This window comes from Orrella daihaiensis (genome assembly GCF_022811525.1).
Classification (GTDB): domain Bacteria; phylum Pseudomonadota; class Gammaproteobacteria; order Burkholderiales; family Burkholderiaceae_B; genus Algicoccus; species Algicoccus daihaiensis.
The window spans coordinates 1,895,877-1,953,547 of sequence record NZ_CP063982.1; the positions used below are offsets into that span (position 1 = coordinate 1,895,877).

The window sequence follows — 57,671 nt, forward strand, 5'->3', positions numbered from 1 at the left end:
ATTGCCTGCCACCAAGGGGTTGATTTGTTGGTAGAGTGACAACACGAATAATCAACAAACTGCCCTGCCAGCCATGCCATTACCTGACCAGCACTTTGAGCTCGGTGAGCTCGAACTAGCGCTTGGCGATTCGTTGCCAAATGCCCGTTTAGCCTATGTCACCCTAGGGACACTGAATTCGCGCGGTGATAATGCCATACTTGTTTTACACGGCTACACCTCTAGTCATCGCTTCGTTCTAGAGGATGATCCCGACAACGCTGAGGGTAGCTGGGGACCACTCATCGGACCTGGCAAAGCAATAGACACTAACCGATATTTTGTCATTGCGCCCAATGCCTTGGGCTCGAGCTATGGCAGCACAGGTCCGGGCGATATCAACGAACGAACAGGCAAGCGATGGGGGCCTGAGTTTCCTGCGTTGACATTTGAAGACCAGACAAATGCACAGCAGGCCTTACTGGCCTGGCTCGGTGTGCAACAGTTGCATGCCGTCATGGGTTTATCGATGGGTGGGTTTGGAGCGTTCCAGTGGGCTGTTCAATACCCAGAGAAGTTACGTAAGGTCATCCCTGTGCTGACAGCACCCTGGGGCTCTTTGAATCAGGCTGCGAGTCATCAAGCAGTGACAGCGGTCCTAGAGTCAAGCGCAGCCTGGCACAATGGTTGGTACTACGAACATTTGTCTCAAATGCAGGACACGCTTGAGGGCATTCGTATCAAAACCTTGGAAAGGTACGGCGTACCGGCTTGGCTCGAGAGTGAACTGCACGATGCCATCAAAGTGCAGGCCAGGCTACACGATATGGCCAGACACTGGGCAGCAAAATTTGATGCCAATGCCATGCTCGCGCTCAGGGCGATGATCAACCGGTTCGATGTACGGGCACGACTCACGGAGGCTCACGCCGAACTTCTATACGTTTTGTGTCGCACCGACAGCTTATTCCCGCCATCGATTGTCAGCGAAACACTTGATCAGTGGCCCAAATCCGCAGGCACTGCAAAATATGTTGAAATCGATTCAGATTACGGTCACTTTGCCAGCAGTCTTGACTGGCATAAATGGGCCGGTGCGCTCAAGCAGTTTCTTGACCACTGATTTTTTACGAAACAATGCTGAGATTTTCAGTATGACCCGTTCAAAGGAGAATGGAGATGTCTGACAGTCCGACCACTCACGATGATGACTTTCACAGCGAAAGCGTGGTTCGCTTGAGAGAAGACTTGGCACTTGCACTCAGAGCAGCTAGCTTTCACGGTTTGTCTGAGGGGGTTTGTAATCACTTTAGCGTGGAGTTACCAGACGGCAGTGGCAGGTTTTTACTGAATCCCCGTGGGTTACTGTGGGAAGAGGTCTATGCCGACGACATTGTCATGGTCGACGCACAGGGCCAACAGTTAGCCGGGCGTCACCCGGTTGAGCCGACAGCCATGTATATCCACGCGGCGATTCATCAGATTGCGGGCAAAGCGTGTGTGCTGCATACCCATATGCCATACGCCACTGCTTTGACGCTGACCCGTGCGCGGGCGCTTGACACCACGCTGTCACAAAACGCCATGCGATTTCATGGCAGAACGGTCGCCGATGAGCAATACAACGGCTTGGCGCTTGATACTAGCGAAGGCGAACGCATTGCACGCGCTATGCAGGGTGCAGACATTGCGTTCTTAGGCAACCATGGCGTGGTCGTGTGTTCGCACCGTATCGACTATGCCTATGACGACTTGTACATGCTTGAACGCGCCTGCATGATGCAAGTGTTAGCGATGTCGACGGGCCAAGATCTTATGACGGTTGATCCCAAGCTAGCTGCCACGACGGGCCATCAAATCGATAGTGAGCGACTACAGTCAACGCTTTTTTTTGAGGCGTTGCGACGGAAACTGAAGTCCTAGTTACAGGCCAGATCGCTTGCCTTGATTAATGCTAGAACTTATTGGGACGCAACACCGACACTTCAGAAAAGTATAGGGTCAGTCCATAATGCTTACCGTACTCGGCCAGCATATGTTCGGCGATTTTGTCGGCAACCCCACCCTCGCAGACTACCTCCATGCGTATGGTTCGATCGGCTTCCCATGTACCCTCGCGAACGCCGCTATGCCCACCGCCACGCACATCAGTGACCGTGTAACCAGCTGCACCCAGACGCCTGATGTCTTGCACCAGCATGCGCTCGATGTTGGCCTCTGCAATCACAACTAGCAGGGTTCGTTTGTGCTTTTCCATAGATGACTAGCCCCCTGTGAGCGCCTGTGCAAGCTTGATATAGAGTGGAATCCCGATGACAACATTAAACGGAAACACGATACCTAGCGCAATCGTGATCGACAACCCTGCGTTGGCCGCTGGCACTGCAATACGCATCGCCGTGGGCGCGGCAATATAGCTCGCGCTTGCTGCCAGGGTTGCCATCACTGCCACTCCGCCTGTGGACAGACCAAGCAATAAACCCAGACCAGCTCCCACGAACGACAGTCCCAACGGGAATAACACGCCAATGGCCACGACCTGCCAGCCATACCGCTTAACTTCGGCTAGCCGACCGCCAGCCACTAAACCAAGCTCGAGCAAAAACAGCGCTAGCACGCCCTTGAACGGGTCAATAAAGAGTGCCTTGATCGGTTCAGTGCCGGCTGTGCCAGCTACCGCACCGATAATCAGACCTCCAAGAAGAAGCAGTACGCTCTTGCCAAACACGACGTCGTGCAGCAATGTTGCCCAATGCCCACGCACTGACGCCGTACTCTCAGCATCCTTGTCACCAAGCCTGGCAAGTAACACGCCCGCAATGAGGCCAGGCGCTTCAAGCACGGCTACCCATAGGGGGGCATGCGCCTCGTAGGCGATTCCCTGACGTATGAGTGCTGCCGTCACCACCGCGAACGTCACCACACTGACAGACCCAAAATGAGCACCAATTGAGGCACTGTCGGCTGCGTTAAACCTGAGTGATCGCAAAATTGGATACAAGATCAATGGCACGGTGAAACCCATTAGTGCCACGCCGAGCACCTGCGGCAGTACCGACAGCATGGGCTGTTGCGACAGCTCGATCCCCCCTTTTAAACCGATCGCCAATAACAGGTAAATCGACAGGGTTTCGTATAGCGCTTCGGGCAAACGCAGATCAGAGCCAACCAGACGGGCGAATATACCGAGCAGGAAAAAGAAAATAACAACATCAATCATGATGGCGACATCCTACCAAAACCATGCTCACAATAACCCTATTTTTAAGTCAGGAACCAATCACCCCGATACAACCAAGCTGCGCTAGCATGAGACCATGGAACACATCGTTGTCTGGTTCAAACGCGATTTGCGCATACATGACCATCAGCCCTTGGCCCAAGCGGCTAAGCGCGGTGCGTTAACCTGCGTCTATTTCATCGAGCCTAGCCTTTGGCGCTCGCCAGATGCCGGCACTCAGCACTATCAGTTCATTCTGGAGAGCTTGCGCGACCTGCATACACAGCTTGCAGGCATGGGACTGAAACTAAACCTACTTGTTGGAGAGGCGATTCAATGCCTTGAGCGCATCAGACAAACACTGCCATTTGCTGCACTGTACTCCCACGAAGAAACAGGTAATGGCCTAACTTACGCGCGCGACAAGGCGGTTGCCCGGTGGTGTCGCGAGAACGGGATACAGTGGCAGGAATTTGCACAATTTGGCGTCAAAAGAGGACCGCACGACCGGGATCACTGGAAATCAGCCTGGGAGAGCTTTTGTGGGTCTTTTCAGGTGCCCGTACCCGGTACGGTGCACAGCAGCCCATTGCGGTTGATTGACAGGCCACCGAACCCAATGGAGCTCGGGCTGACAGATCCGGATCCGCCTGCGCGTCAGCTCGGCGGACGCCAGCTTGGCTTGCAAACACTGCAAACGTTCTTACACGAGCGCAGCCAGCAATATCGTGGTGGGATTTCGTCTCCCCTATCAGCCCCCACGGCATGCTCGCGAGTATCAGCTTATTTGAGCTACGGCTGCCTGTCCATGCGCGAGGTTTACCAAGCAACACAAAACTGCATTAATTCACTGCCGCCAGGACGCAGCCGTCATAAACAGGGCTTACAGTCCTTTGTCAGTCGACTCTATTGGCACTGTCATTTCATTCAAAAGCTGGAAGACGAGCCTGAACTGGAATTCCGCAATTTGCACCGTGGTTATGATGGTTTGCGAGAGGGCGAGTGGTCTGGCGAGCGTTTCGAGGCGCTAAGAGAAGGACGCACCGGTTGGCCATTGGTAGACGCTTGTGTAGCTATGCTGGGTCAGACCGGCTGGTTGAATTTCCGGATGCGTGCAATGCTGGTCTCAGTAGCAGCCTATCCGCTTTGGCTACATTGGCGTGAGGTCGGGCATTGGCTGGCACGCCAATTTCTGGATTATGAACCAGGCATACACTGGAGCCAGATGCAGATGCAATCGGGAACCACCGGTATTAATGTGCCGAGGATCTACAACCCTATCAAACAAGCTAAAGATCATGACCCTCGGGGTGTCTTCGTGCGGCACTGGCTGCCTGCCATGCGCCAGGTACCTGATGCGTGGCTATTTGAGCCATGGCGTATGCCTGACACCCTCCAAAACACCTGTGGCATAAAAGTCGGAAGCGATATTGCCACCCCCGTTTGTGACCTTGATAGTTCAACGCGCCGCGCCAAGCAAAAGGTGTTTGATTTGAGAGCTACCCCTGCGGTGAGAGCCGCCAAAAGTGCAATCGTCAAAAAACACGGCTCGCGCAAGCAACTAGAATCGAGCCCGACGATGACACGCAAGTCCAAGGCTAAACCCGTTGGCCGTCAGTCCAAATCAAAACCCTCGGTTGAATCATCACAACTGAGCCTGGACTTCTAAAAATGCGTGGCGTCAAGAAATCAAACCTCCCACAAAAAACCTGCCTGGTGTGTCAACGCCCGTTCACCTGGCGCAAAAAATGGGAAAGTGTCTGGGACGAGGTGAAATACTGTTCAGAGCGTTGCCGTCGCAGCCGCGGTCACACACCCAATGATCCTGACATCAAATTGACTCGCAAAAAATCATGACCATCATCTACTGGTTTCGTCGTGACCGTCGACTCTCAGACAACCCTGCGCTTACCAAGGCAGTTGCCCTTGCCTCTCAAACAAGCAGTGCACTATTACCAGTGACGCTGAAAGACGACAATCCCGTGACACCTTGGGGTTTCACACGGTTTGGTTGCCATCGCTTGGCATTTGAGGCACAGTCTCTGGCAGGACTGCAAAAGGCCCTACAGGGGCTTGGCAGCGATCTCTATCAACCTTCAATCTCTGGTGTATCAGGACTCATTGATCTTGCCAAACGGATGGACGCTACTCTGATTGTGTGCGAGGCAATCCATGCGCCCGAGGAATCCGATGAGATCAACCTGCTGAAAGATGCAGGCTTGGAGGTGATCAGCGTTGAGCAATCGGCCCTGCTACCAGGCGAAAGCCTACCGTTTGAGATTAACCAGACACCAATTGTCTTTAGCGACTTTCGTCGTCTGGTGGAAAAAGCCAAATGTCGGCCACGCACGCCTCTGGACTCGCCAAGCAAGCTGCCTGCGCCGCCTGAATTCACAGGCGATCTCAGGCCGTACGCTGGCGCAATCGATCTACCAGCACTCGATGCACGCAGCGCTTTTCCATATCAAGCGGACGGCTGGCACGCAGATCAAAACGCGGCGCAGGCCCATCTGACACGATATTTTTCAAGCAATCTGCCACAACGCTACAAGCAAACACGTAATGGTCTGATTGGAACGGATTACTCCACCAAATTCTCCCCATGGCTAGCAGTCGGCGCCATCTCTGCCGCCCAAATATGGCAGGCGTTGCAAACCCATGAGGCAACTCACGGGAGCAATGAAAGCACCTACTGGATCTGGTTTGAACTATTGTGGCGCGATCATTTTCAACTCATGATGCAGCGTTTCCCAACGGAGCTTTTTGCAAGATCAGGCCTGGTGAAGCATCCGATTCAATCCCGGTCTCCCAATACCCAGGGATTTAAACGTTGGTGTTCGGGCAATACTGGTAATGCATTCATTGATGCTGCCATGCGCGAATTAGCAGCAACCGGTTATCTCTCAAATCGCATGCGTCAGAATGTGGCCAGTTTTTTAATCCATGACCTCCATGGTGATTGGCTAGCCGGTGCAGCCTGGTTTGAACACTGCCTGATCGATTTTGATGTACGTAGCAATCAGGGTAATTGGGCCTATATCGCAGGTGTCGGCACCGACCCAAGGGGCGGGCGTCGTTTTAACCCGCAAAAGCAAGCACATGACTACGATCGCAACGCAGCATACCAGCAGCTTTGGAGCATGCCATGACCACCTTACGTCTCATCTTGGGCGACCAATTAAACAGTCAGCATAGTTGGTTTACACAACACGACCCGCAAGTGCATTACATCCTGATGGAGGTGCGTCAGGAAACCGACTATGTTTTACATCATGCGCAGAAAGTCTTAGGCATCTTTGCTGCCATGCGCATGTTTGCCGAGAATTTAAAACAGGCCGGGCATCACGTACATTACCTAGCCATCGACGCTGCAAACAATACCCAAGACATCCCCAAAAATCTGGACCTGATTTCCAGACAAATTGGTGCATCCAGAATTCAGTATCAAGCGCCGGACGAATGGCGTCTGGATAAACAACTTCAAGACTGGGGTAAGCAAGCAGACGTTACGGTTGAGATGGTCGACACAGAGCATTTTTTAACTGAACGCCACACTGCCCGCGCAATTTTTAAAGGCCGTAAACGTTGGCTGATGGAACAGTTCTATCGTACGCTACGGCAGCAATACGGGGTTCTGATGCATGACAGCCAACCGATTGGCGATAAGTGGAACTTTGATGCCGATAACCGCAAGGCATGGAAGGGCAAACCACCATCACCGGCAGATAGTCGTCCAAGGCATAACCACTCGGCGCTTTGGCAAACGATTGTCGCTGCCGGCATTAAAACCTTTGGTAACCCACAAGCCGACGCCTTTAGCTGGCCACTGACCCGCGATGAGGCGTTAACCCAACTGACATACTTCGTTGACTACGTTCTGCCAAATTTTGGTGATTATCAGGATGCGATGCACACTAACGAGCCGTACTTGTTTCACAGTCTGCTGTCGTTTGCCCTCAACACTAAAATGATCAGCCCAAAAGAGGTGGTCGATGCGGCTCAGCAAGCCTACCTCAGCGGCAATGCACCTCTAGCTGCCGTTGAGGGTTTTATCCGTCAGATCCTCGGTTGGCGTGAGTATGTTCGAGGCGTTTACTGGTCACAAATGCCTGGCTACACCGAACAGAATGAACTGGGTCACAACAATCCCTTGCCTGATTGGTTCTGGACTGGACGCACACAAATGCAATGCTTGAGCGAGTCGATTGGGCAGTCGCTTGAATATGCCTATGCTCATCACATCCAGCGCCTGATGGTCGTCGGAAACTTTGCGCTACTTGCAGGCATTGACCCGCAAGCATTGCACCGCTGGTATCTTGGAATCTATATCGATGCCTTTGAATGGGTCGAAGCACCCAACACACTAGGCATGAGCCAGTTTGCGGATGGTGGACTGCTCGCTACCAAGCCTTACGTATCAAGTGCTGCTTACATTGGGCGTATGAGTAACTACTGTAAAGGCTGCCGCTACGACCCTAAAAAACGCACCGGCGAGAATGCTTGCCCGTTCAATGCGCTTTACTGGAACTTTTACGAGCGCCATGCGCCGAGTTTTGAAAAGAATCCCCGTATCGGCATGGCCTATCGGCAGCTCGCTAAAATGACCCCGGATGAGCGTGCGGCTATTTACGAGCAAGCCCTATTCTGGCAGGACAATCTAAATCATTTATAAAAATAAACCCCAGAGTCAAATTCGGATCATCATGCAAGACGCACTGAACGTTCTAGGAGAAGCACTACAGGCTTGTTCCTACGACCCGCTAACCGGTTATTTCAGAGATGGTTGCTGCAACACGGATGTACACGATCACGGTACCCATGTGGTGTGTGCACGTATGACTGCTGAGTTTCTAGCATTTTCTGCTGAACGCGGAAACGATCTGATTACGCCTCGCCCACAATGGCGATTTCCTGGTTTGAAACCAGGCGACCGTTGGTGTCTTTGCGCTACCCGCTGGAAGGAAGCTTTTGACGCTGGTGTAGCGCCGCAGGTGGTCCTAGAAGCCACACACAGTAAGGTATTGGAATTTGTAAGGCTCGAGGATCTCAAAGCGCACGAATATGTGCGCTCAAATTAAGTCGACTATTGAATCGGTTATCTAGTCGACTCGGCGACACCGTAGCCCGTCATGGCCAGGTCGATTTGCTTGGCAAGCTCAATATCTTTAGCAGTAATGCCCCCGGCGTCGTGGGTCGTGAGCGCAATACTGACGCGATTGTAAACATTGGACCATTCCGGGTGATGATCGGCCTTTTCTGCAAGCATGGCTACCTCCGTCATGAAAGCGAAAGCCCGCCTGAAGTCTCTGAACGTGACTTGACACGAGAGCATAGATAAACTGGATTCGGTCGCTGTGTTCAATTGCCAGCGGTCGTCAAGAACTTGCCGTGCCTCTACCAATGCCTGTCCGCTTAGAACTCCTGCATCTTTGGTCATCCCACTCTCCCAAACGCCTAGGTCTGAACTGCAGAATCAGCGGCCGCTGCCGCCGCGGTGCGCTCGCTTGGCAATAGCAACACTACCGCAAACGTACACATTGAGATCAGCGCCATAAACATAAACAAGGAATCAAACCCCGCTGACTTCACAAATGGACCCAGAATCCAGACGGCCAAAGCACTGATACCTAAAGACACTGCCAATCGGAATCCAGCCACTCGTGAACGGATCCGATCATCTACATATCGAACAATAACCACATCGACAAATGGGATCGATCCAAATATAAAGATCATGCAACCGATCAGCGCAGCGTAAAGCATCCAACCGTGCGATACCGACGCCAATAGTAGAAGCGGGATTTGCAGAACCACTATGGTTAAAAAAAGTGGTTTTACGGCCACACGATCCAATAGTCGGCCCACCACCACCTGGGCCAAGGCGCCGATGCCATAGACAACCGCCAGTAGCAATCCAAGCAAAGCGGGATCTTCTATCACACCTTTAAAGCGCTCGACCATCAACTGACCATTGCCATTGGTGGTGAAGTTGAATAACATGTTGGCCGAAACGGACGCCATCGTCAAAACCAAAAGTGCACGCATTAACAACTTGGGTGGCAATTGCACCTTGGCCTTGATTGTGCCTTTGACTGGCGCGGACTCCTCATGCGGACAATACTGCATAAAGAGAAGTCCACAGCCTAACGCAATCAACGCCGGCACGATAAATGCTGCACGCCAGTCAAACCACTTAACTAAAAATCCGGTGATGAGGGCCGCGACTGCTACCCCAAGGTTACCGGCCAGCCCATTGATGCCAATAGCCAGACCCGGCCGCGGTGAACGCTGGACCAACATCGGTATACCGACGGGGTGATAGATCGATGCAAATGCGCCCATGATGGTTAATGCCGCTGCCAGTTGCCATGCCGACTGAGCCATCGCCGCCAAGAGCATTGATCCCGACATCCCGAAAAAGAATACCAGCATCATCTTGCGGCGACCCCAAAGATCCCCCAATCGACCTGCCGGTAGCGCACCCAATCCAAACAGGATAAAAGCCCCGACACCGAATGGCATCAAGTCTTCCCAGCGAGTGAATCCGAAATCTATGGCAATGACAGCCACAGCAGCTGCGAACACCAATAAATACATGTGATCAATAGCATGACCTGCATTGAGCAACAAGCGAACGGGCAGTGGCCAGTCTTTGACTGGCATGGAGGCATCGGATTGGTTAGTGCTCATGACAATAAATCAGGCTCGCCCGACGATGGATGCCGTCAGCATCAACTCTTCCAGAAGCGCCAGCGAAACCTTGCCAGACATACTATATGGGTCAAGCTTTGGTTTTTCCGAGTATTTGAGAACAACGGATGCATTCAGTTTTTCCAGGTTGACATGACCCATGGTCCAACCACCGAATCGACGCTCCTGGATTTCCTCGTAATGCAATAAAACAACGTCTTTGTGGCGGCCATCGCGCATGATGATTCCGTAGAGCGCATTAATCTCATCGCGGCCGCCCTCAATTGCCTGCATGAAGACGTCGCCACCATAACAAAGCACACCTGTGATGCCATTGGCAAGGTTATAGGCACGCGCTGCTGCCATGATCGATTCAGTCAGTTCAGGGGTGACCTTGCCCTCGGCAGCACGGCTAACATACAAAAGACGCACCAGCATTACCGATCCTCCTTGGGAATCAATGACAGAAACTCGCGGCGCAAATTGGAATCCTTCAAAAAGCAGCCACGCATAACAGAATTAATCATACGGCTTCCCATGTCTCGTACACCTCGCCAGGCCATACAGTAGTGCTTAGCGCTCATCACAACCGCCAGGCCATCGGGCTGGGTCTTTCCTTGAATGAGATCAGCCAATTGCACTACCGCCTCTTCCTGAATTTGAGGCCGAGCCATGATCCATTCAGCAAGGCGAACATATTTCGACAGACCGATGACGTTGGTATGCTCATTGGGCATGATACCGATCCAGACGTGACCGATCACCGGGCAAAAGTGGTGACTACAAGCACTACGAACCGTGATAGGTCCGACAATCATCAACTCATTCAAATGCTCGGCATTCGGAAATTCGGTAATCGCCGGCAGCTTGGCATATCTGCCACTGAAAACCTCCTTGAGATACATTTTGGCTACCCGCCGAGCGGTGTCATTGGTATTGTGATCACTATCCGTATCAATGACAAGACTATCCAACACCCCTTTCATCTTGTCTGCAACTTCATCTAGCAATAACTCAAGTTCTCCAGGTTCAATGAAGTCGGAAATATTGTCGTTAGCATGGAATCGCCGATTAGCAGCCTGCAGGCGTTGCCGAATGACCACCGATAGTGGTTTACCTTTCTCTTGTTCAGCCATTGGCCCCACTTTCTCCAGCAATGAGATCCGCAAGGCGAATGCTCATTTCATTATTAATGGACTCATAGTACACGTTCACACAAAACCAATCTGCCCTATTCCTTAATAGCACTAGGCGTATCCACCAGCTCACAGAAAACCTAAAGTCACCGGTAACCTGCCGTTCAATTCAACAAAATCAGCTTCTTAGAGCCACTTCTGCATGAAACAGGCCACCCCCATTTGGGGATCTAGCGCGTAGTCTTCAAATCCAAACCGCTCATAAGATTTACGAGCTTTTGTATTGCCCGACAAAACTTCCAAGGTCAATTTGCAACAAGCTCTAGCTCTGGCAATCGACTCAAGCTCAGCCAATAAGGCCTGCCCCACCCCTTGCCCTCGATAATCCGGATCGACGGCAATATCGTGCACATTGATAAGTGCGCGCGCTTTAAAAGTGGAGTACCCCATAAAAGCATTCAAAAGACCAACGGCTTGATCATCTAGCCAAGCAATCAGGTGAATACCGCCCGCATTTGGCAGCTCAGCGGCTAGTCGAGCCTTGACCTGCTCGGTCAGGCCCTCTCCTCCTCCCATCGGATCACGGGCGTACATATCTAGCAACTGCAAAAACGCACCTACCTGACGCTCATCCTTAAAATCCACAGGCTTAATCACCCAGGGCATCGTGTGCATAAAAACCCACCAATCATTGAATTAATATCGCAAGCAACACAAAAACAGTGTTTCTTCATGCGAAGATAGCACTGAAAAGACTCAAATCGACTTGTTTCGATTGACACTCGGTAAATCTAAAACAACTGCTCAATAGACGGAGACCAAGATGGATTTGAAACTCAAGGGCAAACACGTGCTCATTACCGGTGGCAGCAAAGGCATTGGTTTCGCTTGCGCACAATTATTCGCTGAAGAAGGTGCGCGTATTAGCCTGGTGTCACGCAACATGGATAACCTAAATGCGGCTCAGGCCAAACTAAAAGAACAGTTTCCGCATATTGAATTGGCCATCTACAGCGCAGATCTAATTGATCATCAGGCTGCGCAGAACACCCTTGATAAAGCTCAAGCACAACTTGGCAATCTTGACATTTTGGTGAACTCTGCTGGCGCGGCCAAACGTACACCTGCTGCTGAACTGACGCCTGAAGACTGGCGGGCCGCACTGGATGCAAAATTTTTCAGCTACATCAATATGATGAGTCCAGTGGCCCAACAGATGGCAAAACGTGGCAAAGGCGTGATTATCAATGTCATCGGTGCCGGTGGCAAGACCGCTGCACCGGTGCATCTACCCGGTGGCAGCGCCAATGCGGCTTTGATGTTAGCTACAGCTGGCATGGCAGCTGCTTTCGGTCGGCAGGGTGTACGGATCAACGGTGTCAACCCGGGACAGACACTGACCGAGCGACTCCAAGAGGGTCTGAAAGCAATCTGCAAACAGGAAGGTATCGAGATGGAAGAGGCGCTCAAGCGCTCCACCGCCAAGGTACCCCTTGGAAGACTCGCAAGCGCAGAAGAGATTGCCCAGGCCGTCGTTTTTCTGGCATCTGATCAGGCAAGCTACATCACTGGTGTCAATATCAGCATGGATGGCGGTACCGCTTCCTGCGTGGTCTAACGAGCGCCAACCCCAAATGTCTCTAATCGGCCCAAACGCAGCCAAACCGCTCGCGCAGCGCGTCGAGCTGGCTGCGAGCTAAGGGCTGAACATTGCGATTAGCGTCTATCCATAATCTGGCTGTTTGCTCTAATTCTTCGAGTGCTGCCATCGCACTCGATAGATTCTGATGCCATACTTGCGGCCCAAGCCGATCACACATGACAGCGCGCAAGATCACGCCCTTGGATCGCATGGATTGAATCCGCTCGACGACGTCTTGGGGGACCACATCATGACCGGGGACTGCATAGCCAATCAAGGGCACTGGCCCAACTTTCATGACTTGGTAAGGGGTAATCGGCGGCAATATGCTTGCAGATTTCCAGACGCCCAATAACGTCAAAAGCACAAGATTGTGCGAATGTGTGTGGATGACAGCGCCTGCATCTGTCTGTGCCCCATAGATCGCCCGATGCAAAGCGATCGTTTTACTGGCAGGATCACCAAATTGTTGCTTGCCATCCAGATCGATCGCTGCCATTCGTCTTGGGTCAAGTGCACCGAGACTGACATCAGTCGGGGTAATGAGATATCCGCTAAAAGCGGGCGTTGTTACCCTAACACTGATATTGCCTGTCGTGCCATGCACGTATCCGCGCGCATGTAAGCTGGCGCCTACCGATGCAATCTCGGCCGCAAATGGCATCAACTCAGCCGATAAATCAGGGTAGCTCATGGAACCAGCACCTTGAACGCTTTAGTAAAGAAATCGACTGCGCCGAAATTGCCTGATTTCAAACTGATGTGTAGCGGTATCGACCTGGTTTGTAGCTTGGCGTAGCCGTAACACCAGGGAACGCCGGGATCAATTTGAGCACCGATCCTAAGCTGCTCAACCCCCAACGCTTGAACCACTGCTCCCGAGGTTTCCCCGCCAGCCACAATCAACTGACCGACACCAGCCTGCACCAGTGAGCAAGCAATACTCGCTATCCATTTCTCAACCATTTCGCCGGCTTGCATGGCACCGAGTGCGGCCTGAACTTTCACGAGTTGCTCAGGCGAGGTCGTCGAATAAACCAACACTGGACCCACAGCAAGCGCCGAAAGCGCCTGTTGCCGATAATGCTCGAGCCTAGACGAGTCCTGACTTAAAGCAACGGGATCCATAGCGATGGCCGTGCCACCTTGCTCGATGAAATTGGCCACCTGTGCCTGCGTGGCGCGCGAACAACTGCCAGAGACGATTGCGCATTGACCGGTTGGCTCAGGCAGTTTGGCTGCCTGAGCATTAGGCTCAATCCCAAAGTTTGCAGGCAAGCCAATTGCCAAGCCAGAACCGCCTGTGACCAGCTCCAAGTCCGCTGCCGCCTGGCCAATTCGTAGCAGATCATCATTGCCCACTGCATCAACAATGGCAATACCCACGCCCTGTCTTCTTAACTGTTCGAACTGTTCTGACACCGCGGCAGCACTGTTCGTGGTTGCACGATAGTCAACCAAACCGACTGAGTGAGCAGTTTGTGGCTTTAGTACGCGCACAAGGTTAGGATCGCGCATGGGGGTTAATGGATGATCCTGCATGCCGCTTTCATTGAGCAGCACATTGCCTACAAACAGGTAACCCTGATAAACCGTTCGTCCCGCATCAGGAAATGCTGGCGTCGCAATGGTGAATTCAGCGCCGAGTGCTTGCATGAGGGCATCAGTGACGGGGCCGATATTACCTTGCTCAGTGGAGTCAAATGTTGAACAGTACTTGAAATAGATCTGCTTGGCACCCTGACCTCTTAACCAAGCAAGTGCCGCAAGTGACTGCTGCACTGCTTGATTAGGCGCGATCGTTCGCGACTTCAATGACACCACTACAGCATCGGCCGATTCGGTCAAGGATTCATCGGGTACACCGACTGTTTGCACCACTCGCATCCCAGTGCGAACAAGATTGTTGGCCAAGTCGGTTGCGCCCGTAAAATCGTCAGCAATGCAACCCAGAAGTATTGAACTCACGACAGCGATCCCCTGCTTGTCTATTGTTGATCGGCGTTTAAGTATGCCTGACTTCGGCTCAGATTGCATATTGGCATCTGGATAAAACAAAGGGCTTGCTAAAGCAAGCCCTTTGAGGAAGCAGGTCGCGTCAGAACGACGAGCTGCTTATTTACTTCTCGAGTGTCACCGTCACTCCACTGGCGCCCGCATTAAGCTGCAGTCCCTGAGTCGTGCCTTTTAAGCTCATGATGACACCGTTCTCGTTCTTTAGCGTCATGTCACCCACACCGCCCCCGAGCGCTACCGAGCCAGTCAAGCGGACATATGTACCGGCAAACTGGGAAATGTTTTTCATATCGTAGACCTGACCAACAGCCGAGAACTTAGAGACACCGATATTGGCACCAAGGCTCAAACCACCCATCTTGAAAGGGTATTTTTTACCTTCATAGGTCAACACGCCACCGCCCATACTGCCACCGACGATGAAACCGAACTGGGTTTCATCAATACTGACTTGTGCCACGGGTTGTTTGGCCGTTTCGGCAACTGCTGTGCCAGCCAATACCAGAGCACCCGTTGCTGCCAAAGCGCCAGCCCACCGTTTCATGAGTCGTGATGTCATTGCGTTTCCCTCTCCATTGAAAATTACTTCTTGTCGAAATAGACATTGACGCCGCCGGCGCCAACATTAAACTGTAATCCGGTCGCAGTTGCCTGCAGTCGCATGATGACACCTTTGGCGTTTTGCAATTGCATTCCGCCGACACCACCACCCAGAACAGCCTGCCCCCCAGTGGAGACATAGTTTCCTTCAAAGTCTTCTAACTTTTTAAGGTTATAGACTTCACCACTAGCAGCCAATTGCGATGCCCCAAAATTAGCCCCAAGACTCAACCCCCCTAACTGAAATCCGTAGCTTTTACCGTCAACGGTTAATGTGCCACCACCGAAATTACCGCCGATGATAAAGCCAACCTGAGTTTGATCGATTTTGACTGTCCCACTGGGTTTAAGCGCTTCGGCCGCTGCGGTGCCGGCAAATCCAAATGCGAAACATAGCAATAATGATGATAGCCAAGCCCTGATATTCATGATGACCTCTCCTGTCTTTATGCGGTGCGGGGTAAACAAACCCTGAACTATCACGGTAACTGGCATAGATGTCAACAAGATTAATAATTTTCAGATAAAAACAATAGACGCTTGATCCAAACAGTAAGGTTCAGCGCTTGAAACCAAAGTCCAACTTAACTTAATCGATACTCTAGGCAAGCTCCACGCCCTCTGCTAAAAATCATGATGATATGAATATTACAAGACATCAGCAACGTACTAATTCCTCCGGATCAATGCAAATATGAGCAAATTATTCAGCCCAATTGAGTTAGGTAAAACCTGGCTCCCAAACCGAATTATCGTTGCACCCATGTGTCAGTACTCTGCCGTTGATGGCAACGCCACTGACTGGCACATCATCCATTTGGGCAATATGGCCATGTCAGGTGCTGGTCTGGTCATTCTGGAGGCCACTGCGGTCGAACCTGAAGGTCGAATCACACCAGGATGTTTGGGGCTGTGCAATGATGACAACGAGCAAGCACTGGCGCGCGTCATACAAGCAGTTCGCAAGGTTTCGAATGCCAAGCTCTTCATACAGTTAGCCCACGCCGGCCGTAAGGCGGCGAGCGCACGTCCATGGGATGGAGGACAGCAGTTGCCTGAGGCGCAAACTACGTGGCACACCTACGCCCCGAGCGCCATCGCACATAACGAGCACGAAGTGCCCCCTCATGCGTTGGACGCGAAGGGGCTGGAGCGCATCAAACAAGCCTTTATCGAATCAGCCAAGCGTTCAGAACGACTTGGCCTCGATGGAATTGAGCTTCATGCTGCGCACGGTTATTTATTGCATGAGTTCTTGTCACCGATTGCCAACCAGCGAACTGACGAGTACGGGGGTAGCCTCGAGAACCGCATGCGGTTTGTGCTAGAGGTTTTCGAGGCTGTACGTAAAGCAGTCAGACCTGAAATGCCCGTCGGCATCCGGATTTCAGCCTGCGACTGGGTGGATGGTGGATGGACTGTCGAGCAAAGTATTGAACTAGCCCACAAACTCAAAGAGATGGGGTGCGACTTTATTGATGTTTCAAGTGGCGGGGTATCCTCGGCACAGACAATCAAGTTGGAGCCTGGGTACCAGGTCCCTATGGCACGAGCTATCAAAGCCGCCGTTGGCATGCCGACCATGGCAGTCGGGCTTATCACCGAGCCACAACAGGCCGAAAGCATTTTGCAAGCAGGTGATGCTGACATGATTGCTCTGGCGCGCGGGATGCTTTACAACCCGCGTTGGGGTTGGCATGCGGCGGCCGCACTTAACGCCACGGTCAGCGCACCGCCCCAATACTGGCGTTCGCAACCGCGTGAGCTTAAGCACCTTTTTGAGAACGTTACCACTGGCCAGCGCTAGCGCTAAATAGGTGACGTTCACGACTGGACACTTAATCAACAGGTTTAGTCACGAAAATTGTTGAACTGCAGTGGCCGCTGAACTTCAATTGTTTTTAATAAAGCGATGGCCGCTTGCAGGTCATCGCGCTTTTTTCCCGTCACCCGCAGTTTATCGCCGTTAATCTGGGTATCAACCTTGATTTTGGCGGCCTTGATCGCCGCCACGAGCTTTTTCGCTGTCGGTTGGTCAATCCCTTGTTGAACCGTGACAACTTGCCGAGCCCCGCCGAGATTTTCAACAGGATCAGCCGCATCAAGGCAGCGCACATCAATACCTCGTGCACTGATTCGGCCACGCAAGATATCCATCATTTGCTTTAACTGAAAAGCACTTGATGCCTGCTGCGTAATTACAAACTCGTTAAGCTCGAACTTTGCATCAGTACCTTTGAAATCGAACCGATTCACCAGCTCACGGTTGGCTTGATCGACAGCATTCATCAACTCATGCTTGTCTACTTCAGAAACTGCATCAAATGAAGGCATGACTTTTTCCCCTTTAGATACACACAGCAGCGCCATAACCGATTAATCTGTGAACCATCAACCGTAATATGTAGTTTGTTCCCAGCCATGGCCGATATAACGGGCACGCTCACCCAACTCTTTGTTTATCCTATCAAATCTTGCGCCAGTGTAGCGTTGCCTGAAGCCGAACTCACACCCGTAGGTTTGGCCCACGACCGCCAGTGGCTCATTATCGATGACGCGGGTCACTTCCAAACCCAGCGGCAAATTCCACATCTGGTCTGGATCGAACCGAAGGTCAATGACCAATTCCTGCATTTATCTGCGCCAGGCCTGCCTGACATCGCTGTACCGTTTGCACCCCTCACGGCACCGACCATTTCCGTCAGCGTCTGGAATGATAGGCTGCTGGCATTAGACATGGGTGATGTTGCTGCTCATTGGTTAGATGAGTTTCTCGAAGTACCGGGTCGTCATTTCAGGCTAGTTCAATTTGACCCCAGACAAGCGCGCTTTTCCGAACAATCGTGGTGTCGGGGCACTCAAGCAGGGCTACAGTTTGCCGACGGCTTTGCAGTCAATGTCCTGTCTGAGGCAAGCCTGCGGCACCTCAATGAGCGACTGATGGAGCTTGGCTTGGACCCTGTGGATGCCAGACGGTTTCGCCCAAACTTGGTACTAGACGGTTTAGATGTACACGATGAGGATCGACTTAGCAGTCTGCGTTTCATGGCTGACGGCCAAGTGCTTGAACTTGAACTCGTCAAACCATGCCCTCGCTGTCAAATACCGGATATCAATCCGGACACGGCGATCAAAGAAGCGGAAATCAGTACAACGCTGGCTCAATATCGTCAGCTAACATTCATGGATCACGCCATCTGTTTCGCCATGAACGCCGTGGTTCGATCCAACGTTGGTGGCAAACTAAAACTAGGCATGCCGTACCAAGCCGATTACCAAATTTGAAACCACGCATAATGGGCCAGCCACTCTCTCTAAAGACATTCGTCAAAGCCGTCTGCGTTGTGATCATATCTCTGGCTCACCAAACGCTTTCTGCCAACTCGGTATTTGAACTGCAGCAACAACTGCATCATCCAGTCCCCGGGGGAGTAGCGGTGGTGCCAATTATGGCAATAGGTGAAACAGGCTCGGCACCACAGGCTTTTTTGGGCGATCATCGAGTACTGGTTATGGCTGATGACAAGTCATGGTGGGCGATAGTCGGGGTGCCGTTAACAACCGAACCTGGATCAATTGACCTGAATGTGAGCACGCCGGACTCTCGTCGTACGATTGCAGTCAAGATTGAACCATATGAGTACAAAAGCCAGCATATCACCCTGAAAGACCGCGCCATGGTCAGTCCGCCGCCTAAAACCCTTGAACGCATCAAATCCGAGCTTGCCGAGCAAATCGCTGCCTACGGCACGTTTAGCGAAAATGAACCGTCAAACCTGATATTCGATCCGCCGATAAGCGGTCGCTTATCGAGCCCTTTTGGGTTGCAGCGTTTTTTTAATGGTCAGCCTCGCAATCCACACTCGGGACTAGACTTTGCCGCTCCTAAAGGCACGCCGGTGCAATCCCCGGCAGACGGCCGCGTGCTTCTGATTGGTGATTATTACTTCAATGGCTTAACGATCTTCATTGATCATGGACAAGGCGTCATCAGCATGTTTTGCCATCTATCTCAAATCAACTTGCTACCTGGCGATATCGTCAGACGTGGAGAAGTCGTCGGCCGTGTCGGCAACACAGGTAGATCCACCGGCCCACATCTGCACTGGAATGTCAGCTTAAACAATGCCCGCGTCAATCCTGCCTTGTTTCTTAGACGCTAGCGGTGAAACCTGCCTTAAAAATCCGGCTACTCTTTCGGCTTGAAGGGAAAGCCAGAGAACATGGCGCGCGTCTGGTCCTGCATCTGATCTTGCATCTGCACGAACATGTTTTTGCTTTGCTCGACGTAATTGTTCATCATCGTCTGAAGCATTGGCGCCTGCATGTTCATGAATTGAGTCCAAGCTTCCGGCCCAAACTGGGTGCCATATAGGCCTTTGGACTGCTCGGTCACACGGTCCTGGATTTCCTTGAATGCTTGCAGATTTTTTTCGAGATAAGCACCCATCATGCCCTGCATGGCATGCCCATAGAAACGGATGATTTGCGCCAGCATTTCTGAAGAGAACATGGGCACACCACCACTTTCCTCCTCAAGAATAATCTGCAACAAAATGCTACGGGTCAGCTCCTCACCCGACTTGGCATCTACCACTTTGAAGATTTCGTTTTCTAGCACGAGCTGCTTCACATCAGACAAGGTGATGTAACTACTGGTCTGGGTGTCATACAGCCGGCGATTCGGATATTTCTTAATGATTCTAGTAGCGTCTGCTGCAGTTTGATCTGTCATTGTCGTTCCAAGAAATCTTGCGCTAATTTCAGGCTGCCTTATAGAACCTGGCAGCCTGAAGTATTGCGTCAAGCTTAACCCATGTGCAAGCCACCGTTCAAAGAGAAGTCAGCTCCTGTCGCAAAACCTGCATCCTCCGAAGCGATCCAGGCCACAATCGAGGCGATTTCGGATGGTTCACCCAGGCGTTTGACCGGGATGGTCGCCACAATTTTCTCAAGGACATCCGGACGGATAGCACGAACCATGTCAGTACCGATATAACCGGGCGACACCGTGTTCACAGTCACCCCTTTGCTCGCCACCTCTTGTGCCAAGGACATGGTGAAACCGTGAATAGCAGCTTTGGCAGTCGCATAGTTTGTTTGCCCAAACTGCCCCTTTTGACCGTTCACTGAACTGATATTGACGATTCGTCCCCAGCCATGCTCAACCATGTCGTCTATCACTTGCTTGGTGACATTGAATAGGCTGTTCAGATTGGTGTCCATCACGGCACGCCAGTCATCTTCACTCATTTTCCGAAACACGCCATCACGAGTGATACCGGCATTATTGACCAGCACAGCAATGGGCCCATGCTCATCTTTCACTTTCTTGAAGGCGGCTACGGTCGAGTCCCAGTCGGAAACGTTCCCAACTGACGCATAAAACTGAAAACCTTGCTCTGCCTGCTCCTTAAGCCAGCGGTCATAATCACGGCTTGGGCCACACCCGGCAACCACGGTCATACCTTCTTTAGCCAGTCGTTGGCAGATCGCTGTCCCGATGCCACCCATGCCACCAGTCACGTAGGCAACTCTCTTTTCCATCTTCCTCTCCCTTCAAAAAGTCTTTTTATTAATGTGCATCAGTTTTTTCACACAAGATAAAAACTGATGTTAGAACCCTTTAAACAGCGCGCACTTTTACATAGCTGCCAGGCGCATCCTCAATGACCGGATATTGATCATTGCCCAATTGTTTTTTAGCTTTTACGCGTCGCCCAGAACTAGCCTTAAGCCAGTCCGTATGGTCAGGCCACCAACTTCCAGGATGTTCACGCGCGGAATCAACCCACTGCTCTGGCGTGACCGCGACTTCGGCATCCGACACCCAATAATGTCGCTTGTTTTTTGATGTCGGATTGATAACACCAGCGATGTGGCCCGATGCGCCAAGTACAAAACGAATCTCGCCACCTAACAAGGCAGCCGAGTGATATGCCGTTTGCCAAGGGACGATGTGGTCTTCCTTGGATGCCAGTAAATACGCTGGCACATCGATTTTCCCGAAATTGACTTTTTCACCGCAGACCTTGACCTTGCCTGCCTCCTTGAAATTGTTCTCGATGTAGGCATTGCGAAAGTACCACGTGAAAAATGGCCCCGACAAATTGGTGCTGTCACTATTCCAATACAAGAGATCAAATGGCACAGGCGTCTGGCCTTTGAGATAGTTAGATACCACGTAGTTCCAGACCAGCTCATTGGGCCTGAGAAACGAGAAGGTGCTCGCCAACTCCCGACCAGTCATCAAGCCGCCTGTACCAATCGAATGCTCGCGAATACGGGCATGCGGCTCATTGGCAAAGACGCCCAGAGCACCAGTGTCTACAAAATCCAGCATGGTGGCCAGTAACGTAAGGGAAGACACCTTCTCTTGACCACGAGCAGCCAACACAGCCAATGCTGTCGTCAGCATCGTGCCACCGACACAAAAACCAAGGACATTGACTTTACCTTGACTTGAAATATCACGAGCGACATCGATAGCTGTCAGGATACCGTCTTCGATATAGTCATCCCAGGTGGCAGTTTGAATACCGTCAGTGTCTTGCGGTAGCGGATTGCGCCAGGACACCATGAATACCGTAAACCCTTGCGACACCAGATAGGCAACCAGCGAGTTTTCTGGCTGCAAATCCATGATGTAGTACTTGTTAATGCAAGGCGGCACCATCAACAAAGGACGCTGATAGACCGTCTCGGTGGTTGGCGTGTATTGCAACAGCTGAAAATACTTGTTTTGAAAGACAACCGCACCAGGGGTAATGGCCAGGTTACGCCCGACTTCAAACACGCTTTCATCCGTCTGAGTAATGCGACCTTTTTGCAAATCTTTCAAAAAGTTTTCAATACCTGTCTGTAGCGTCTTACCACCCGACTCAATAAGCGCCTGCTGTGCTTCCGGATTGGTTGCCAGAAAATTTGCGGGTGACATGGCATCAACCCACTGCGACACAGAAAACCGCAGTTGATCCTTCACCTCTGGTTCAACCTGAGCAGCGTCAGCCAACTGCTTCATAGCGTCGCCTGAGAGCAAATAAAGATGCGCCATCAGGGCATGCATGGGACTAGACTTCCAGGCCTGATCTGCAAATCGCCTGTCTTTAATTTCTGGCAGTTCGCCTTGAGCGGCTGCTTGAGCCAGGGCCTGCCACTGTTGCATGAATTGCTGTTGGATCTGCCCAAGTTCGGACTGATCCATACCGGGGGGGAATCCCCAGGGGGTGGGAAATGAAGCACTCACGACGCACTGACCTCCGGGTTAAAAATTACGCCATAGACTGATCCTGCTCTGTCCCGTGACGCTTGTCAATGGTACTAACCCAAACGGTCAGATATGTGTCAGCAAAACGGTTTGTTCAAGTAATCCAAGCCACGGTCGCCATGCGACCAGTCTGACCATCACGCCGGTAGCTAAAAAATCGATTTGCCGGATCATTGACTGTGCACAGGCCACACCAGACCACGGAACTTGCGCCGTGATCATGCAATATTTTTCGGGCGATGCCGGGTAAATCACACAGCCATTTGTGCAATGCACCATGGGGCACAAAGCACTTCGCAAGTTCAGGGTCTTTTGCCAAAAAAGCTTCTCGCACCTCACTACCCACTTCAAAAGCTTGCATACCGATACACGGACCGATCCACGCACGCCATGCGCCAAGTTCACCGTTCTGTTCACGCATTGTCTTCACAGTGGCCTGCAAAACACCAGCGGCTAATCCACGCCAACCAGCATGCGCCAAGCCGAGCACGGTGCCAGTGCCGTTGGCAATGACCACGGACATGCAATCCGCCGTCAAAATTCCCAGCGGTTGCTTAGGCGTGGTCGTGACCAGTGCGTCAGCTTGCGTCAGTCCAGATAAGATCGTTTCAGAATTGCAGGATCGATCGACAACCAATACGTTTGTGCCGTGGACCTGATCAACCCAAATCGGCGCGCTTGGCAGCCATTGAGATAATTGTTGGCGGTTGGCCATCACGCTAGCAACGCTATCGCCCACGTGGTTGCCAAGGTTAAATGAGTCGTATGGCTTGGCACTGGCCCCGCGATGTCTGGTTGTACAAAAGCCTTGTACGCGGGGGGTCAGGCCCTCGATCGCTATGCGGGTCATGTTCAACGACGTACCTCTTAAATATCCCACCGAACCTGATCTAATACCACCTGCATATCATCGGGTAGCTCACTTTCAAAGCTGACCCATTGATCGTTGGCAGGATCAATAAACGACAACGATTCAGCGTGTAACATCTGCCGCGTTGCGTTCAGAAGCGGTTTACCTCCATACAACGTATCCCCAACAAGTGGATGTCTTAAGCTCGCCAGATGAACACGGATCTGATGCGTACGTCCGGTCTCCAAGCGACAACTCACTTCGCTAACTGGAACACCCTCTAGCGATCCAGTACGCAGCCGCGTGACATGTGTGGTAGCCGGCTTTGATGCACCTGCTGCTGAGACAGACATGCGCACGGGTACCTTAGGGTCTCGTCCGATTGGTCGATCAATGGTTATCTGATCTGAGCTCATCCATCCATGCACCAGCGCCCGATATTGCCGCTTTACCGTACGTTGTTGAAGTTGCCTGACCAGGTGGGTCTGCGCCATCTCTGTCTTTGCCACCACCATCAATCCGGTAGTTTCCTTATCTAGACGATGCACGATCCCGGCACGAGCCACGTGACTTAAGTCCGGGTACCGAAACAACAGGCCATTCAAAAGAGTGCCGCGCCAATTGCCTGCCCCGGGATGAACAACCAAGCCCGCCTGCTTGTCGACGACTAGCCAGGATGCCGACTCACTGATCACATGAAATTCAACATTCTGAGGTTCATATGCCAAAACTTGCTCTGAGGGCTGAACCTCTACAGTGACCTCGTCGCCAGTCGCAACCAACTGCCGCACGCGGGCATTAACCGTGCCATTTACCCTGACATGTCCAGCCTCAATCCAGCCCTGAATCCTTGACCGTGAATGCTCTGGGATCAACTGTGCAATGGCCTTATCGAGCCTATCGCCAGCTAGCGAGGGCTCAATCATAAAATGGAGTATTTCTGCGTCAGATGCTGAAATACTCTCATCAGCATCATCTGCCTCATTAGTCTGGCGCTCGGGCTGTACCATATGCAGCAACATCCTATAATCAGAACCAATGCTAACACTCCAACGCGTGCGTGGACTCCATGACTGACCGCATTCCCCGATCGATATTTTTCAGTAAAAACGCCTTGCTTGGCATGCTACTGCTCATTATGTTTCTGGCTCTCTCCGGATGCTCGTCCTTTGGTGAGGACGAGTATGACGAGACAGCTGGTTGGTCGGTTGAACGCCTCTATCAGGATGGCAAGGAGGAGATGAATGCCGGCAATTGGACCGTAGCGGCCGAGCGCTTTACCGCGGTTGAAGCCCGTTATCCATTCGGCCCGTTTGCCCAGCAGTCACTGATCAATCTGGCTTATGTGCAGTGGAAGCAGTCTGAGCCTGAAATGGCGCTGGCAACCATTTCGCGCTTTCAGCGTCAATACCCCAATCACCCGGGAAGTGACTACATGCTGTTTCTTCGAGGTTTGATCCTGTTCACGCCGCCAAGCTCCCGTTTGGCATTCCTGAGTCAGCAAGACCCTGCTGAGCGAGACCCTCGTGCGCTACGGGAGTCCTACGCGGCATTCGAAGAGCTCATTACCCGTTTCCCGCAGAGCCGTTATGCCGAGGATGCCAGACAACGGATGAACTGGCTGGTTAACACCATGGCTGAGCATCAGGTACACGCAGCACGTTTTTATTACGAGCGCCAAGGTTACGTCGCCGCGATTAATCGAGCGCAATCGGTGCTGACTGACTATGAAGGCGTGCCAGCCACCGAAGAGGCGCTCTACATCATCATGATGTCGTACCAAAAGTTGGATATGCCCGATATGTCTAAGGATGCTGAACGAGTGTTACTCGCCAACTTCCCGAACACCCAGTTAATCGCAAAAGGCCTTCCAAAACCCACCTACAGCTGGTGGAATCCACTAGGATACTTTTAGGATATAACTCGATAACGACTGCTCGGCACAGCTGTTAGGTATTGGGTCAAGCGGGCTGCTTTTGATGGATGAAGGCCAAAGCCTCCTCTTGCTCCCGGGTTCGTTTAAAAGGCGGGAGGCCTTGCCACAGCGATCTACCATAGGGTTTGTCAACTAAACGTGTATCGCCCACCACCAAGACACCCCAATCGCGCTCACTACGAATAAGACGACCTGCTCCCTGCTTGAGCGCGATCGCAGCCTCTGGTACCTGAAGCAACATAAATGGGTTGCCGCCCTCATCGCGGCACGCCTGCAATCTGGCCTCCAATATCGGATCATCCGGGGGGGCAAATGGTAGCTTGTCAATCGCGACCAGGCTCAGGCGCTGGCCAACGACATCCACGCCCTCCCAAAAACTGGCACTCCCAATAAGCACCGCGTTTGACTGTTCTCTAAATGCTTCTAGTAAAGTGCGTCTTGGCTGCAGTCCTTGTTGCAAGATCGGCCAGTTGATTGATTGCTCTTCATACAGCTCACGTAGTGCATCAGCAATATTCTCGACCGCACGCAAGGTAGTGCATAGGATCATCGCGTTACCTTGACAGGCATGAATCAAAGGCCAAAGCCAACGAACAAACTCTCTGATGTACTGAGGGTTTTGTACCGCTGGCAATCCTCTGGGAACGCAGAGCAATGCCTGCTCTTCATAATCAAAGGGTGAGGCCTGACGGTGAGTCTTGGGATCATCAAGTCCTAGACGCTGCACAAAATGACTGAAATCACCCTTTACCGACAACGTCGCAGACACAAACACCCACGTCTGCCCTGCTTGACGCTCAGCACTAAAAGCTGCTGCGATCGATAACGGTGCCATGTTCAAACGCACCCCACCCGCAGTCGTCTCAAGCCAATAAACGCGCTCCGAGTCAAGTCGATCAGATTGACACGCCTGAATCCAATCGGCTAGCCGCTCTGATAGGCTTTCGGCCGTTCTAGCTAAGGCAGCCAAATCCAGATGGCGTTCAGCATTGGAGTCCAGAGCTTGTTGCAGCAAAGTTAATGCATCAGCAACCTGACGCATCAGGTCCAAGGCCTCTTGCTGTTCGATGAGATCCTGAGGGACGGCACGCCGATTCGCGCGCTGCTGCACCCAATCGAGACCAAGTCGCCAGTCTTTGACAAGCTGCGCCAAGCCGCTGGCCAACTCACTCCAACGCACCACCTCGCGCGCATGGGCAAGGCCCACAGCCTCAGACTGCTTGGCCAGATCGAGCAACTGGGCAGTAGATAGCATTTGACCTAAAAAACGTGTGGCTACCGCCGGCAGTTGATGTGCCTCGTCAAATACCACCACGTCAGCCTGCGGCAAAAGGTCTGAAATCCCCTGTTCGCGTAGCGCCGCATCCGCCATATAAAGTGCATGATTGATTACCACCAAGTCAGCCTCCTGCGCTTGCCGACGGGCTTTATACACAAAGCACTCATGTACATTCGGACAGTCTTGCGCCAGACAGTTCTCGCGCGTGGAAGTAACACGATTCCAGATATCGGCATCTTCTGGCACAGATGCCAATTCACTCCTGTCTCCAGTTTTAGAGGTCTGCGCAAACTGTTTGATTTGACGCAACCAAATCACTTCCCCACGTGACACTAAAGCTTGAGGGTCATCCTGCAGACGCTGCAAATAATAATGACAGACATAGTTTGCACGGCCTTTGAGCATGGCAATACCCAGGGGCACTTCAAGCACGTCCCGCACAGTCGGCAAGTCTTTCTGAAACAGCTGATCCTGTAATGTTCTGGTGCCAGTCGAGACCAACACCTTGGCGCCTGACAGCACAGCAGGGACTAGATAAGCCCAAGTCTTACCAATACCTGTTCCAGCCTCTGCCACCAAAACACCGCGCTTATCAATCACGGACTCGATCGCCTGCGCTAACGCCACTTGACCGGTGCGCTCACGGTAATTTGGCAGGTGACGAGCGAATGCGCCCCCGCTGCCAAACACATCAGCCAAAGCGCTCAATCGCCTAATTCCTGCAAGGCTGAGTTGATCTTTTGCATGCGCTGCGTCAGTTCCTGCGACGTTAGTCCAACTTCAGCAATTGCCACGGTTTGTCCCTGCAGCACCAATTGATAGCCATCTGTCTCATGCGCCACCACGCTGATCTCAGATGGATGAGACTTGATTTTGCCGATTAGCATGCCGGCTTCTTTGGGATCGCTCTGCGGCAACGACACGAATAAAGTCTGGCCCGAACTATCAAGCAAGCGAAACCTAAATTGACCGGCCTCGTCTTTGAACTGCACTAGCTTGGGTATCTTGCGTTTGGATTTTCCCTCTTTGCCCGCTGAGCCAAAAGCGCCTTTGCCAAGTCCGACAGCGGCACGCAACTGCTCCATAAACGGTGTGGCGATCGCACGTGCTTTATTCGCACCAGCAAGCAAAATATCCTCAATATCATCGGGCTTAGCCATCAGCATCTCGTACTGATCACGCATAGGTGCTATCTGCGACTCGATTACCTGAATCAATTGAGTTTTAGCTTCACCCCACCCAAGCCCATCTTGCAACGCCTTGATATAGTCCTGTGTTTGCGATGGGGTAGCAAATGCCTGATAGATCGGCAGAAGATTGGAAGTGAATGGATCCTTCGGTTGCCCCGGCTCAAGCGAGTCAGTCACAATACGTGCCACGGCACCCTTGATCGCTTTGGCCCCCCCCTCAAACAGTGGGATGGTGTTGTTATAACTTTTAGACATTTTGCGGCCATCAAGGCCTGTTAGTGTCGCCACCTCATCATCGACCACAGCCTCTGGCAGGACAAACCAGGGTCGGCCCTCTCCATACAAGTGGTTAAAGCGCGCAGCAATGTCTCGGGCCATCTCCAAGTGCTGCACTTGATCGCGACCAACTGGCACCTTGTGCGCGTTAAACATGAGGATGTCAGCAGCCATCAGAATAGGATAAGAGAATAATCCCATCGTCACGCCATCGTCTTCCTCTTCACCTTTGTCACGATTGGCATCAACCGCAGCCTTATATGCATGAGCCCGATTCATGAGACCCTTGCCCGTGACACAAGTCAGCATCCAGGACAACTCGGGAATCTCTGGGATATCCGACTGACGATAAAAATGCGTGTGCTCAGGGTCAAGGCCAGCCGCTAGCCAGGTAGCAGCAATTTCTAACCGAGAGCGAGCAATCCGCGCAGGATCCTCACATTTGATAAGCGCGTGATAGTCAGCCAGAAAAAAGAACGCGTCTACCGTCGGATCCTCAGCCGATCGAACTGCCGGCCGAATAGCGCCGACGTAGTTTCCTAAATGAGGTGTACCAGTGGTTGTAATGCCAGTAAGGACTCTGGTGTTCATATGATTTACTAAAACTATAGAGTGACTGTTACTCGGCGCTCGGACTCAAGGTACTCGCGTGACTGCATTTCAAGAATACGTGAGACCGTACGATGAAACTCATTGGCCATCGGACCGACAGTGTAAAGCTGCTCAGGCTCGCAGGCAGCTGACATGATCAATTTAACCCTATGGTCATAGAAGACATCAATCAACCAGGTGAAGCGCCTGGCCTCCGAAGCTTGGCGAGGACCCATTTGAGGCACACCCGACAGAATCACAGCATGAAACCGGTTTGCAAGCTCAAGATAATCATTCTGTGAACGAGGCCCACCACATAATGTTGAGAAGTCAAACCACACCACACTGCCTGAGCGGGCAATGGCACGGATTTCTCGATGCTCTATCAACAGCACTGGCTCCTGCGGTGACGTATCAGCCAAAGCGTTAAAGGCTGCCTCAAGTGCCTGATGCGAATTATCATCTAGCGGTGTGTAATAACTCTGGACTTGCTCCAGTGTCCGCCTGCGGTAATCCACACCCGCATCCACGTTCAACACATCCATACGATCATAAATGAGCTCAATTGCCGGCAAGATCCGGTCGCGATGCAGACCATCTGGATAGAGCGTTTTAGGCTCATAGTTTGAAGTCATCACAAACGATGTGCCACGCTCGAACAGCCCCAGCAAGAGCTTGTATAGAATCATTGCATCAGCTACGTCCGATACATGAAACTCATCAAAACAAATTAGTCGATAGCGCTTAGCGATCCGTTTGGCAACTTCATCAAGTGGATCTTGTTGACCTTTGACTTCTTCGAGTTCACGGTGCACTGCACGCATGAACTCATGAAAATGCAACCTCGTCTTACGAACGACAGGCACAGTGGCGTAAAAAGCATCCATCAGGAAACTCTTGCCTCGCCCAACCCCTCCCCAGAGATAAACTCCTCGGGGGATCTGCGGGCGCACGATCATTTTTTTTAGTGCGTTGGAGCGCTTGGCTCTAAACGCCACCCAATCATCATAGAACCTCTGCAGCCGTTCAATGGCGAGCGCTTGGGCCTGATCAGCCTGATAACCGCGCTCCGATAGCGCTTGTTCGAAATAGTCAGTAACGTTCATACATCACAAACCAAATGGGCACTGACCAGCGGACAGTGCCCAGACACTCATCAACCACTTATCGTCACACGCAAGATTAGAAGTTCAAGGCTCGTTTATCGACCGCCAGAGCAGCTTCTTTCATGGCTTCAGATAATGTCGGGTGCGCATGACAAATACGTGCAATGTCCTCAGCCGCACCACGAAACTCCATAATAGTTACCGCTTCAGCAATCAGCTCAGAGGCAACAGGCCCGATGATATGCACACCAAGCACTTCATCCGTTTGAGCATCGGCCAACACTTTAACCATACCGGTTGTGTCACCTAGCGCCCGAGCACGCCCATTGGCCAAAAATGGGAATGAGCCAGCCTTGTACTTCACGCCATCGGCTTTCAGTTGCTGTTCGGTGCGACCCACCCAGGCAATTTCAGGAGAAGTGTAGATCACCCAAGGAATGGTCTCGAAATTGACATGACCGTGCTGTCCGGCAATCCGCTCAGCGACGGCAACACCCTCCTCTTCAGCCTTATGGGCAAGCATGGGACCACGCACTACGTCACCTACCGCCCAGACGTTAGGCAGATTGGTCTTGCAGTGGTCATCCACCTGAACAAATCCACGCTCGTCGAGTTTTAGACCAACCGTCTCAGCCTGCAGTCCGCCCGTATAAGGCAGACGACCGATTGAAACGATCAACTTGTCAACCACGAGCTTTTGTTCTTTGCCTTCAGAATCGGTCCAAGGCACTGTGATCTGACGCGCTGTTTTGGCGATCTCACCAATTTTGACACCGGTGTGAATTTTCAAGCCCTGCTTATCAAAAACCTTAGCCGCTTCTTTGGCAATCGTTTCATCAACTGCCGCCAAAAACTGTGGCATGGCTTCAAGCACCGTCACTTCAGAACCTAGACGGCGCCAGACGCTGCCCATCTCCAACCCAATAACGCCGGCTCCAATGACACCAAGACGCTTGGGCACAGCATCAATATTCAAAGCGCCATCGTTAGAAAGTATCTGCTTTTCATCAAACGGCAATCCTGGAAGCTCACGCGCAGAGGAACCGGTGGCAATCACCACGTGTTTGGCCACCAGATCAGCGTCAGTGGTGCCGCTGACCTTGATCTGATACATACCGTCAGCTTGACCCGCAAATGAGCCCTTGCCATGAAAAAACTCGACCTTGTTTTTCTTGAACAGATAGAGAATGCCGTCATTATTCTGCTTGACGACTTCATTTTTGCGCCCAAGCATCTTGTCAAGCTTTAAAGACACGCCTTTGACTTCGATACCGTGATCACCAAAATGGTGGTTCACTTGTTCGAAATGCTCTGAAGACTGCAACAAAGCTTTGGAAGGAATACAACCCACGTTGGTGCAAGTGCCACCGGGCGCTGGACCACCTTTACCGTTTTGCCAAGCATCAATACAGGCCACTTTCATACCGAGCTGGGCGGCACGGATAGCAGCAATATAACCACCGGGACCTGCCCCGATGACAACCAAATCGAACTGTTTAGACATTGATCTTCCGTTTAGATATCAAGCAACAAGCGCTGCGGATCCTCAAGAGCTTCCTTCATTGCCACAAGAGACAACACGGCCTCACGACCGTCAATGATGCGGTGATCATAGGAAAGAGCGAGATAATTCATTGGGCGAATCACGATTTGGCCATTCTCAACAACCGCCCGCTCTTTAGTGGCGTGAATGCCGAGGATGGCTGACTGCGGTGGATTAATGATGGGTGTAGAGAGCATCGATCCAAACACGCCGCCGTTGGAAATCGAGAATGTACCGCCTGTCATCTCTTCAATACCCAGTTTGCCATCAGCGGCACGCTTACCGAAATCAGCAATCGTTTTCTCGATGTCGGCAATGGACAACTGGTCTGCATTACGCAGGATCGGCACCACCAGACCACGCGGGCTACCAACAGCAATACCGATATCGAAATAGCCGTGGTAGATGATGTCTTTGCCATCAACGGAGGCATTGACTACTGGATAGCGCTTGAGCGCTGCCACAGCTGCTTTTACGAAGAACGACATGAAACCAAGCTTGACCCCGTGTTCTTTTTCAAACTTGTCCTTGTAACGATTACGCAAGTCAATCACACCCTGCATATTGACTTCGTTAAAAGTGGTCAAGATGGCATTTTCCTGCTGTGACTGCAACAGCCGTTCCGCCACGCGAGCACGCAAGCGACTCATTGGAACGCGCTGCTCGGGACGGCCATCCAGAGACGCAGTCATGGCGGGCGCGGGCGACGCAGATACTGCAGGCTGAGCCGCCATGGCATCAGCTTTTGTCACACGGCCATCACGACCGGACCCTGTCATGCCGTCAGCCGACATGCCTTTTTCTGCGAGTATCTTGTTTGCGGCAGGAGAAGCAACGCCTGTTGCACCGCCCGCAGCTGGCGCTGCAGCAGGTGGCGGCGCCGCCGCGGGTGCTTCAGTGGCAGCAGCGGGTGCTTGAGCGGCAGCGGCGGGCTTGGCTGGAGCAGCGCTGGCCTGCGCGGCCGTGTCGATTTTGGCCAGAAGCTCTCCAGATGTCACCGTGCTGCCATCTGGCTTGACAATCTCAGCCAAGACACCGGATGCTGGCGCCGGCACTTCAAGCACCACTTTGTCAGTCTCAACTTCAATCAAAATTTCATCGGCTGATACTGCTTCACCGGGTTGTTTTTTCCAGGTCAGCAGGGTCGCTTCCGAGACTGACTCTGACAGTTGGGGTACCACTACCTCTGATATAGACATGTCTGATTTCCGTAAATATCAATTCAAAAATAAAGCTGTATCGTCACTTGTAAAAAACAACCCGACTACTTGGTCAACACAAACGACTTGATTCGGCCAAAGGCTTGTTCAATCAATGCTTTCTGTTGCTCAACGTGCTTAGCCATGTAGCCCACCGCTGGCGATGCTGAAGCCGGACGACCTGCATACGCAAGCTTTTGGCCTTTGGTGAGATTCTCATACAAATGATGCTCCACATAGAACCAAGGACCTTGGTTTTGAGGCTCATCCTGCACCCAAACCACTTCGGTAGCTTTACTGTATTTGCGCAGTTCGGCATCGAAAGTCTTGTGCGCAAACGGGTAAAGTTGCTCAACACGCAAAATGGCCACGTTGTTTACATCGCGCTCCGCACGTGCATTCACAAGGTCGTAATACACCTTGCCTGAACAGACCAAGACACGCTTGACGTTCGCTGGATCGATCGATTCGTTGACTTCGCCAATAACCGGCTTAAAGCGCGACGATGCCAAGTCCTTCAGTGGCGAACCAGCATCCTTATTGCGCAATAGCGACTTCGGTGTCAAGATCACTAGCGGCTTGCGGAATTGCCGGATCATTTGACGTCGCAACAAATGAAAGATCTGCGCGGCATTGGTTGGCTGAACGACTTGAATATTGTTGTCTGCACAAAGCTGCAAGAACCGCTCAATGCGGGCCGATGAATGCTCTGGACCCTGACCTTCGTATCCATGCGGCAACATCAAAGTCAGACCAGACTGCCGCCCCCATTTGGCCTCACCCGAGACGATGAACTGATCGATGACGACTTGGGCACCGTTGACGAAATCACCAAACTGAGCTTCCCAGATGGTCAGCGTATTCGGATCGGCACATGAATAACCGTATTCAAACCCAAGGACTGCCTCTTCAGACAAAACCGAATCGATAACGGTAAAGGGAGCCTGCCCTTCAACCACGTTTTGTAATGGGATATAGGTTCCGTCGTTCCAGCGGGCTCGTCCCTGATCGTGCAAGACCGCATGACGGTGCGTAAATGTACCCCGCCCTGAGTCTTGACCAGTAATACGAACAGCGTAGCCCGAAGCAACTAGTGTCGCAAACGCCAAATGCTCGCCCATTCCCCAATCGAGATTGAGGTCGCCAGCGGCCATTGCACGTCGGTCGTTGAGCAACTTGTTTACCAAGGGGTGCGGGGTAAAACCATCAGGGACCGTGGTGATGCGTTCGCCGATTCGTTTAAGTTCTGCTATTGGCACACCGGTATCGGCCTGATCTGTCCACTTCGCGCCAAGATAAGGCGTCCAATCGATTGCATACTTGCTCTTGTAGTCGGTCAGGACTGGCTCGATTGTTCGACGACCATCTTCCATGTATTGACGATAGGCCTTCACCATCTCGTCGCCCTCGCCCTCAGCCAAAACGCCTTGGGTCGTGAGCTTATCGGCGTAAAGTTTGCGTGTGCCCGGATGCTGCCCAATGCGCTTGTACATTAGCGGTTGAGTCAAGGACGGCGTGTCCTGCTCGTTGTGACCAAGCTTGCGGAAACACACAATGTCTACCACGACGTCGCGGCCGAACGTCATGCGGTAGTCCATCGCCAAGCGAGTGGCAAACACTACCGCCTCCGGATCATCGCCATTGACGTGAAACACTGGAGCCTCGATCATCTTGACCACATCAGTGCAGTAGATGGTTGAGCCCTTGTCACGAGGATCCGACGTCGTAAATCCGATTTGATTATTGATCACCAGATGTACAGTACCGCCCGTGCCATAGCCACGGGTCATCGCCAAGTTCAGGGTTTCCATCACAACACCCTGACCGGCAAACGCCGCATCGCCGTGCACCAATACGCCAAGGACCTGCTTGCCCTGCTCGTCACCTCGGCGCTCCTGACGGGCGCGCACGCTACCCTCAACCACGGGGTTTACGATTTCCAGATGCGATGGATTGAATGCCAATGACAAGTGCACTGGGCCACCACGGGTTGACAGGTCACTCGAGAAACCATTGTGATACTTCACATCACCATCGGTGAGCCCGTCGGCGTGTTTGCCCTCGAACTCAGCAAACAAGTCGCCTGGCATTTTGCCCATGATATTGACCAGCACATTCAAGCGACCGCGGTGTGCCATGCCCACCACAATTTCTTGGATGCCACATTCACCAGCATGATTCACGAGTTCATCCATGGATGCGATGAAACTCTCACCACCTTCCAATGAGAATCGCTTTTGACCAACGTACTTGGTGTGCAAGAAGCGTTCCAAACCCTCGGCTTCAGTTAACTGCTGCAACACATTACGCTTGACTTCGTTGGGCAACACCGGTGCGCTGCGTGTGGACTCCAGACGCTCTTGAATCCAGCGCTTAACCACCGGGTCTGAGCAATGCATGAATTCAGCACCAATTGAACGACAGTAGGTGTCTTTAAGCGCGTGGATGATCTGGCGCAACGTCATCGTGCTGTCGGACGTGAAGTACGTGTTGGTCGCAGAAAATTCCTGGTCCATGTCCAGATCAGTGAGCCCGTAAAAGGCAGGGTCGAGCTCTGGAATGTCGTCGCGATCGTGAAGCTTTAGTGGATCAAGATCAGCCCAGCGCGAACCCAGTGAACGATAGGCCGCAATCAGAGACTGAACATGCAGCTGTTTCGAGGCAACGGTCAGATCTAATTTTTGCGCGCCCATGGACGACGAGCCCTGACGGGCTCGTTGTGCAAATGTCTCAACAATAGGTGCATGTGGCAAATCACGCGTCTGCATCTGACCATCTGTGGCAGGCAGATTTTGCAACTGGTCGAAATACGCTCGCCAGTTTTCAGGGACTGCGCTTGGGTTGTTTAAGTAGGATTCGTAGAGTTCTTCTACGTACGGCGCATTACCGCCAAAGAGGTATGAGTTTTGAAATGATTCAACGTGCGAGGACATGGACGCTTCACCTAACCGGGTGCTTCACCCGAAAACGATGCAGGGAACCTTCCGCTTACTCGGCCTAACCGATTTGCGGATAGCAGGGCGAAAGGCAGCTTTATAGCCTTGACAGCCATGTGGATAAGTGTACCGCAAGGACCTTGATTGAGCGCATAGACATTGGATATTTTTTAAAAAAAGAGAAGAATTCGATGCTGCGCTGCGACATCGAAAGTCTCGAACTGCCGCCCAAAAGATCCTCTCAAAACGGTAAGCTTGAACCAAAGAGCTGGTCTTGTCAGCTTCAATTAAGAACAGGGCTGCTGACCGGACACCGTTTCATCACATCGAAAAAAAGAGCAAACCATGAATCACGATTTGACGCAGTTAGCCCTCGACTACCACGCTCAGCCTCGGCCCGGAAAGATTTCCGTCACACCGACCAAACCGCTGTCAAATCAGTTCGACCTCTCTCTGGCCTACTCGCCAGGCGTGGCAGCCGCATGCATGGCCATTCACAGCGAGGGCGATGACGCCGCGGCTAAATACACCTCTCGCGCCAACCTAGTGGGTGTGATCAGTAACGGCACCGCCGTGTTGGGTTTAGGCAACATTGGCGCTCTCGCCTCAAAACCCGTGATGGAAGGCAAAGGGTGTCTATTCAAGAAATTTGCCAATATCGATGTATTTGATATTGAGCTCAACGAAACCGATCCAGATAAGCTCGTTGATATCATTGCTGCACTCGAACCGACGCTAGGCGGCATCAACCTCGAGGACATCAAAGCGCCCGAGTGCTTTTACATAGAGCAACGACTGCGCGAGCGTCTAAAAATCCCGGTCTTTCATGATGACCAGCACGGCACGGCCATCATCTCATCAGCAGCCATCATGAACGGTCTTGAGCTAGTGGGTAAACCGATTGGGTCGGTCAAAATGGTGTGCTCGGGCGCCGGCGCTGCAGCCATCGCTTGCCTGGATCTACTGGTGCACCTGGGCATGAAAAAAGAAAACATCGTTGTCTGCGATTCACGTGGCGTGATTTGGCAAGGCCGCGAACAGAACATGGAAGCCAACAAAGCACGTTACGCGCGACAAACGGAAATGCGTACATTGGCAGATGCCTGCAAAGATGCTGACGTGTTTTTGGGTTGCTCCACCAAGGATGTGCTCACAGCTGACATGGTTAAAAGCATGGGCACACAGCCCCTTATCCTGGCCCTAGCCAACCCTGATCCTGAGATACGCCCCGAGCTCGCAAAAGAAGCTCGACCAGATTGCATCATCGCAACAGGACGCTCTGATTTTCCGAATCAGGTGAACAATGTACTTTGCTTCCCGTTCATCTTCAGAGGCGCCTTGGATTGCGGCGCAACGCGCATCACTGAAGAAATGAAACTCGCGTGCGTGAAAGCGATCGCTGAGTTAGCACAAGCTGAACAAACGGATGAAGTAGCACAGGCCTACCAAGGACAAGACCTGAGCTTTGGCCCCGAGTACATTATCCCCAAACCCTTTGACCCCCGGCTGATCGTCACGATTGCGCCCGCAGTGGCCGAGGCCGCCGCTCGCTCTGGCGTAGCCTTGCGGCCCATCGAGGACATCGACGCCTATAAACAAAAACTACAGTCTCAGGTTTACCACTCTGGGCAAATCATGCGCCCAGTATTCCATCAAGCCCGGCAGGATCCAAAACGCGTCTTATTTGCCGACGGCGAAGACGAGCGGGTGCTGCGCGCGGCTCAAACTTCAATTGACGAAAAAATCGCACGCCCAATTCTGATCGGCCGCCCTGCTGTCATAGAGATGCGTATTCAAAAAATGGCCCTTCGAATGAAAGCTGGCGATACGTTTGACATCATCAATCCCGAGGATGATGATCGATTTCACGAAAGTTGGAATGCCTACTACAAGCTACGCGCCCGGCACGGGGTTACTCCAACCATTGCCAAGGCGATGATCCGAAAACACAACACGCTCATTGGCGTCATGCTGATGCAACGCGGAGACGCAGATGCCATGATTTGCGGCATTGGCAGTCGCTTTGACAATCAGCTTAAATATATTGATGAGGTGATCGGACTAAAGCCTGGCGTGCAAACCTACGCAGCCATGAACGTGCTGATGCTGCCAGAGCAAACACTGTTTATTTGCGACACCCATGTCAACGAGGATCCAACCGCACAGCAAATTGCTGATATGACGATACAGGCAGCCGCTGAGGTCCAGAGGTTTGGGATCGAACCCAAAGTGGCTTTAATCTCACACTCCAACTTCGGAAGCCGCACAAGTGCCTCGGCACGCAAGATGGCCGAGGCTCGTCAAATCCTGCTCCAACGGGCTCCCGAGTTAAACGTAGATGGAGAAATGCAGGCCGATTCCGCACTGTCCGAGTCGATACTGAAGTCCAATTTCCCTGACTCGACCCTAAGCGGCCCTGCCAACCTTTTGATCATGCCCAATATCGACACAGGTAACGTGACATATAACCTGCTAAAGATGACAGGCAGCAATGGTGTAGCAATTGGCCCCATACTTCTAGGTGCTGCGAGACCAGTCCACATCCTGACCAATAGCTCCACAGTTCGTCGCATTATCAACATGACTGCACTAGCTGTGGTTAACGCGCAGATGGAGTCGCGCACTTAAGTGGGCGCCCTGAACTTCGGACGTCAATTCGATCCGCACAAAACAAACGCCGCGCGAAGCGGCGTTTGTTTTGTTGTCGGCTAGGTTGCTTCAATAAAAGCAAATCTAGCGACTATTAATTACGCTTTCTTGTACTCACGTGAGTTGTAGCCGGTGAACAACTGACGCGGGCGTCCAATTTTGTACTCTGGATCAGACAGCATTTCGTTCCATTGTGCGATCCAACCAACTGTTCGTGCCAAAGCAAATATTGCCGTAAATAAAGCGGTTGGGATGCCGATGGCACGCTGCACAATACCCGAGTAGAAGTCTACGTTCGGATAAAGCTTGCGATCTACAAAGTACTGATCCTCAAGGGCGATACGCTCAAGTTCCATTGCAAGCTTGAATAACGGATCCTTTTCTAGACCAAGAGCACCCAGAACTTCCTTGCAAGTTTGTTGCATCAATTTGGCTCGTGGGTCATAGTTTTTGTAGACACGATGACCAAAGCCCATCAAGCGCACGCCTGAGTTCTTGTCCTTGACCTTCTCCATGAACTCACCAACCTTTTCGACGCCACCGTTTGCTTGCAAATGTTCGAGCATATTCAAGCAAGCTTCATTAGCACCACCGTGAGCGGGACCCCAAAGACACGCCACGCCAGCAGCGATAGCAGCAAACGGGTTGGTACCAGAAGAACCGCACAAACGCACGGTTGAAGTTGAGGCATTTTGTTCGTGATCAGCATGCAGGATAAAAATACGGTCCAACGCACGTTCTACTACATCGTTAACCACATAAGGCTCGCACGGTGTGGCAAACATCATGCGCAAGAAATTGCCCGTGTAACTCAAATCATTCTGCGGGTAGATATAGGGCTGACCAACCGTATATTTGTAGGCCATCGCCACTAGCGTAGGCATTTTGGCGATCAGACGAATAGCAGAAATATGCCGATGGCGCTCGTTGGTGATGTCAGTGGAGTCATGGTAGAACGCTGACATACCTCCAACTAACCCAGTCAACACAGCCATGGGGTGAGCGTCGCGACGGAAGCCACGCATAAAGAACTGCATCTGTTCATTGACCATGGTGTGCAACGTCACCTGCCGATCAAAGTCGGCTTTTTGCTCTGGCGTTGGCAACTCACCGTTTAGGATCAGGTAGCAGACTTCCATGAAGTCGCAATTCACCGCCAACTGCTCAATGGGATAACCTCGATAGAGCAACTCACCCTTGTCGCCGTCAATGTACGTAATCGAAGACTGGCAAGATGCGGTAGACATGAAGCCTGGGTCATAGGTGAACATCCCTGTTTCACCGTACAACTTACGGATATCGATAACGTCAGGGCCTACCGAGCCTTGGTAGACCGGCAAATCCACCGAGGGCGCACCATTTGAGAACGACAGCGTCGCCTTGTTGTCAGAAAGTTTCATTCAATATTTCCTCGTTTCACACGAGGTTCACGCTGCACGAAGCCTAATCAGCACATCGCGAACCTCTGAGCAGTCAAGCGAGCCCTCAGGCTCCTTGCGCGACAGTAGTATGTCCAGCAGGTCGTTATCACCCAATGCAAGCAATTTTGCTAGCCCATCGATATCCTCATTCGACAGGTTAGCTTCGTTGGCATCCAGAAAACGCGTAATGATAAGGTCGTTTTCTAAAAGCCCCCGGCGTGCGCGCCAGCGCAACCGGGTTCGCTCGAGATCAGTTAATTCACCCATTGTTCGTCAGACTCAACTATACCGTGCGGCGTACAAGCATTTCCTTGATCTTGCCAATCGCCTTGGTAGGGTTCAAACCCTTGGGACAGACATCCACACAGTTCATAATGGTGTGACAACGGAAGAGTCGATACGGATCCTCAAGGTTGTCAAGCCGCTCGGCAGTAGCTTGATCACGACTATCGGCAATGAACCGATAAGCCTGCAACAAACCTGCTGGCCCCACGAACTTATCTGGATTCCACCAAAATGATGGGCACGATGTCGAACAACAGGCGCACAAAATGCACTCGTATAAACCATTGAGCTCCTCACGAGCTTCAGGCGACTGCAAGCGCTCCTTCTCAGGCGGCGGTGTGTCGTTGATCAGGTAGGGCTTGATCGAGTGATACTGGTTAAAGAAGTGCGTCATATCAACGATCAGGTCGCGAATCACCGGCAGGCCTGGCAAGGGGCGCAAGACGATAGGCTCTTTGAGTTCGCGCAGATTGGTCGTGCAGGCCAGCCCATTCTTGCCATTGATGTTCATGGCGTCTGAGCCACAAACACCCTCTCGACATGAACGACGTAATGCCAAACTGTCATCTACGTCACTCTTGATGCGAATCAGCGCATCGAGCAACATCTTGTCGGTTGGCTGCAGCTCAACTTCTAGCTTTTGCATATAAGGACGATCGTCTTTGTCCGGATCGTAACGATAGATTTCGAATTTCACGATGCGTTTTGTGCTCATGATGTCATCCCTGATTCATCAGAAAGTACGGGTTTTGGGTGGGAAAGACTCAACCGTCAGCGGTTTCATTTGAACCGGCTTGTAGTCAAGCTTATTACCTTCCGAATACCAAAGCGTATGTTTGATCCACTCTTCGTCGTTGCGCTCGGGGAAATCATCGAGGGCATGCGCCCCACGACTTTCTTTACGAGCAGCTGCCGAATGAATGGTGGCGCGAGCCACGTCAATCATGTTTTGCAACTCAAGCGCCTCGATGCGAGCAGTGTTAAAGACCTTGGACTTGTCTTGGTAAGCTACATTAGCGACCTGATGAGCCAGATCATCGATAAGATTGCAACCCTCATTGAGCATGTCTAATGTACGGAACACACCACAGTGCTTTTGCATTGTGTGGCGAATTGCATTACCGACGTCCTGAGTTTTTTCGCCAGCCGTACGTGACTCAAGTTCATCGAAACGAGCCAACGATTTATCAACGGACTCCTGTGGCAGCGGTTGATGAGCATGCTGGCGTTCGAGATGCGCCTCAACGATGTGATTGCCAGCGGCACGGCCAAACACGATCAAGTCAAGCAGCGAGTTTGTTCCCAAGCGGTTGGCACCGTGAACAGACACAGCGGCAACTTCGCCAATCGCGTACAGGCCATTAACGACCTTTGACTCACCGTTCTCCCAAGAAACGACTTGACCATGATAATTTGCAGGCACGCCACCCATCTGGTAGTGAATGGTGGGCACAACAGGAATGGGTTCGCGAATTGGATCAACGTTGGCAAACTTGATCGCGATCTCACGGATCGAAGGCAAGCGCTTGTTGATCGTGTCGGCACCAAGGTGATCAAGTTTCAGAACAACGTAGCTGCCGTCTGGCCCACAACCACGGCCCTCCTTGATTTCCTGATCCATACAACGAGATACAAAATCACGCGGAGCCAAATCTTTGAGGGTCGGCGCATAACGCTCCATGAAGCGCTCACCGTCTTTGTTCAGCAAAATCCCGCCCTCGCCTCGCACCCCTTCAGTAACAAGCACGCCGGCGCCGGCAACACCTGTCGGATGAAACTGCCAGAACTCCATGTCCTGCAATGCAATACCGGCCCGGGCTGCCATTCCCATCCCGTCACCGGTATTGATGAAAGCATTGGTTGATGCAGCCCAGATACGACCGGCACCACCAGTAGCTAGAACTGTCGTCTTGGCTTCAAGAATATAAATATCACCCGTTTCCATCTCCAGCGCAGTCACGCCAAGCACATCACCATCATCGTTGCGAATGAGGTCAAGTGCCATCCACTCAACGAAAAACTGCGTACGGGCAGCGACGTTGCGTTGGTAGAGCGTGTGAAGCAAGGCGTGACCCGTACGGTCAGCAGCAGCACAGGCCCGCTGAACAGGCTTTTCACCGAAGTTGGCCGTGTGACCGCCAAACGGGCGCTGATAGATGGTTCCATCAGGGTTACGATCAAACGGCATACCAAAATGCTCAAGCTCATAGACCGCATTCGGTGCTTCGCGACACATGAATTCAATGGCGTCCTGATCACCAAGCCAATCTGATCCCTTGACCGTGTCGTACATGTGCCAGTACCAGCTGTCCTCACTCATGTTACCTAGCGAGGCACCGATACCACCTTGAGCCGCCACGGTGTGCGAACGTGTCGGAAAAACTTTAGATAGCACCGCCACCGACAAACCCGCCTGGGCGAGCTGCAACGAACAGCGCATGCCGGATCCACCGGCGCCTACGACCACCACATCGAATTGACGGCGAGGCAAGGATTTAGCAATAGCCACCACGATTTAAGCCCCCCAAATAATGACAGCAAAGTAGATGAATGAACCCACCAACCACAGGATGGTTAACACCTGCAACGCCAGGCGAATACCGACCGGCTTGACGTAATCCATCCAAATATCTCGCACACCAATCCAGGCATGCCAAGACAGCGACAAAAAGGCCAAGGTGCCAAGCACCTGACCCATCGGAAAACCGCCAAGGCTAAAGGTAAACAGACCAACCCAGGCCTCGTAAGTAAATCCGGGCATCATCAAAATACCCACTAGCAAGATCAGCGTGTAGACGGCCAGGATGATGGCCGTGATGCGTTGGATCATGAAATCACCAACGCCGTAATGCGCGCCTACGACCAATCGCTTTGCACCAATTTTCTCCGGCATTGCCATGATTACCAAGCTCCGAACAGTTTGAGGGCGAAGACAAATGTCAGACCGAGGCTGACCCCGAATACAACACCTGCACTTTTCTGGGCTGAGTACTTATCAAGTCCATGATGTGAATCGAGCACTAAATAGCGTATGCCAGCACAGAAGTGGTGCAAGTAAGCCCAAATCAGCACTAGGAAAATGATTTTCACGATTGGGAAACCCGCCACCACGGCGAACGCCTGAAAACCCGAAGGCGACATACTCATGGCAAACAAGGGAAGGATCAAAACCGGCAACAGCAGAAACAGCAATGCGCCGCTGACCCTGTGCAGAATTGACAGCCTGCCCGCCAACGGCAGACGGTATTTGAGAATTTGCCCGACGCTAATGTTTCTGTACTGTGGGCGCGGTTTAGTTGCACTATCTGACATGCTGGCCTCTTTCATTCTTAAAACAAACAATAAATTCTTTTTTGCGTTGTTTGCGCTGACGGATACCGTATTTTCGCTGATTGGCGAGCTAGACTCAAATCGCCCCAAACTCCCCTCACACTCCCCCTACATCAACGTATTCCGATAAAAATACTGATCAGTCAGATAATGACCATACCGTAATTCTACAGCACGGTCGCCGTACGTGTAAGACACACGATCGACTCTAAGCAAGGGTTTGTGACGCTCAATTTTCATTAGCTCAGCAATATCCTCGGGCGCTGCCACCGCTCTCAATCGCTCATCCGCCCGGACCATGCTGACACCAAAGCGCGCCTCCAACAAACCGTATAAAGGACCCGTGTTTTCGGTGAGTACCGCCATGGTGAGCCCTCTGAACAGGGACGCTGGCAGGTAAATATCGTCAACGACCGTCGGCTGACCCCGAAAACTGAGCAACCTCCTGATGTAGATTAGCCCGTCACCACTTTTTAGCTCCAGAGCGGCGGCCGCCTCTGCGTTGGCCCTCACCTTGCGACACCACAGAATCTCGCTATCGGCCGGAACTGTCTCACCATCGCTAGGAGCAAGCCTTAGGAACCGAAAGCGCACGACAGGCTCACGATGTGTCGCAACAAATGTGCCCTTTCCCTGACGGCGTATAAGGATGTGTTCACCCGCAAGCTCATCGATTGCCTTGCGAACCGTTCCCTGGCTGACGTGAAAGCGTCTGGCCAAATCGAATTCACTCGGAATCATTTCGCCAGGCTTCCACTCCCCTTTTTCAAGGGCTTGCAACAGCAATTGTCGGATTTGCTGATACAGCGGACTGAATGCCGCCGTTTGTTCCCGCCTGACTGGCGCCTGGATAGGCGTTTGGGATTCGGTTAAGTCCATGTCGTAGGCGGCTAGAGAGTAAAAATCGCATTGTCCCACAGACCGCCGAGAAACACCAGCATTCTTATGTCTTATATAAGATATAAGACTATTGACGAATCGTGATTGAGGGATTACGATCTACGGGTTGCCCCTAATCCATGCAAGCAAAAGGGCTAAACTTGAAACGGTATTGACGCATCAATGCAGTCATACAAGTTTCAACAGTCACCACGACGGAGATCGGATCATGACCAAACCTGCAATGCGTGTTGCAGTTACTGGCGCCGCCGGCCAAATCGGCTACGCCTTACTTTTTAGAATCGCTTCAGGAGAGATGCTCGGCAAAGACCAGCCAGTTATCCTCCAACTTCTTGAAATTCCCGATGAGAAAGCCCAAAACGCACTGAAAGGCGTGATGATGGAGCTTGATGATTGCGCGTTTCCTCTATTGCAGTCGATGTCGGCTCACAGCGACCCAAAAGAAGCATTCAAAGATGCAGACGTTGCATTGTTAGTTGGATCACGCCCGCGCGGGCCTGGCATGGAACGTAAAGATCTTCTAACCGTTAACGCGCAAATCTTCACGGTGCAAGGTAAAGCACTGAACGAAGCGGCAAGCCGTGATGTGAGAGTGCTCGTTGTCGGTAACCCGGCCAACACCAATGCGTACATCGCCATGAAATCAGCACCGGATCTGAAACCGGAAAACTTTACGGCCATGCTGCGCTTAGATCACAATCGTGCTTTGTCGCAATTAGCTGCCAAGCTTGGTCGCCCGGTCGCTGAAATACAAAAACTGGCTGTTTGGGGTAACCATTCGCCAACCATGTATCCCGACTACCGCTTCGCCACCATTGGCGGTCAAAGTGTCGCAAAGATCATCAATGACGATGCATGGAACCGTGATGTGTTTATCCCAACGGTCGGCAAGCGTGGTGCGGCCATCATCGAAGCACGCGGTCTATCCTCAGCGGCATCGGCAGCCAATGCTGCAATCGATCATATTCGCGATTGGGTAATGGGAACCGATGGCAAATGGGTCACCATGGGCGTTCCTTCAGACGGTTCCTACAGCATTCCCGAAGGCATTATGTACGGTGTGCCCGTCACCTGCGAGGGTGGCAAATATCATCGCGTGACTGGTCTGGAGATTGACGAGTTTTCGCGCGAGCGTATGGACTTGACACTGAAAGAACTACTCGAAGAGCGAGATGGTGTAGCCGACCTTTTGAAATAAGTTCTGGCGCAGGCCTGCTAGCGCAGGCCTTTTTTATCCCCCGCCCCACCCTGGAGACCAACATGTCACAACAACACTCTGCCGGCGCTCGTTTTCGCACCGCGCTAAAAGAAGAGTCCCCCCTTCAAATCATTGGTGCAATCAACGCCAATCATGCCTTGCTGGCCAAGCGCGCCGGCTACCGTGCCATTTATCTCTCGGGCGGCGGCGTTGCTGCCGGCTCACTTGGCTTGCCAGATCTTGGGATCAACACACTTGACGATGTACTGACCGATGTTCGGCGTATCACCGATGTTTGTGACGTGCCACTTGTGGTTGACATTGACACTGGCTTTGGCCCGTCGGCTTTCAATATTGCCCGCACCGTCAAGAGCCTGATTAAATTTGGAGCGGCCGCTTGTCATATTGAAGACCAGGTAGGTGCCAAGCGCTGCGGTCATCGCCCCGGCAAAGAGATCGTGACGACTGAGGAGATGCGAGATCGCGTCAAAGCAGCGGCAGATGCTCGTACAGACGAGAATTTCTACCTGATTGCACGCACCGACGCGATTGCTGTGCAGGGTGTGGATGCCGCGATCGAGCGTGCACTGGCCTGCGTTGAAGCTGGCGCCGACGCGATCTTCGCTGAAGCTGCATACGACTTGCCAACCTACGACAAGTTTGTCAAAGCCGTTGGTGTTCCAGTGCTTGCCAACATCACGGAATTTGGCAAGACGCCTCTATTTACCGTGGACGAGTTGCGCTCTGTGAACGTCGCGATGGTGCTCTACCCCCTTTCAGCATTTCGCGCCATGAATAAAGCTGCCGAGATGGTTTATGAGGCAATTCGCCGAGACGGCCATCAGAAAAATGTTGTTGACATGATGCAAACCCGCGATGAGTTGTACGACCGTATCGGATATCACGATTACGAGCAAAAACTTGATGCATTGTTTGCTCAATCCAAGTCTTAAATCTGAATTTGCAACAAGGAGTTACCCATGGCCACCACCCGTAAACCCGCAGCCAAGAAAACTGCAGAACAAGCGCCCGTTGCGCCTAAACCGAAGAAATCGGTCGCACTGTCTGGCGTCGTTGCTGGCAATACTGCTTTGTGCACCGTCGGTCGCACAGGCAATGACCTGCATTATCGTGGCTACGATATTCTGGATTTCGCCGATGTCTGTGAGTTTGAAGAAATTGCACATTTGTTGATTCATGGCAAGTTACCCAACAAGTCCGAACTCAGCGCTTACAAAGAAAAACTCAAGGCATTACGTGGTCTGCCAGCCCAACTGCAAGCGGCGCTCGAGGCTCTGCCTGCTGCAAGCCATCCGATGGATGTGATGCGTACAGCGACCTCAGTACTAGGTTGTGTTCTGCCCGAGAAAGATGACCACAACATTCCCGGTGCGCGCGATATTGCCGATCGATTGATGGCAAGCCTGGGATCAGCATTGCTTTACTGGTATCACTACAGTCACAATGGTCGCATCATTGATGTACAAACTGACGATGACAGCATTGGTGGCCATTTTCTTCATCTATTGCATGGCAAAAAGCCCGACCAAGAGTGGGTGCGGGCCATGCATACCTCGCTCATTTTGTATGCCGAACACGAATTCAACGCATCGACTTTCACCAGCCGGGTGATTGCGGGTACTGGCTCAGACATGTACTCGGCAATTACCGGCGGAATTGGTGCATTACGCGGCCCCAAACATGGTGGTGCTAACGAAGTCGCCTTCGAAGTGCAAAAACGCTATGAAACACCTGATGAGGCTGAGGCTGATATCCGCCGTCGAGTCGAGAACAAGGAAGTGGTCATCGGCTTTGGGCACCCGGTCTACACCATCGCTGATCCACGCAACAAAGTCATCAAGGCCGTTGCGCAGCGTTTATCTAAAAGCGCCAACAACATGAAGATGTACGACATTGCCGAGCGTCTCGAAAGTGTCATGTGGGACGTTAAAAAAATGTTCCCTAACCTTGATTGGTTCTCAGCGGTTTCTTACCACATGATGGGTGTACCAACTGCCATGTTCACCCCACTATTTGTGATCGCCCGCACTGCTGGCTGGTCCGCTCACATTATTGAGCAACGTGTGGACAACAAGATCATCCGTCCGACTGCTAATTACGTTGGACCTGAGAACTTGAAGTTCGTGCCGATCAATAGACGTAAGTAATCGCGCAACAGCCTGAGAGATCACGCTCAGGCTGTTGGCAAGAATTCTGACTGCCCAGACTGCCTTATTCGCCTTTCTTAGCGAGACTGCCATGAACACTGCGTACCGCAAAAAACTGCCCGGAACCAAGCTTGACTATTTTGACGCTCGCGAAGCGGTTGATGCGATCAAGCCTGGCGCATACGACAAACTGCCTTACACGTCGAGGGTACATGCGGAGAACTTGGTACGTCGTTGTGACCCATCGTTGCTGACCGACGCATTAAAGCAGCTCATTGAGCGCAAGCGAGATCTGGATTTCCCATGGTTTCCGGCTCGCGTCGTTTGCCATGATATTTTGGGACAAACGGCACTCGTTGACCTTGCCGGATTACGCGATGCCATCGCAGCCAAAGGTGGAGACCCGGCGAAAGTCAACCCGGTCGTGCCAACACAATTGATCGTTGATCACTCATTGGCTGTTGAATGTGGCGGCGATGATCCTGACGCCTTTGCTAAAAACCGTGCGATTGAAGACCGTCGAAATGAAGATCGCTTTCACTTCATAAACTGGACAAAAAAAGCATTCAAAAATGTAGACGTGATCCCCCCGGGTAACGGCATCATGCACCAGATCAATCTGGAACGCATGTCGCCTGTGATTCATTCCCGTGACGGTGTGGCATTTCCCGACACGCTCGTCGGAACCGACAGCCACACACCACACGTTGATGCCTTAGGTGTGATCGCAATCGGCGTGGGAGGCTTGGAAGCTGAGAGCGTCATGCTCGGACGCGCATCATGGATGCGTCTGCCCGATATCATTGGCGTCAAACTTATTGGCAAACTAAAACCGGGCATTACGGCAACCGATCTAGTGCTTGCCTTGACTGAGTTCTTGCGCAATCAAAAAGTTGTCTCCTCTTACCTTGAATTCTTTGGCGAGGGGGCAGCCAACCTCACACTTGGTGACCGCGCCACAATCTCAAACATGACCCCTGAGTACGGCGCAACAGCAGCCATGTTTACCATCGACCAGCAAACGATTGACTACTTGCGCCTGACCGGCCGCGAAGAACAGCAGGTGCAACTGGTAGAAACCTACGCCAAAGAGACAGGACTTTGGGCTAATGGCTTGGACACAGCCGAGTACGAACGCGTGCTCGAGTTTGATTTGTCATCTGTTGTCAGAAACATCGCAGGTCCCTCCAACCCTCATCGTCGGGTTGCCACCACTGATCTGGCTGCCAAAGGCATCTCCGGTAAAGTGGAAAACGAGCCAGGCTTGATGCCAGATGGCGCAGTGATCATCGCAGCCATTACAAGTTGCACCAACACCAGCAACCCACGTAACGTGATTGCAGCCGGCTTGTTGGCCCGCAATGCCAACGCGCGCGGACTGACTCGCAAACCTTGGGTTAAGAGCTCGCTAGCACCTGGATCCAAAGCAGTTGAACTCTACCTGCAAGAGTCGCATCTCTTGCCCGAACTGGAGAAACTCGGTTTTGGCATCGTGGCATTTGCCTGTACCACTTGCAACGGTATGAGCGGTGCACTTGACCCGAAAATTCAGCAAGAAATTATCGATCGTGATCTGTATGCCACAGCAGTGCTATCGGGCAACCGTAACTTTGATGGTCGTATTCACCCTTATGCGAAACAGGCATTCCTCGCATCCCCTCCCTTGGTGGTGGCCTATGCGATTGCGGGTACCATTCGCTTTGACATAGAAAAGGATGTGTTAGGCCTAGACAAAGAAGGCAAGCCTGTCACTCTCAAAGATATCTGGCCGACAGACGAAGAAATTGATGCCATCGTCAAGTCAAGCGTCAAGCCCGAGCAATTCCGTAAAGTCTACGAGCCTATGTTTGCTGCAACGGTTCAAAGCAGCGAGAAAATTAGCCCGCTCTACGAGTGGCGCGCCCAAAGCACGTACATCCGTCGCCCACCCTACTGGGAAGGCGCACTGGCCGGCGAACGGACCTTGAAAGGTATGCGACCTCTGGCAGTGCTTGGCGACAACATCACGACTGATCACTTATCACCGTCGAATGCTATTTTGGCCAGTAGCGCAGCTGGCGAATACCTCGCCAAGATGGGCTTGCCAGAAGAAGACTTCAACTCGTATGCCACGCACCGGGGCGACCACCTGACTGCCCAACGCGCCACGTTTGCCAATCCCAAGTTGCTAAACGAGATGGTGCTAGAGAACGGTGAAATCAAACAAGGATCACTGGCTCGCATCGAACCAGAAGGCAAGGTCACTCGTATGTGGGAAGCGATCGAGACCTACATGAACCGCAAGCAGCCTCTGATCATCGTGGCTGGCGCTGACTACGGTCAAGGCTCTTCACGTGACTGGGCAGCCAAGGGGGTTCGCCTGGCTGGTGTTGAGGCGATTGTGGCTGAAGGGTTTGAGCGTATTCACCGCACCAACTTGGTGGGCATGGGTGTACTGCCGCTTGAATTTAAAGCCGGCACAACGCGCAAGACGCTAAACATTGATGGCACCGAAACGTTTGATGTGATTGGCGAGCATACGCCGCGTGCAACGCTAACTTTGGTGATTCACCGTAAAGACGGGCAAACGATTGAAGTGCCTGTGACATGCCGCCTCGATACAGCCGAGGAAGTCTCTATCTATAAAGCTGGCGGTGTATTACAGCGCTTTGCCCAGGACTTTTTAGAGTCCGAAGCTGCATAATGACCTCACAACTGGCAACACCAGCTGTGAGGTCAGTACTGATCTGTAATGATTCAAACAGCAGTTGAAAATTTAAACCAAGTTCTGATGAGTAACTGCCATGGCATACGCACCGCAAATAAAAGTCCCAGCAACCTACATTCGGGGTGGCACCAGCAAAGGTGTTTTTTTTAAGCTTGACGATATGCCCGAAGCAGCGCAAGTCCCTGGCCTTGCCCGAGACGCCTTGTTGATGCGCGTGATAGGAAGTCCTGACCCGTACGGCAAGCAAATCGACGGCATGGGTGGTGCGACATCTAGCACCAGCAAGACCGTGATCGTCTCCAAAAGCAGCAGACCAGATCATGACCTTGATTATCTGTTTGGCCAGGTATCAATCGACAAAGCTTTTGTAGACTGGAGTGGTAACTGTGGCAACTTGTCTGCCGCTGTTGGGCCTTTTGGCATTGCCAGTGGTCTCGTAGACTCCAGTCGCGTCCCAGAAAATGGCATTGCAACCGTGCGCATTTGGCAGGCCAATATCAACAAAACCATCATTGCCCACGTGCCGATGACGAATGGTCAAGTGCAGGAAACCGGTGACTTCGAACTCGATGGCGTGACATTCCCTGCCGCTGAAATTCAGCTCGAGTTCATGGATCCGGCGGCAGAGGAGGAAGGCGTCGGTGGTGCAATGTTTCCGACTGGCAATCTTGTCGACGATCTAGAGGTGCCAGGAGTAGGCACTTTCAAGGCAACCATGATCAATGCCGGCATACCCACGATTTTCTTGAACGCGGAAGAAATTGGCTACAAAGGGACAGAGCTGCAGGACGACATTAACAATGACACCAAAGCTCTGGCGATGTTTGAAACGATCCGCGCACATGGCGCCGTGAGGATGGGTTTGATTCATCACATCGAAGAGGCTGCCAAACGACAACACACACCCAAAGTTGCCTTTGTCGCCAAACCGATTGACTACGTGTCCTCAAGCGGCAAGGCAGTCAAAGCTGCGGATATTGATCTGCTCGTGCGCGCACTTTCAATGGGCAAACTTCACCACGCGATGATGGGCACGGCCGCTGTGGCCATTGGTACCGCTGCAGCCATTCCGGGCACTCTGGTCAATCTCGCCGCTGGCGGTGGCAAGCTGGATGCAGTGCGGTTTGGGCACCCATCAGGAACGCTCCGTGTTGGTGCCCAAGCCGAACAAGTCGATGGTGACTGGCAAGTCAAAAAAGCCATCATGAGCCGAAGTGCGCGCGTGCTGATGGAGGGCTGGGTACGGATACCTGGGGACATCGCAACATTTGCTTGAACTGGAACACACATGACACATCCAATCAAACATGAAGTTCAAAAACAGCGATTTACAACCACGGTTGATGATCACTTGTGCGTGCTCGAGTATGAACTGACAGATTCGAGCATGACCATCACCCATACCCGTGTACCTGAGGCTGTTGGCGGCAAGGGTATTGCGGCTAGCCTGACACAGGTAGCGCTTGACACTGCCCGCAGCAACAAATGGCGCGTGGTTCCGCGCTGTTCCTACGCTGCGGTTTACATAAAACGCCATCCTGAGTATGTTGATCTAACCACCTAAGAAGCATCCTTGGTCTTATGTCTTATATAAGACATTTGCCCTTAACCGTTTCGTAGACTTAAAATTGTTGTTGAAGATCCTTTTCATTTCCTTACTTTCATAAGGCCAGACCCATGCTAGAAGCCTACCGTGAACATGTCACTGAGCGTGCCAAGCTCGGCATTCCCGCCCTGCCCCTGACCGCCGAACAAACCGCTGCCCTGATTGAACTGCTTAAAAACCCGCCCAAGGGCGAAGAGGCATTTTTGCTTGAACTCTTTACCCAGCGCGTACCAGCCGGCGTGGACGACGCCGCTAAAGTTAAGGCATCCTATTTGGCTGCTGTTGCACTCGGTAAAGAAAAGTGCCCCCTGATTTCTCGGGTCCAGGCCACTGAAATCTTGGGCACCATGCTCGGTGGTTACAACATCTCAGCGCTGATCGAAGTGCTCGATGACGCCGAGGTCGGTAAAACCGCTGCTAACGCTTTGAAAAAAACCCTGCTCATGTTTGACGCTTTCCATGACGTCAAGGACAAAGCCGATAAAGGCAGTGTGAACGCCAAGGAAGTACTGCAAAGCTGGGCCGACGCCGAGTGGTTTACTAGCCGCCCTGAGGTGCCAGAAAGCATGAAGCTGACCGTCTTCAAGGTGTCCGGTGAAACCAATACCGATGACCTGTCACCAGCCCCCGACGCATGGACGCGCCCAGATATTCCTCTTCATGCGCTAGCCATGCTTAAAAATCCGCGCCCAGGCATCGAGCCAGACGAGCCCGGTAAAACAGGCCCTATCAAACTGATTAATGAATTGAAGGCCAAAGGTAATCTCGTGGCCTATGTTGGTGACGTGGTCGGCACCGGTTCTTCTCGCAAATCAGCAACTAACTCCGTGCTGTGGTTCACCGGCCAGGACATCCCAAATGTACCCAACAAACGTTTTGGTGGGGTATGCTTGGGCGGCAAGATTGCCCCGATTTTCTATAACACGATGGAAGACGCTGGCGCCCTGCCGATCGAACTAGATGTCTCCAAGATGGAAATGGGCGATGAAATCGAATTACGTCCCTATGAAGGTAAAGCACTGAAGAACGGTGAGGTGATCGCCGAGTTCTCACTAAAGTCTGATGTCTTGCTCGATGAAGTGCGCGCGGGTGGTCGGATTCCGTTGATCATTGGTCGTGGTCTGACCGCCAAGGCGCGTGAAGCCTTGGGCCTAGGTCCATCAGATGCGTTTCGTCTCCCACACAACCCGGCAGACAGTGGTAAGGGCTACACCCTGGCACAGAAAATGGTTGGCCGCGCCTGTGGCTTGCCCGAGGGTAAAGGTGTTCGTCCGGGAACCTACTGCGAGCCCCGCATGACCTCGGTAGGTAGCCAAGATACGACAGGTCCGATGACCCGTGACGAACTCAAAGACCTTGCTTGTCTGGGCTTTTCAGCTGATCTGGTGATGCAGTCTTTCTGCCATACAGCCGCCTACCCCAAGCCGGTAGACGTTAAAACCCATCACACATTGCCGCAGTTCATCAGCACACGTGGCGGTATTTCACTGCGTCCGGGTGACGGCGTGATTCACTCGTGGCTAAATCGCATGTTGCTGCCTGATACCGTTGGCACTGGTGGTGATTCACACACCCGCTTCCCGATCGGCATTAGCTTCCCAGCTGGATCAGGTCTGGTGGCTTTTGCTGCAGCGACCGGCGTCATGCCCCTGGACATGCCGGAATCAGTGCTCGTACGCTTTAAGGGCAAGATGCAGCCCGGTGTGACCTTGCGTGATCTGGTCAATGCCATTCCCTTCTACGCCATCAAAAATGGCCTACTGACGGTTGAAAAACAAGGTAAGAAAAATATTTTCTCTGGCCGAATTCTGGAAATTGAAGGCTTGCCAGACTTGAAAGTTGAACAAGCATTCGAGCTCTCAGATGCCTCGGCTGAACGTTCGGCTGCCGGTTGCACAGTGCATCTGAACAAAGAACCCATCATTGAGTACTTGCAAAGCAATATTGTGATGCTCAAGTGGATGATCGCCAACGGCTACGAAGACGAGCGCAGCATGGCTCGCAGGATCAAGGCCATGGAGGCATGGCTGGCTGACCCGCAACTTATGAAAGCCGATGCGGATGCCGAGTACGCTGCAGTAATTGAGATCGATCTGGCTGAGATCGTCGAACCCATCGTTGCATGCCCGAATGACCCCGATGACGTCAAGACGCTGTCTGATGTCGCTGGTGCCAAGATCGACGAAGTGTTTATTGGCAGTTGCATGACCAATATTGGCCACTTCCGTGCTGCCTCCAAGCTGCTCGAAGGCAAGCGCGACATTCCGGTCAAACTTTGGGTAGCCCCACCCACCAAGATGGATGCCCAGCAGCTGACTGAAGAAGGTCACTATGGCGTCTTCGGTACTGCGGGTGCTCGCACCGAAATGCCAGGTTGCTCGCTTTGCATGGGCAATCAGGCTCAGGTGCGCGAGGGTGCAACCGTCATGTCAACGAGCACGCGTAACTTCCCCAATCGTCTGGGCAAAAACACTAACGTGTACTTAGGCTCAGCGGAATTGGCCGCCATTTGCTCGCGTCTGGGCAAAATCCCGACACGCGAGGAGTACATGGCTGACATCGGGGTGATTAACGAAAATGGCGACCAAATTTACCGCTACTTGAACTTCGATCAAATCGAGGACTACAAGGACGTGGCAGATGCTGTGAATGTATAAGCCAGCCAACTCTCCCGACTAATAATAAGGAGTTGGGAATGTGGTGACAAACCGCCTGCTTGACAGGCGGTTTTTTATTTTTTTGCAGATGCCAACAGGGGGACTATTCACGCAAACGTAAGGCTGATATATGCTTAGAGAACCACTTTGCGGAGGCCCCAAATCATGGCACAAGATCCCTTCAAAACCCTAACGCCTTTCAAGATTGGCAATAAATCTGCCAACCTGTATTCCCTGCCTGCGCTTGGCCAATCACTCGGAATTGACGTTGCCAAGTTGCCAGTTTCGATTCGGATCGTGCTCGAGTCAGTGCTACGGAACTGTGATGGAAAAAAAGTCACAGAGAACCATGTCAGAGAACTCGCTAACTGGCAACCCAACACCAAACGGGAAGACGAAATTCCGTTTGTGGTGGCCCGCGTCGTGTTGCAAGACTTCACTGGTGTCCCTCTTCTTGCAGACCTAGCTGCCATGCGTGATGTCGCTGGCAAAATGGGTCGCTCACCGAAATCAATTGAACCGCTTGTGCCTGTTGATCTCGTCGTAGATCACTCGGTCATGATTGATTACTTCGGCACCAAAGATGCGCTTGATCTGAACATGAAAGTGGAGTTCTCGCGTAATCAGGAACGCTACCAGTTCATGAAATGGGGTATGCAAGCATTCGATACCTTTGGCGTGGTGCCGCCCGGATTTGGCATCGTGCATCAGGTCAACCTCGAGTATTTGGCCCGCGGTGTACACCACGACAAAAAGTCAAACGTCTATTACCCCGACACCTTGGTAGGCACCGATAGTCACACCACTATGATTAATGGCATTGGCGTGGTCGGCTGGGGCGTAGGTGGCATCGAAGCCGAAGCCGGGATGCTCGGCCAGCCCGTGTATTTCTTGACGCCAGACGTGGTGGGTGTTGAACTGACCGGGCAATTGCGTGGGGGAGTAACTGCCACGGATCTCGTGCTCACCATCACAGAGATGCTGCGCAAAGAAAAAGTAGTTGGCAAGTTCGTGGAGTTTTGTGGTGCTGGCACCGCAAGTTTGTCGGTAACTGACCGAGCCACGATTGGCAATATGGCTCCCGAGTATGGCGCCACCATGGGATTTTTCCCGGTTGATGAAAAAACCATTGAGTATTTCCGTGGCACGGGTCGCTCACAAGCGGAAATCGCAGCCTTCGAATCCTATTTCAAAGCGCAGGGCATGTTTGGTGTTCCCCACGGCAAGGATATCAACTACACCAAACTGCTCAAGCTGGATTTATCCAAAGTAGCACCGTCACTGGCTGGCCCCAAGCGCCCCCAGGATCGCATCGAAATTGGCGATGTCGCCAAAACGTTCGACACCTTGTTCGCCAAGCCAGTGGCACAAAACGGCTTTAACCAACCCAAGGATAAACTTGAAAAAACGTTCACCACCTCGACTGGCACTGAGCTTCACAATGGTGACATCCTGATTGCTGCGATTACTTCGTGCACCAACACCTCCAATCCTAGCGTCATGCTGGCGGCTGGCCTGGTGGCCAAGAAAGCGGTACAAGCTGGCTTGACCGTACCGTCATACGTCAAGACCTCATTGGCGCCTGGATCTCGTGTGGTCACTGAGTACCTTAAAAAAGCCAAGCTCCTGCCTTATCTGGAAAAACTGGGCTTCGATGTCGCTGCATACGGCTGCACCACTTGTATCGGTAATGCCGGCGATCTGGCTGTCGATATCAATGAAACCATCATCGATAATGATCTGATTTGCTCAGCGGTGCTCTCTGGCAACCGTAACTTCGAAGCGCGGATACATCCCAATATCAAAGCAAACTTCCTGGCGTCTCCCCCGCTGGTGGTGGCGTATGCGCTGGCTGGCACCATTCGCCGCGATCTCATGACCGAGCCGGTAGGCAAAGGCAAAAATGGTGACGTTTACATCGGTGATATCTGGCCCACGTCTGAGGAGATTAATGAGTTAATGAAGTTCGCGCTAGACGCCAATGTGTTTCGCAGCAATTACGCCAACGTCAAGAACAATCCAGGTAAGCTCTGGGAACAAATCACGGGCGTCAAGGGCGAGCTCTACAACTGGCCAAGCTCGACCTATATCGCTGAGCCGCCATTCTTTGAAGGCTTTACCATGCAGCCAGCCTCAGTGCCTGCGGTCCGTGGCGCACGCGCACTTGGCGTGTTTGGTGATTCGGTAACGACCGACCATATCTCGCCTGCTGGTTCGATTAAAGAAACCTCACCTGCAGGCCAATGGCTTTTGGCGCATCACGTGAAAAAACCGGATTTCAATAGCTATGGCTCACGCCGTGGTAACCATGAAATCATGATGCGCGGCACCTTCGCCAACGTACGCATTAAGAACCTCATGATCCCACCGCGCCCAGATGGCAGTCGCTTTGAAGGTGGCGAAACATTGTTTCAGCCATCCGGTGAGCAAATGTCGATCTACGACGCTGCCATGGCCTATCAAAAAGCCGGGGTGCCTACCGTTGTTTTTGGTGGCGAGGAATATGGCACGGGCTCATCGCGCGACTGGGCAGCCAAAGGCACCATGCTCTTGGGTATCAAAGCTGTCATTGCACGAAGCTTTGAGCGTATCCACCGAAGTAATTTGGTGGGCATGGGCGTGTTGCCACTGCAATTCAAAGGCAACGATAGCGTGGACTCTTTAGGGATTACGGGCAAAGAGATCTATGACATTGAAGGTCTCGAGGCTGGTATCACGCCTCAGCAAGATGTCACATTGGTCATTCATCGAGACAACGGCAAGACCGATCGTGTCAAGGTGTTGTTGCGCATCGATACGCCAATTGAGGTTGACTACTATCAGCACGGCGGTATTTTGCCGTACGTATTAAGGGATTTGCTGGCGGCTTAATTCCGACTTGCGCATCCCGAACCACATCGGCAGCACAATTTGTGCTGCCGATGTGGTTTGAGGGCAGTGCCTCCAGCAACACCAGTCGCTTTTATCAAGACAGCAGTGATCCCATGTCGCGCCAGCTATGCACATCCACGCCCTCTCGCTTGTAACTTTCCGAGCCACCGTATACCAAATGACTTATGCCCGACTTGGTGCCACTGATTGCCTGCCATTTCTTGAGCCCAGTCAACCAGTCTGAAGCGAACGTGCAGCCAGACTTAACCTCAAATGGAACTAGCCGATCAGCCGTTTCAAACAAGACATCAATCTCGTGCCCACCGCTGTCACGCCAAAAATAAAGGTCAGCAGTAGCGCCTTGATTGAGACGCTGTTTGTGCAGCTCGGCAACCACCCACGTTTCAAACAACGCTCCACGCG

At 52.2% G+C, this 57,671-nt stretch carries 52 protein-coding genes (1 of these 52 only partly in view); 21 read left to right on the top strand and 31 right to left on the bottom strand.

Translation table 11 applies throughout. The features are described from left to right. Positions 1-73: 73 nt before the first annotated feature. Together DHf2319_RS08805 and DHf2319_RS08810 are read left to right on the top strand one after the other, a co-directional pair. Entirely contained in the window at positions 74-1,102 is a 1,029-nt protein-coding gene (locus DHf2319_RS08805) for an alpha/beta fold hydrolase (RefSeq protein ID WP_243477846.1), read from the top strand. 56 nt (positions 1,103-1,158) lie between these two features. Beyond that, complete coding sequence (locus DHf2319_RS08810; RefSeq protein ID WP_243477847.1) at positions 1,159-1,902, top strand: aldolase; 744 nt, start codon at positions 1,159-1,161, stop codon at positions 1,900-1,902. Between the two features lie 31 nt (positions 1,903-1,933). Here DHf2319_RS08810 and DHf2319_RS08815 read toward each other — a convergent pair whose 3' ends face one another. Both DHf2319_RS08815 and DHf2319_RS08820 read right to left on the bottom strand, forming a co-directional pair. Further along, on the bottom strand, positions 1,934-2,236 hold the full coding sequence (locus DHf2319_RS08815; protein WP_243477848.1) for a P-II family nitrogen regulator: 303 nt from the start codon (positions 2,234-2,236) through the stop codon (positions 1,934-1,936). A gap of 6 nt (positions 2,237-2,242) precedes the next feature. After that, positions 2,243-3,199: a sodium-dependent bicarbonate transport family permease gene (locus DHf2319_RS08820; RefSeq protein WP_243477849.1), complete on the bottom strand. Its 957-nt coding sequence runs from the start codon at positions 3,197-3,199 to the stop codon at positions 2,243-2,245. Between the two features lie 97 nt (positions 3,200-3,296). Between DHf2319_RS08820 and DHf2319_RS08825 the strand changes: the two genes are divergently transcribed. From DHf2319_RS08825 to DHf2319_RS08845, 5 genes are read left to right on the top strand one after another with little or no spacing between them, the layout of a single operon-like run. Continuing rightward, positions 3,297-4,868, top strand: a complete 1,572-nt coding sequence (locus tag DHf2319_RS08825; RefSeq protein ID WP_243477850.1) for an FAD-binding domain-containing protein — start codon at positions 3,297-3,299, stop codon at positions 4,866-4,868. Positions 4,869-4,870: 2 nt separating this feature from the next. Beyond that, complete coding sequence (locus DHf2319_RS08830) at positions 4,871-5,056, top strand: DUF2256 domain-containing protein (RefSeq protein ID WP_243477851.1); 186 nt, start codon at positions 4,871-4,873, stop codon at positions 5,054-5,056. Beyond that, the gene (locus DHf2319_RS08835; RefSeq protein WP_243477852.1) at positions 5,053-6,348 is read left to right on the top strand and encodes a DASH family cryptochrome; all 1,296 of its coding nucleotides are present in this window, start codon (positions 5,053-5,055) and stop codon (positions 6,346-6,348) included. The genes DHf2319_RS08830 and DHf2319_RS08835 overlap by 4 nt, the downstream gene beginning before the upstream one ends. After that, on the top strand, positions 6,345-7,871 hold the full coding sequence (locus tag DHf2319_RS08840) for a cryptochrome/photolyase family protein (RefSeq protein WP_243477853.1): 1,527 nt from the start codon (positions 6,345-6,347) through the stop codon (positions 7,869-7,871). Before DHf2319_RS08835 ends, DHf2319_RS08840 begins: the two co-directional genes overlap by 4 nt. 31 nt (positions 7,872-7,902) lie before the next feature. After that, on the top strand, positions 7,903-8,277 hold the full coding sequence (locus DHf2319_RS08845) for a DUF2237 family protein (RefSeq protein WP_243477854.1): 375 nt from the start codon (positions 7,903-7,905) through the stop codon (positions 8,275-8,277). 17 nt (positions 8,278-8,294) lie between these two features. Here DHf2319_RS08845 and DHf2319_RS08850 read toward each other — a convergent pair whose 3' ends face one another. The 5 genes from DHf2319_RS08850 to DHf2319_RS08870 form a co-directional block, all read right to left on the bottom strand. Then, positions 8,295-8,636, bottom strand: coding sequence for a 4a-hydroxytetrahydrobiopterin dehydratase (locus tag DHf2319_RS08850; protein WP_243477855.1), 342 nt, complete (start codon positions 8,634-8,636; stop codon positions 8,295-8,297). 17 nt (positions 8,637-8,653) lie between these two features. After that, on the bottom strand, positions 8,654-9,889 hold the full coding sequence (locus DHf2319_RS08855; protein ID WP_243477856.1) for an MFS transporter: 1,236 nt from the start codon (positions 9,887-9,889) through the stop codon (positions 8,654-8,656). Positions 9,890-9,898: 9 nt separating this feature from the next. Further along, positions 9,899-10,327: a BLUF domain-containing protein gene (locus DHf2319_RS08860; RefSeq protein ID WP_243477857.1), complete on the bottom strand. Its 429-nt coding sequence runs from the start codon at positions 10,325-10,327 to the stop codon at positions 9,899-9,901. Next, positions 10,327-11,025 (bottom strand): GTP cyclohydrolase I, encoded by a 699-nt coding sequence (gene folE, locus DHf2319_RS08865; RefSeq protein ID WP_243477858.1) that lies wholly within the window; start codon positions 11,023-11,025, stop codon positions 10,327-10,329. The genes DHf2319_RS08860 and folE overlap by 1 nt, the downstream gene beginning before the upstream one ends. Before the next feature lie 186 nt (positions 11,026-11,211). Beyond that, positions 11,212-11,700 (bottom strand): GNAT family N-acetyltransferase, encoded by a 489-nt coding sequence (locus DHf2319_RS08870; protein ID WP_243477859.1) that lies wholly within the window; start codon positions 11,698-11,700, stop codon positions 11,212-11,214. A gap of 148 nt (positions 11,701-11,848) precedes the next feature. Here DHf2319_RS08870 and DHf2319_RS08875 point away from each other — a divergent pair, with 148 nt between their 5' ends. After that, entirely contained in the window at positions 11,849-12,643 is a 795-nt protein-coding gene (locus DHf2319_RS08875; RefSeq protein WP_243477860.1) for an SDR family oxidoreductase, read from the top strand. Positions 12,644-12,665: 22 nt separating this feature from the next. On the opposite strand, the gene DHf2319_RS08880 is transcribed toward DHf2319_RS08875, so the two are convergent. The 4 genes from DHf2319_RS08880 to DHf2319_RS08895 form a co-directional block, all read right to left on the bottom strand. Further along, complete coding sequence (locus DHf2319_RS08880) at positions 12,666-13,361, bottom strand: class II aldolase/adducin family protein (protein ID WP_243477861.1); 696 nt, start codon at positions 13,359-13,361, stop codon at positions 12,666-12,668. Continuing rightward, positions 13,358-14,635 (bottom strand): 3-oxo-tetronate kinase, encoded by a 1,278-nt coding sequence (gene otnK / locus DHf2319_RS08885; protein ID WP_243477862.1) that lies wholly within the window; start codon positions 14,633-14,635, stop codon positions 13,358-13,360. The genes DHf2319_RS08880 and otnK overlap by 4 nt, the downstream gene beginning before the upstream one ends. Before the next feature lie 151 nt (positions 14,636-14,786). Beyond that, entirely contained in the window at positions 14,787-15,242 is a 456-nt protein-coding gene (locus DHf2319_RS08890; RefSeq protein ID WP_243477863.1) for a lipid-binding SYLF domain-containing protein, read from the bottom strand. Positions 15,243-15,265: 23 nt separating this feature from the next. Continuing rightward, complete coding sequence (locus DHf2319_RS08895) at positions 15,266-15,712, bottom strand: DUF1134 domain-containing protein (protein ID WP_243477864.1); 447 nt, start codon at positions 15,710-15,712, stop codon at positions 15,266-15,268. A gap of 265 nt (positions 15,713-15,977) precedes the next feature. Here DHf2319_RS08895 and DHf2319_RS08900 point away from each other — a divergent pair, with 265 nt between their 5' ends. Beyond that, positions 15,978-17,090 carry an NADH:flavin oxidoreductase/NADH oxidase gene (locus tag DHf2319_RS08900; RefSeq protein WP_243477865.1) on the top strand — a complete coding sequence of 371 codons (1,113 nt, stop codon included), beginning with the start codon at positions 15,978-15,980 and terminating at the stop codon, positions 17,088-17,090. A gap of 44 nt (positions 17,091-17,134) precedes the next feature. Here the strand turns inward: DHf2319_RS08900 and DHf2319_RS08905 are convergent, their stop codons facing one another. Next, on the bottom strand, positions 17,135-17,617 hold the full coding sequence (locus DHf2319_RS08905) for a YajQ family cyclic di-GMP-binding protein (protein WP_243477866.1): 483 nt from the start codon (positions 17,615-17,617) through the stop codon (positions 17,135-17,137). A gap of 87 nt (positions 17,618-17,704) precedes the next feature. Here DHf2319_RS08905 and DHf2319_RS08910 point away from each other — a divergent pair, with 87 nt between their 5' ends. Continuing rightward, a complete protein-coding gene (locus DHf2319_RS08910; RefSeq protein ID WP_243477867.1) occupies positions 17,705-18,568 on the top strand; it encodes an MOSC domain-containing protein in 864 nt (287 codons plus the stop codon). Between the two features lie 11 nt (positions 18,569-18,579). After that, positions 18,580-19,446, top strand: coding sequence for a peptidoglycan DD-metalloendopeptidase family protein (locus DHf2319_RS08915; RefSeq protein ID WP_243477868.1), 867 nt, complete (start codon positions 18,580-18,582; stop codon positions 19,444-19,446). A 26-nt stretch (positions 19,447-19,472) separates the two neighbouring features. On the opposite strand, the gene phaR is transcribed toward DHf2319_RS08915, so the two are convergent. From phaR to DHf2319_RS08940, 5 genes are all read right to left on the bottom strand, one after another. Beyond that, positions 19,473-20,018, bottom strand: a complete 546-nt coding sequence (phaR, locus tag DHf2319_RS08920; protein WP_243477869.1) for a polyhydroxyalkanoate synthesis repressor PhaR — start codon at positions 20,016-20,018, stop codon at positions 19,473-19,475. 74 nt (positions 20,019-20,092) lie between these two features. Then, positions 20,093-20,830, bottom strand: a complete 738-nt coding sequence (phbB, locus tag DHf2319_RS08925) for an acetoacetyl-CoA reductase (protein WP_243477870.1) — start codon at positions 20,828-20,830, stop codon at positions 20,093-20,095. 79 nt (positions 20,831-20,909) lie between these two features. Next, entirely contained in the window at positions 20,910-22,529 is a 1,620-nt protein-coding gene (gene phaC, locus DHf2319_RS08930) for a class I poly(R)-hydroxyalkanoic acid synthase (RefSeq protein ID WP_369810173.1), read from the bottom strand. A gap of 115 nt (positions 22,530-22,644) precedes the next feature. Continuing rightward, positions 22,645-23,400, bottom strand: coding sequence for a peptidoglycan editing factor PgeF (gene pgeF, locus DHf2319_RS08935; protein ID WP_243477871.1), 756 nt, complete (start codon positions 23,398-23,400; stop codon positions 22,645-22,647). Between the two features lie 17 nt (positions 23,401-23,417). Beyond that, positions 23,418-24,410 (bottom strand): RluA family pseudouridine synthase, encoded by a 993-nt coding sequence (locus tag DHf2319_RS08940; protein WP_369810248.1) that lies wholly within the window; start codon positions 24,408-24,410, stop codon positions 23,418-23,420. Positions 24,411-24,469: 59 nt separating this feature from the next. Between DHf2319_RS08940 and DHf2319_RS08945 the strand changes: the two genes are divergently transcribed. Next, on the top strand, positions 24,470-25,315 hold the full coding sequence (locus DHf2319_RS08945) for an outer membrane protein assembly factor BamD (protein ID WP_369810174.1): 846 nt from the start codon (positions 24,470-24,472) through the stop codon (positions 25,313-25,315). Between the two features lie 46 nt (positions 25,316-25,361). Here DHf2319_RS08945 and yoaA read toward each other — a convergent pair whose 3' ends face one another. From yoaA to DHf2319_RS08975, 6 genes are all read right to left on the bottom strand, one after another. After that, entirely contained in the window at positions 25,362-27,323 is a 1,962-nt protein-coding gene (gene yoaA, locus DHf2319_RS08950) for a DNA repair helicase YoaA (RefSeq protein WP_243477872.1), read from the bottom strand. Further along, a complete protein-coding gene (locus DHf2319_RS08955; RefSeq protein WP_243477873.1) occupies positions 27,320-28,672 on the bottom strand; it encodes a tryptophan--tRNA ligase in 1,353 nt (450 codons plus the stop codon). The genes yoaA and DHf2319_RS08955 overlap by 4 nt, the downstream gene beginning before the upstream one ends. 14 nt (positions 28,673-28,686) lie before the next feature. Further along, on the bottom strand, positions 28,687-29,778 hold the full coding sequence (gene zapE, locus DHf2319_RS08960; RefSeq protein ID WP_243477874.1) for a cell division protein ZapE: 1,092 nt from the start codon (positions 29,776-29,778) through the stop codon (positions 28,687-28,689). A gap of 76 nt (positions 29,779-29,854) precedes the next feature. Continuing rightward, the gene (lpdA, locus tag DHf2319_RS08965; protein WP_243477875.1) at positions 29,855-31,282 is read right to left on the bottom strand and encodes a dihydrolipoyl dehydrogenase; all 1,428 of its coding nucleotides are present in this window, start codon (positions 31,280-31,282) and stop codon (positions 29,855-29,857) included. Positions 31,283-31,293: 11 nt separating this feature from the next. Then, positions 31,294-32,520 carry a 2-oxoglutarate dehydrogenase complex dihydrolipoyllysine-residue succinyltransferase gene (gene odhB / locus DHf2319_RS08970; RefSeq protein ID WP_243477876.1) on the bottom strand — a complete coding sequence of 409 codons (1,227 nt, stop codon included), beginning with the start codon at positions 32,518-32,520 and terminating at the stop codon, positions 31,294-31,296. A gap of 65 nt (positions 32,521-32,585) precedes the next feature. Beyond that, on the bottom strand, positions 32,586-35,453 hold the full coding sequence (locus DHf2319_RS08975) for a 2-oxoglutarate dehydrogenase E1 component (protein ID WP_243477877.1): 2,868 nt from the start codon (positions 35,451-35,453) through the stop codon (positions 32,586-32,588). Between the two features lie 348 nt (positions 35,454-35,801). Here DHf2319_RS08975 and DHf2319_RS08980 point away from each other — a divergent pair, with 348 nt between their 5' ends. Further along, complete coding sequence (locus DHf2319_RS08980; protein WP_243477878.1) at positions 35,802-38,084, top strand: NADP-dependent malic enzyme; 2,283 nt, start codon at positions 35,802-35,804, stop codon at positions 38,082-38,084. Between the two features lie 119 nt (positions 38,085-38,203). On the opposite strand, the gene DHf2319_RS08985 is transcribed toward DHf2319_RS08980, so the two are convergent. The 7 genes from DHf2319_RS08985 to DHf2319_RS09015 form a co-directional block, all read right to left on the bottom strand. Further along, on the bottom strand, positions 38,204-39,505 hold the full coding sequence (locus tag DHf2319_RS08985) for a citrate synthase (protein WP_243477879.1): 1,302 nt from the start codon (positions 39,503-39,505) through the stop codon (positions 38,204-38,206). Between the two features lie 27 nt (positions 39,506-39,532). Continuing rightward, positions 39,533-39,793 carry an FAD assembly factor SdhE gene (locus tag DHf2319_RS08990; RefSeq protein WP_243477880.1) on the bottom strand — a complete coding sequence of 87 codons (261 nt, stop codon included), beginning with the start codon at positions 39,791-39,793 and terminating at the stop codon, positions 39,533-39,535. A 16-nt stretch (positions 39,794-39,809) separates the two neighbouring features. Next, positions 39,810-40,526 (bottom strand): succinate dehydrogenase iron-sulfur subunit, encoded by a 717-nt coding sequence (locus tag DHf2319_RS08995; protein WP_243477881.1) that lies wholly within the window; start codon positions 40,524-40,526, stop codon positions 39,810-39,812. Positions 40,527-40,544: 18 nt separating this feature from the next. Continuing rightward, the gene (gene sdhA / locus DHf2319_RS09000; protein ID WP_243477882.1) at positions 40,545-42,323 is read right to left on the bottom strand and encodes a succinate dehydrogenase flavoprotein subunit; all 1,779 of its coding nucleotides are present in this window, start codon (positions 42,321-42,323) and stop codon (positions 40,545-40,547) included. Positions 42,324-42,326: 3 nt separating this feature from the next. Then, positions 42,327-42,710, bottom strand: a complete 384-nt coding sequence (sdhD, locus tag DHf2319_RS09005; RefSeq protein ID WP_243477883.1) for a succinate dehydrogenase, hydrophobic membrane anchor protein — start codon at positions 42,708-42,710, stop codon at positions 42,327-42,329. A gap of 2 nt (positions 42,711-42,712) precedes the next feature. Continuing rightward, positions 42,713-43,123: a succinate dehydrogenase, cytochrome b556 subunit gene (sdhC, locus tag DHf2319_RS09010; protein WP_243480075.1), complete on the bottom strand. Its 411-nt coding sequence runs from the start codon at positions 43,121-43,123 to the stop codon at positions 42,713-42,715. A 126-nt stretch (positions 43,124-43,249) separates the two neighbouring features. Next, the gene (locus DHf2319_RS09015) at positions 43,250-44,020 is read right to left on the bottom strand and encodes a GntR family transcriptional regulator (protein WP_243477884.1); all 771 of its coding nucleotides are present in this window, start codon (positions 44,018-44,020) and stop codon (positions 43,250-43,252) included. Between the two features lie 229 nt (positions 44,021-44,249). Between DHf2319_RS09015 and DHf2319_RS09020 the strand changes: the two genes are divergently transcribed. The 8 genes from DHf2319_RS09020 (at position 44,250) to acnA (ending at position 57,248) form a co-directional block, all read left to right on the top strand. Further along, positions 44,250-45,239, top strand: coding sequence for a malate dehydrogenase (locus DHf2319_RS09020; protein ID WP_243477885.1), 990 nt, complete (start codon positions 44,250-44,252; stop codon positions 45,237-45,239). A gap of 62 nt (positions 45,240-45,301) precedes the next feature. After that, the gene (gene prpB / locus DHf2319_RS09025; protein ID WP_243477886.1) at positions 45,302-46,192 is read left to right on the top strand and encodes a methylisocitrate lyase; all 891 of its coding nucleotides are present in this window, start codon (positions 45,302-45,304) and stop codon (positions 46,190-46,192) included. A 27-nt stretch (positions 46,193-46,219) separates the two neighbouring features. Continuing rightward, entirely contained in the window at positions 46,220-47,407 is a 1,188-nt protein-coding gene (gene prpC / locus DHf2319_RS09030; protein WP_243477887.1) for a bifunctional 2-methylcitrate synthase/citrate synthase, read from the top strand. 91 nt (positions 47,408-47,498) lie between these two features. Continuing rightward, complete coding sequence (acnD, locus tag DHf2319_RS09035; RefSeq protein WP_243477888.1) at positions 47,499-50,090, top strand: Fe/S-dependent 2-methylisocitrate dehydratase AcnD; 2,592 nt, start codon at positions 47,499-47,501, stop codon at positions 50,088-50,090. A 100-nt stretch (positions 50,091-50,190) separates the two neighbouring features. Continuing rightward, positions 50,191-51,390 (top strand): 2-methylaconitate cis-trans isomerase PrpF, encoded by a 1,200-nt coding sequence (gene prpF / locus DHf2319_RS09040; RefSeq protein WP_243477889.1) that lies wholly within the window; start codon positions 50,191-50,193, stop codon positions 51,388-51,390. A 12-nt stretch (positions 51,391-51,402) separates the two neighbouring features. Then, positions 51,403-51,678 carry a GNAT family N-acetyltransferase gene (locus DHf2319_RS09045; RefSeq protein ID WP_243477890.1) on the top strand — a complete coding sequence of 92 codons (276 nt, stop codon included), beginning with the start codon at positions 51,403-51,405 and terminating at the stop codon, positions 51,676-51,678. A gap of 113 nt (positions 51,679-51,791) precedes the next feature. Beyond that, positions 51,792-54,377, top strand: a complete 2,586-nt coding sequence (acnB, locus tag DHf2319_RS09050; protein WP_243477891.1) for a bifunctional aconitate hydratase 2/2-methylisocitrate dehydratase — start codon at positions 51,792-51,794, stop codon at positions 54,375-54,377. A gap of 165 nt (positions 54,378-54,542) precedes the next feature. Beyond that, on the top strand, positions 54,543-57,248 hold the full coding sequence (gene acnA, locus DHf2319_RS09055; protein ID WP_243477892.1) for an aconitate hydratase AcnA: 2,706 nt from the start codon (positions 54,543-54,545) through the stop codon (positions 57,246-57,248). 94 nt (positions 57,249-57,342) lie between these two features. On the opposite strand, the gene DHf2319_RS09060 is transcribed toward acnA, so the two are convergent. Further along, positions 57,343-57,671 carry the 3' portion of an ATP-binding protein gene (locus DHf2319_RS09060; protein WP_243477893.1) on the bottom strand. It continues 838 nt past the right edge of the window, so 329 of the gene's 1,167 nt are visible here — the last part of the coding sequence; its start codon lies off the right edge, out of view — the gene reads right to left on this strand; its stop codon occupies positions 57,343-57,345.

Excerpts from the sequence above, each read along its gene's own strand:
- DHf2319_RS08805 (WP_243477846.1), top strand. The coding sequence starts at position 74 with ATGCCATTACCTGACCAGCACTTTGAGCTCGGTGAGCTCGAACTAGCG.
- DHf2319_RS08810 (WP_243477847.1), top strand. The coding sequence starts at position 1,159 with ATGTCTGACAGTCCGACCACTCACGATGATGACTTTCACAGCGAAAGC.
- DHf2319_RS08815 (WP_243477848.1), bottom strand. The coding sequence starts at position 2,236 with ATGGAAAAGCACAAACGAACCCTGCTAGTTGTGATTGCAGAGGCCAAC.
- DHf2319_RS08820 (WP_243477849.1), bottom strand. The coding sequence starts at position 3,199 with ATGATTGATGTTGTTATTTTCTTTTTCCTGCTCGGTATATTCGCCCGT.
- DHf2319_RS08825 (WP_243477850.1), top strand. The coding sequence starts at position 3,297 with ATGGAACACATCGTTGTCTGGTTCAAACGCGATTTGCGCATACATGAC.
- DHf2319_RS08830 (WP_243477851.1), top strand. The coding sequence starts at position 4,871 with ATGCGTGGCGTCAAGAAATCAAACCTCCCACAAAAAACCTGCCTGGTG.
- DHf2319_RS08835 (WP_243477852.1), top strand. The coding sequence starts at position 5,053 with ATGACCATCATCTACTGGTTTCGTCGTGACCGTCGACTCTCAGACAAC.
- DHf2319_RS08840 (WP_243477853.1), top strand. The coding sequence starts at position 6,345 with ATGACCACCTTACGTCTCATCTTGGGCGACCAATTAAACAGTCAGCAT.
- DHf2319_RS08845 (WP_243477854.1), top strand. The coding sequence starts at position 7,903 with ATGCAAGACGCACTGAACGTTCTAGGAGAAGCACTACAGGCTTGTTCC.
- DHf2319_RS08850 (WP_243477855.1), bottom strand. The coding sequence starts at position 8,636 with ATGACCAAAGATGCAGGAGTTCTAAGCGGACAGGCATTGGTAGAGGCA.
- DHf2319_RS08855 (WP_243477856.1), bottom strand. The coding sequence starts at position 9,889 with ATGAGCACTAACCAATCCGATGCCTCCATGCCAGTCAAAGACTGGCCA.
- DHf2319_RS08860 (WP_243477857.1), bottom strand. The coding sequence starts at position 10,327 with ATGCTGGTGCGTCTTTTGTATGTTAGCCGTGCTGCCGAGGGCAAGGTC.
- folE (WP_243477858.1), bottom strand. The coding sequence starts at position 11,025 with ATGGCTGAACAAGAGAAAGGTAAACCACTATCGGTGGTCATTCGGCAA.
- DHf2319_RS08870 (WP_243477859.1), bottom strand. The coding sequence starts at position 11,700 with ATGCACACGATGCCCTGGGTGATTAAGCCTGTGGATTTTAAGGATGAG.
- DHf2319_RS08875 (WP_243477860.1), top strand. The coding sequence starts at position 11,849 with ATGGATTTGAAACTCAAGGGCAAACACGTGCTCATTACCGGTGGCAGC.
- DHf2319_RS08880 (WP_243477861.1), bottom strand. The coding sequence starts at position 13,361 with ATGAGCTACCCTGATTTATCGGCTGAGTTGATGCCATTTGCGGCCGAG.
- DHf2319_RS08890 (WP_243477863.1), bottom strand. The coding sequence starts at position 15,242 with ATGACATCACGACTCATGAAACGGTGGGCTGGCGCTTTGGCAGCAACG.
- DHf2319_RS08895 (WP_243477864.1), bottom strand. The coding sequence starts at position 15,712 with ATGAATATCAGGGCTTGGCTATCATCATTATTGCTATGTTTCGCATTT.
- DHf2319_RS08900 (WP_243477865.1), top strand. The coding sequence starts at position 15,978 with ATGAGCAAATTATTCAGCCCAATTGAGTTAGGTAAAACCTGGCTCCCA.
- DHf2319_RS08905 (WP_243477866.1), bottom strand. The coding sequence starts at position 17,617 with ATGCCTTCATTTGATGCAGTTTCTGAAGTAGACAAGCATGAGTTGATG.
- DHf2319_RS08910 (WP_243477867.1), top strand. The coding sequence starts at position 17,705 with ATGGCCGATATAACGGGCACGCTCACCCAACTCTTTGTTTATCCTATC.
- DHf2319_RS08915 (WP_243477868.1), top strand. The coding sequence starts at position 18,580 with ATGGGCCAGCCACTCTCTCTAAAGACATTCGTCAAAGCCGTCTGCGTT.
- phaR (WP_243477869.1), bottom strand. The coding sequence starts at position 20,018 with ATGACAGATCAAACTGCAGCAGACGCTACTAGAATCATTAAGAAATAT.
- phbB (WP_243477870.1), bottom strand. The coding sequence starts at position 20,830 with ATGGAAAAGAGAGTTGCCTACGTGACTGGTGGCATGGGTGGCATCGGG.
- pgeF (WP_243477871.1), bottom strand. The coding sequence starts at position 23,400 with ATGACCCGCATAGCGATCGAGGGCCTGACCCCCCGCGTACAAGGCTTT.
- DHf2319_RS08940 (WP_369810248.1), bottom strand. The coding sequence starts at position 24,410 with ATGGTACAGCCCGAGCGCCAGACTAATGAGGCAGATGATGCTGATGAG.
- DHf2319_RS08945 (WP_369810174.1), top strand. The coding sequence starts at position 24,470 with ATGACTGACCGCATTCCCCGATCGATATTTTTCAGTAAAAACGCCTTG.
- DHf2319_RS08955 (WP_243477873.1), bottom strand. The coding sequence starts at position 28,672 with ATGAACACCAGAGTCCTTACTGGCATTACAACCACTGGTACACCTCAT.
- zapE (WP_243477874.1), bottom strand. The coding sequence starts at position 29,778 with ATGAACGTTACTGACTATTTCGAACAAGCGCTATCGGAGCGCGGTTAT.
- lpdA (WP_243477875.1), bottom strand. The coding sequence starts at position 31,282 with ATGTCTAAACAGTTCGATTTGGTTGTCATCGGGGCAGGTCCCGGTGGT.
- odhB (WP_243477876.1), bottom strand. The coding sequence starts at position 32,520 with ATGTCTATATCAGAGGTAGTGGTACCCCAACTGTCAGAGTCAGTCTCG.
- DHf2319_RS08975 (WP_243477877.1), bottom strand. The coding sequence starts at position 35,453 with ATGTCCTCGCACGTTGAATCATTTCAAAACTCATACCTCTTTGGCGGT.
- DHf2319_RS08980 (WP_243477878.1), top strand. The coding sequence starts at position 35,802 with ATGAATCACGATTTGACGCAGTTAGCCCTCGACTACCACGCTCAGCCT.
- DHf2319_RS08985 (WP_243477879.1), bottom strand. The coding sequence starts at position 39,505 with ATGAAACTTTCTGACAACAAGGCGACGCTGTCGTTCTCAAATGGTGCG.
- DHf2319_RS08990 (WP_243477880.1), bottom strand. The coding sequence starts at position 39,793 with ATGGGTGAATTAACTGATCTCGAGCGAACCCGGTTGCGCTGGCGCGCA.
- DHf2319_RS08995 (WP_243477881.1), bottom strand. The coding sequence starts at position 40,526 with ATGAGCACAAAACGCATCGTGAAATTCGAAATCTATCGTTACGATCCG.
- sdhD (WP_243477883.1), bottom strand. The coding sequence starts at position 42,710 with ATGGCAATGCCGGAGAAAATTGGTGCAAAGCGATTGGTCGTAGGCGCG.
- sdhC (WP_243480075.1), bottom strand. The coding sequence starts at position 43,123 with ATGTCAGATAGTGCAACTAAACCGCGCCCACAGTACAGAAACATTAGC.
- DHf2319_RS09015 (WP_243477884.1), bottom strand. The coding sequence starts at position 44,020 with ATGGACTTAACCGAATCCCAAACGCCTATCCAGGCGCCAGTCAGGCGG.
- DHf2319_RS09020 (WP_243477885.1), top strand. The coding sequence starts at position 44,250 with ATGACCAAACCTGCAATGCGTGTTGCAGTTACTGGCGCCGCCGGCCAA.
- prpB (WP_243477886.1), top strand. The coding sequence starts at position 45,302 with ATGTCACAACAACACTCTGCCGGCGCTCGTTTTCGCACCGCGCTAAAA.
- prpC (WP_243477887.1), top strand. The coding sequence starts at position 46,220 with ATGGCCACCACCCGTAAACCCGCAGCCAAGAAAACTGCAGAACAAGCG.
- acnD (WP_243477888.1), top strand. The coding sequence starts at position 47,499 with ATGAACACTGCGTACCGCAAAAAACTGCCCGGAACCAAGCTTGACTAT.
- prpF (WP_243477889.1), top strand. The coding sequence starts at position 50,191 with ATGGCATACGCACCGCAAATAAAAGTCCCAGCAACCTACATTCGGGGT.
- DHf2319_RS09045 (WP_243477890.1), top strand. The coding sequence starts at position 51,403 with ATGACACATCCAATCAAACATGAAGTTCAAAAACAGCGATTTACAACC.
- acnB (WP_243477891.1), top strand. The coding sequence starts at position 51,792 with ATGCTAGAAGCCTACCGTGAACATGTCACTGAGCGTGCCAAGCTCGGC.
- acnA (WP_243477892.1), top strand. The coding sequence starts at position 54,543 with ATGGCACAAGATCCCTTCAAAACCCTAACGCCTTTCAAGATTGGCAAT.